Here is a 57,671-nt window from a genome sequence, read left to right as displayed (position 1 = left end):
CCCCGACAGCTCAGCCAGATGGACGGCATCGTGCCGACCGCCACCTTCTCGCTCGTCGAGGAAGCCGCCCGCCTGACTCGCGAGGGTTCGATGGGCAAGGTCCACATCGGCCCGATCGTCACGTCCGGGCTCTTCTACGAACCCAACTGGGAGAAGTTCAACACCTGGAAGGCGCTCGGCCATCTCGCGGTCGAGATGGAAGCCGCGATGATGTACGTCGTCGGAGCGATGAAGGGTATGGAGGCACTCGCCCTCATGACCGTGAGCGACATGATCGGCGAAGGCGACGGCGACACCGTTCGCATCTCCGACGAGGACATGAAGCGCGGCGTCGACCAGATGATGGAGATCGGTTGCCGCGTCGCGGTCTCGGGCTGATCCGCGACTGCCCATGACGGCACACTGCGACGCTGGCCGTCGCGAACTGGTGGCGACGATTGTGTCTCCAGATCGATGTGACGTGTGCTCTCCGCCATCGAACCGAGCGATTCGTCTCGTTAGGTTCGCCGAATGACTCTGTCTCCTCCAGTGGCCCCTTCGCGGCCGGCGCGGGAGTACCGGATGAAGCCCCGAGAGTTGCTCACGCTGCTCTCGGCGATCATGGCGCTGATGGCGCTCGGCATCGATCTGATGCTGCCCGCGTTCGACGACATCCGCGAAGCATTCGACCTCGGCGAAGGGTCACCCGAGACCGGCAAGGTCATCACGGTCTTCTTCCTCGGACTCGCGTTCGCCCAGGTCGTCTGGGGGCCGGTGGCCGACCGCTTCGGTCGCAAGCCGGTGCTCTACATCAGCATCGGCATCTACCTCGTCGGAGCGATCGGCTCTGCGCTGGCGCCGTCGTTCACGCTCCTGCTCGTGTCGCGATTCGTGTGGGGCCTCGGCGCCGCTGGGTCGAGAGTCGTGTCGACCGCGATCATCCGCGACCGTTTCGAGGGCTTGGCGATGGCCAAGGCCATGTCGCAGATCATGGCCGTGTTCATGCTCGTCCCCGTGCTGGCGCCCAGCGTCGGCACCGGCATCATCGCCGTGTTTCCGTGGCGCTTCGTCTTCTGGTTCTGTGCCGTCTGGGGCGTGCTGATCGCGCTGTGGAGCCTGCGGCTTCGCGAGTCACTCGCCGTCGAAGACCAGCGCCCCCTGAGCTTCGGTGAGTCGTGGACCGGCTACGCCGAGGTCGCCCGCACACGAGTCACGGCTGGCTACACGATGGCCAGCATCTTCCTGCAGGGCGTGTTCACCACGTACCTCGCCAGCAGCGAACTGATCATCTCGGAGGTGTTCGATCGCGAAGCGCAGTTCCCGATCATCTTCGGCCTGATCGCCGTGCTGTTCGCCGGCGGTGCGCTCGTCAACGGTCGCGTGGTCGCTCGCTTCGGCGTCCACGGTCTGATCAGCAAGGTCTACTTCATCACGGTCGGGCTCACGATCATCTCGGTGATCGTGTCGGTGATGGCCGACGGGCACCCGAGCTTCTGGATCTACATTCCGCTCCTCGGTCTCACGCTGTCGTCGTTCATGTTCCTGATGCCCAACCTCAACACCGCGGCGCTCGATCCCGTCGGCCACATCGCCGGCACCGCCTCGGCGTTCGGTGGCGCAGCTCGTATGGGTGGCGGCGCCGTGCTCGGAACGATCGTCAGCGCTCAGGTGAGCGACTCCACGACCCCGTTCGCGATCGGCGTCGCGATCCTGTGCACGCTGTCGTGGGTGTCGGTGCTCGTCGTCCGCCGCCGCTCCCCCGGTCTCTCCCTCTGACCCGTCGCTCGACCATGTTGCCTTCGGTCCAGGTCCACAGGAAACACGGGCCGACGTCGATCGGGGTCGTCGCGACGACGGCGCTGCTGCTCGCGACTGCGGCGTGCGGCGCCCAGGGTTCGAGTGAGTCATCGTCGCCGGCAGACTCCGTAGCCAGCAGCGTCACGGCCGCTCCGACGACCAGCACGACCGCCAGCACGACCGCGACCACGGCCAGCAGCACGACGACCTCGACGACGACACTCCCGGCCCCGACGAGCACCGCGCCTCGCCCGTGCACGCTGACCGACGTCGGCGTCGACCAACTCCTGGTGTTCGGCAATTCGACCGACTTCACGTTCCGACCCGACGACGGCATCGATCTGGTCGCCTGGCCCGAGCTGCTCGCCGACCGGGACCGCACCGACACGACGGCGGGGGTCAGCGTCGTCAACGAGGCGCAGCGCGGACAGACGATGGGCACCTGGGACGCCTGGGGGCCCGACCCCCGGCTGCGCCTCAACGGCTACTCCGTGACAGTGCTCGACGGCATCGACCCGGCCGTGCTCGACCGCACACTCGTGCTGCTCGCACCGAGCTTCATCGACCTGCAGGAGAGCGACGGCGACGTCGCGCGGGCGATCGCCGACCTCCAGAGCATCCTCGACACCATCGGCTCGTACGGACTCGACGCTCTGGTACTGCCGATGAACTACGTGAGCACGGCCATCGACGATCGCCTCCCTGAGCTCAACCCGGACATCGACGCATTCAACGAGGAGCTGCGGGCGATCGGCCTGATGGCCGTTCCGCTGCTCGACTCGCCACTCCGCGCCGACGATGCGGTCGGAGGCGACCCGGCCCTGTACGACGAGTTCCCCGGACGGGCCGAGGACGGGACCTTCACCGGGCCCGACGGATTCCATCCCGATCAGGAAGGGCAGCGACGCAAGGCGGACGCGGTGCTCGACGTGCTCGCGTCGTACGTCGAGCGAACGCAGCCGGCCGACGGCTGCGCCTCCTAGCGGGAGATTCGCCGCAGCGACGGCGCCGAGTACCGAGTACCGGCGCCGTCGCGCTGCGAACGAAGGCTCAGATCAAGCCGAGCTCGGTCACCGCGTCACGCTCGCCGACGAGCTCGGCGGCCGAGGCGTCGATCTTCTCGCGGCTGAAGTCGTTGATGTCGAGGCCCTGGACGATCTCGTAGTTGCCGTCCTTGCAGACGCACGGGAACGAGCTGATGATGCCCTCGGGCACGCCGTAGCTGCCGTCGCTCGGCACCGACATCGAGACCCAGTCGCCGTCGGGGGTGCCGAGCGTCCAGTCACGGATGTGGTCGACCGCAGCCGACGCAGCCGAGGCTGCCGACGACGACCCGCGAGCGTCGATGATGGCGGCGCCACGCTTGGCGACGGTGGGGATGTACTCGTTGGCGTACCACTCCTGATCGCCCACCAGTTCGAGGGCGTTCTTCCCGGCGACCTCGCAGTGCGAGAGGTCGGGGTACTGCGTGACCGAGTGGTTGCCCCACACCGTCATCTTCTTGATGTCGTTGACCGACACCGACTCGCCCTGGCTGTTGAGGCGGGTGGCGAGCTGGCTGATCGCCCGGTTGTGGTCGAGGCGGGTCATCGCGGTGAAGCGGCCCGGGTCGAGATCGGCCGCGTTGTTCATCGCGATGAGGGCGTTGGTGTTGGCCGGGTTGCCGACGACGAGGACCTTGACGTCCTTCTTGGCCGAGCGGCTGAGCGCTTCGCCCTGCGGCTTGAAGATGCCACCGTTCGCCGAGAGCAGGTCGGCGCGCTCCATGCCCGCCTTGCGCGGCATCGAGCCGACGAGGATCGCCACATCGGCGTCGCCGAACGCCACATCGGCGTCGTCGGTGCAGGTGATCGAGTTGAGCAGCGGGAAGGCACCGTCGTCGAGCTCCATGCGCACACCTTCGAGCGCGCCGAGCGCCGGCGTGATCTCGAGGAGCTGCAGGTCGACCGGGGTGTCGGGGCCGAGCATCGTGCCCGAAGCGATACGGAAAAGGAGGCTGTAGCCGATCTGGCCAGCGGCCCCGGTGACAGCAACACGCACTGGAGTAGTCATGGTGGAGAGGCTAGGCGAGCAATCGGAAGCGCCACCAATGCGACGGACGTGACGGTCGTCAGCGACGAAGTTGGTGACATCGCTCCGGGAGCAACGTCATCAACTCGGGGGGTCAGATGCCGATGACGGTGCCGACCATGTCGGCGTAGTAGTTCTGCCCGGCCTGGTTGAGGTGGATGTCGTCGTCGTAGAAGCAGTCGCCCGGGCACGTGGCGCCGAGGACTTCCCAGTCGATGACACTCACGTTCTGCCAGTCCTGCGGGAGCGCTCGAACCTTCTCGTTGTTGCCTGCGACCCAGTCGCGGTCGGCCTTGCTGGTGATGAAGATCACGGCGGGCACGTCCCACAGCAGTTCCATCATCCGGTCGAGCGAGGTCTGCGGGAACGGGCCGTTGGTGCCGAGGTGGACGACCACGACCGAGCCGAGCAGTTGGTTCTGGCGAATCACCTCGAGTTCGGGGAGGAACGCGGAGAACTGGCGGCTCTTGACCGCATCGACGACGACGCCACGCGCCTGGAGTTCTTCGGCGGCGCCGAGCATCACCGAGTCGCCGAGCGCGATGACCGAGATGGCGGTGGCGGCGGTGTTGGCCGGGGCCGGGATACCGGTCGGAGTGACGGCCGACAGATCGGTGATGACGCCCACCTGCACCGGCCCCGTCGACGGCGGAGCCGGCGGTTCGGTGGTCGCCGGAACCACCGGGGCTTCGTCGGCCGGATCGGTTTCGGTCGGCACGGTCGTCGCTGGCGCCGGCTCCTCGCCAGCACCTTCCTCGCCACCGGTCTCGGCGTTCTCCGGCACGGTGGTCGGCACCGGAACCAGCGTCGTGACCGGCACGAAGTCGACGACGCGCCCGTCCATGTCGGCCAGCGTGGTCGGCGTCGTCGGCAGGTCGACCGTCGGCTCGAGTCGCGGTCCGTCGCCGAGACCTGCGCCGCCGGAGGCGAGGTCGACGGTCGCTTCCTGCGCCGTGTCGAGGTCTTCGGTGATCTCGCTCTGGTTCAGATCCGCGGTCGCCAACGTCGCCCCGGCGAACAACGTCATCGCGGTGCCACCCGCCAGCGCCCCGACGAGTACTCGGCGGCGACCCGGGTTCGGGCTCCGTCGTGCCGAGCGCACCATCTCCATGAACTTGCCCGTACGGATCGGTGTCTCGACGAACCGGAACGACAGCTCGGTCACGATCACCGTCAGGATCATCGCGACGACGAACTCGTTGACCGTCAGCTTGTTGCCCGCCAACCCACGGATCGCCTGATAGATCGGCCAGTGGAACAGGTACAGCCCGTACGAGCGCACGCCGATCCACACGAGGACGCGGTTGCCGAGGACCCGGTTCGAGCGGGCACCCGGATGGCTGACGGCGGCGATCACGAAGATCGTGAGCACCGACGACAGGAACAGGCCGCCCTTGAACAGCCGCCCGTCGGCGACGCCTTCGGGAGTGACGAGGTAGATGTTCCAGCACATCCACGCGAACCCGGCGAGCGCCAGCAGCGCCACCACGTCGAACAGCGGACCCTTGCGGCCGAGCGGACCGCGAGCAACGGCGTAGGGCCGCCAGATCATCGCGAACGCGGCGCCGAGCAGGATCCCGGCCGCTCGCGAGAACGAACCGATGTAGAGGAAGTCGAGCTTCGAGATCGCCCGGTCGCCGATCCACCAGTACGCCTCCGGCGTCTGCTCCGGCTCGCCGATCACGCCCGGGTGGTAGAGCAGGGCGGTGATGATCGCGATGACGATCGCCGCGAGGAACAGCCACCGGCTGACGTTGGCGATCTTGCGGGTGCTGCGTCGCCCGAGCAGCACGACCATCACGACGGGCCACACGACGTAGAACTGCTCTTCGACCGCCAGGCTCCACAGGTGCCGCAGCGGCGCGAAGTCGAACGCCGCGGTGTATCCGAGGCCGACGAACAGTTGATACCAGTTCGATCCGTAGACCCCGCCGGCGATCACGTCGCCGCGCAACTGTCCGAGCGCTTCTCGTTCGAAGATCGCGGTGTACACGGTGACGAGCAGCAGCAGGACGCCCAGCGCGGGCAACAGACGGCGGGCTCGACGTTTCCAGAAGTCGACCAGCGACACCCGGTAGGTGCGTTCGCGTTCGGCGATGATCAGCAGCGTGATGAGGTAGCCCGAAATGACGAAGAACATCTCGACACCGAGAAAGCCACCGGGCAACCACGTGGAGTTGGCGTGATAGATCATCACCGCGACGACGGCGAGCGCTCGCATGCCGTCGAGCCCGGGCAGGTACGGGACGCGACTGATGTGAGCATTGAAGTCCCGCAAGTCGACCTTGGGGGACGCAGGCGGCGCCGCGAACGTCGTCATGAACGTCCCAGTATCACCGAGCGGCGCCGCGATGTCGCGTCACCAGCGATTCACGATCTCATCAAGCGCCCGATGCGATCGGCACCACCTGCAACCGGTTCACTCGATGCCGAGTTGGAAGGCGATGACGTCGGCGTAGTACTGCTGGCCGTCGGGCTTCAGGTGGAAGCCGTCGTTCTCCAGGCAGTCGCCTTCGCACGCCTTCACCAGACCTTGCCAGTCGAGCACGCTGATGTTGTCGTTCGCCGCAGCGGTCGAATACATGAGTTCGTTGTTGCCGGCGGTGTAGTCGCGGTCGACGTCGTTGGTGACCAGCACCACCTCGGGCACCTCGGCGACTGCGGCGACCATGCGCTCCATCTGCGATTCGGAGATCCGGCCGTTGGTGCCGAGGTGGATCACCATCTGGTCGGGCAGACGACCTTCACGAGCAAGCGTCTCGACGAGATCCAGTCCGTTGACGAACGCACGACTCTCGAGCGCGTCGACCTGGAAGCCGAGGGTCTGCAGCGGGATCAGCGCACCCAACATCACCGAGTCGCCGACGGCGAAGCGAGTGGGCCCGGCGGGCACCGTGGTGACCGTCGTGGTCTCGGACTCGACCGGAACCTCACCTTCGGCTGGGTCATCGACCGGGGTCTCCTCGACCGGCAGTTCGCCGTCGATGTCCTCAGCGGGGTCGGGATCGGGGTCCGGCTCGGACTCTGCGGCCTCGTCGGGCTCGGTGTCGCAGTTCTCACCGGTGGCGAGATTGCACGCCAACTCGGCATTGGCATCGAGTTGCGTCTGCACGCTGTTCTGCTTCAGTTCGGCGGTGGCCATGCTGCCCACCGCGAACAAGCTCAGTACGAGCGCGATCGCTCCGCCGATCAGCACGGGGCGCTGCTGGCCCCCCGCACCGCCAGACCGACCGAGCTCGCCGCGGCGACGCCACAGTTCGCCGAGCTTCCCCTTGCGGATCGGGGTCTCGACGAAGCGATACGAGGCTTCGGTGATGATCGCCGTCGCCACCATCGCCAGCACGAACTCGTGGAACTGCAGCTTGTTGGCGGCGATGTTGCGGATGATCTGGTAGATCGGCCAGTGGTACAGGTACAGGCCATACGACCGGGTGCCGATCCAGAGCAGCACCGGGTTCGAGAGCAGGTGCCCCGTCTTCGCCCCGCGGTGGGTGATCGCGGCGATGATCGCCAACGTCGCCAACCCGGTGAGGAACAGCCCGCCCTTGAACAGGAAGCCGTGCACACCCTGCGACGGGTCGAAGCTCATCACCCAGGCCAGCACGAGCAGGATGCCGAAACCGACGCCGGCACCGACGTCGAACATCTTCGCCTTGTTGCGTAGCGGGCCGCGCATGACCGCCGTGGGACGCCACACCATGGCGAACGCGGCGCCGAGCATCAGGCCGCCGGAGCGGCTGAGGGTGGAGAGGTAGAGCGCGTCGGGCTTCGAGATCGGGCGGTCGCCGAGCATCCAGTAGGCGTCGGGCGTGAGCTCGGGCGTCTGCTGCGCTCCGGTGTAGTCGAGCAGTGCGACGACGACGGTGACCACGATCGCTCCGAGGAACAACCACCGCGCCACGCCGGCGATGCGGCGGGCGCCGAAGCGGACGAACGCCAGCATGATGATGGGCCACACGACGTAGAACTGCTCTTCGACCGCGAGGCTCCACAGGTGGCGCAGCGGGGCGAAGTCGTTGCCGGCGCTGTAGCCGGCCCCGATGAAGATCTGATACCAGTTCGAGAAGTACGAGGCACCGGCGATCACGTCACCGCGCAGCTTGCCGAGCGCATCACGTTCGAACAGCGACACCCACACCGACAGCAGCAGCATCATCAGGAACAGCGCTGGCAGGAGCCGTCGGAATCGGCGGATCCAGAAACTCTTCAGGTCGATCGCACCGGTGCGCTCGTGCTCGGCGATGAGCAGGAGCGTGATGAGGTAGCCGGAGATGACGAAGAACACCTCGACGCCGATGTAGCCGCCCAGCAGCCAGTCGGAGTTGGCGTGGTAGATCATCACCGCGACCACGGCCACGGCGCGCAGCCCGTCGAGCCCGGGCAGGTATGGCACCTGGCTGATCTGGCGGTCTCGGGCCCGTCGTGTACCGACGCTCACGTCGGCATCGGTGGCATCACCGCCGGATCCGGGGCCGCGCACGTTGGCATCAAGTGTCCCGGTCATCGGCCCATCACGGCGCCATTATCGCTCAGACGGTGGCGAGTTCGAGGTTTGCGACGATTTCTTTCGCGGTCGCCGAACGATTCAGCGTGTAGATGTGCAGGCCCGGGGCGCCCGCCGCGATGAGATCGTTGCAGAGTTTGCTGGCGAGTTCGATGCCGAGACGGCGAACGTGGACCGGGTCGTCGACGTACCCGAGCCGGTCGACCAGCCACGTCGGGAGCGCCGCGCCCGACATCTCGGCCATGCGACTGATCTGTGCCTTGTTGGTGATCGGCATGATGCCCGGGACGATGGGCTTGTCGATGCCGAGCGCGGCCATCTCGTCGACGAGTCGCTCATAGTGCTCGACCTCGAAGAAGAACTGCGTGATCGCGAAATCGGCGAGACGCATCTTGTCGGCGAGATGTCGACGATCCGCGGCGCGCGATTCGCTGCGCGGGTGCACCTCGGGGTGCGCGGCGACGCCGATCGAGAAACTCTGTGACGCGGCGACGTCGTGAAGGAGGTCGAGTGCGTAGGTGTAGTCGCTCTTGCCGGCCGTGCCGTCGGCGGGTGCGTCGCCGCCGAGGGCGAGGATGTTGGCGACCCCGCGTTTGCGGTAGTCGACGAGCAGGCTCGCGACCTCGGTGCGCGTGTGCCCCTGGCACGTGAGGTGGGCCATGGGTTCGAGTGTGGTCTCGTCGCGCATCCAGCCGACGACGTCGCCGGTGCGGTGACGATCGGACCCGCCGGCGCCGTAGGTGATGGAGACGAAGTCGGGTTCGAGTGCTTCGAGGTCGCCGACCGTCTTGCCGAGCGTGAGGCGCGCCTGGTTGGTCTTGGGCGGGAAGAATTCGAACGACAACGTGCGCTTGGCGGCGAGCAGATCACCGATACGAGCCATGACCGTCGAATTTACGACAGATTGACGCGAAACGGTTCCACGGTGCGGAACTATTCCGAGTTTCTGTCCGGCTGCGCAGGGGGAGCACTGCGACCGATGCTTGGTGACCTCCCTCGTTCCTCGGTCGACGTCACCTTCACATCGTCTCCGCACTCCCCCTGCTCCGCCTCCGCCACTCGATGATCTTCCGCCTCGATTCCACAGGCCCGGGTCGCCGCAACGAGTCCGGTACCTCCCGCTTCGAATCAGCTTGCTGAGGCGCCGGCAGATCGTTCGAGACCAAGGCGCCGCCAGGCCGCCGCGGCGACGTGGGCTCCTGTCGTTCGACAATCCGTCTCCAGGCGGGATCACGGTTTTCGTCTGACAAGGCGCGTGGCGAGGAAGCTGACCGGGCGTCAGTGACGAGCTCACGGAACGCAGTCAGACGGAAAGCTGGCCCGCCTGGAGTCAGTGGCGGAAGTGGCGGGTGGAGGTGAAGACCATGGTGATGCCGTGTTCGTTGGCGGCGGCGATCACTTCTTCGTCGCGGACCGAGCCGCCGGGCTGGATCACGGCGGTGATGCCCGCAGCGGCCGCGGCGTCGAGGCCGTCTCGGAACGGGAAGAACGCGTCGCTCGCGCAGGCGCCACCGACGGCTCGGCCGTCGCTTCGGTCGGCGGCGATGCGCGCCGAGTCGAGTCGGTTCTGCTGGCCGGCGCCGATGCCGAACGCCTGGCCGTCCTTCGCGTAGACGATGGCGTTGCTGCTCACTGCGGCGCACACCTGCCAGGCGAACTCGAGGTCGATCCACTGTTGATCGGACGGTTGCGCATCGGTCACGACGGTCCAGGCGTCGGTGCGACCGCCGACCACGTCGGGGTGCTGCACGAGCAGACCGCCGTCGACGGGTCGCATGTCGAACGGGAGCGGCGAAGGTGCGTTGGCGCTCATCACGCGCAGGTTCTTCTTCGCGGTGAGGATCTCGAGCGCGTCGTCGTCGAAGCCGGGGGCGACGACGACTTCGGTGAACACGCTCGACAACGGTTCGGCCATCTCCTTGGTCACGGTGCGGTTCGCGGCGACGATGCCACCGAAGGCACTCACCGGGTCGCAGGCGTTGGCCGCGACGTACGCGGCGCCGATGTCGTCGGCGAGCGCGACACCGCACGGGTTCGCGTGTTTCACGACGACCACGGCCGGGTCGTCGAAACGGTTGACGAGTCGCCACGCGGCCTCGGTGTCGAACACGTTGAGGTAGCTGAGTTCCTTGCCACCGTGTTGGGTCATCGAGTCCCACCAACTGGTGGCGCCGACCTGGCGGTAGCGAGCGCCGTCTTGGTGCGGGTTCTCGCCGTAGCGGAGTGGCTGTGCCTGCTCGAGCGCGAGGTGGATCGACGCGGGCAGCACCGGGCTGCCGTTGGCGGCGAGTTCGGCGTCGTCGGACTGGTCGAACCACGTGACGATCGCCGCGTCGTACTCAGCGGTGTGGGCGAACGCGTCACGTGCGAGGCGACGACGTGTGGCCGCGCTGAGTTCGCCGTCGGCGCGCAACTCCTCGACCACGCCGTCGTAGGCGGCCGGGTCGACGACCACGCCGACGAACGCGTGGTTCTTGGCCGCGGCGCGGACCATCGCAGGTCCGCCGATGTCGATCATGTCGATGGCCGACCCGCTGCCGTGATCGAACGAGTCGAGGTCGGCACCGAACGGATAGAGGTTGCCGACGACCAGATCGATCGGGGTGATGCCGTAGGCGGCCATGTCGGCCTGATGCTCGGCATCGGTCGGATCGGCGAGGATTCCGCCGTGGACCTTGGGGTGCAGTGTGACCACTCGGTGGCCGAGGATCGCGGGCACGCCGGTCCACTCGACGACGTCGGTCACGTCGACCCCGGCGTCGGCGATGGCCTTGGCCGTTCCGCCGGACGAGACCAGCGACCACCCCAGCTCACTCAATGATTTTGCGAGATCTGCGATCCCGGTCTTGTCGTACACGGACAGCAATGCGGTAGGCACGAATCCGAACCTAGTGCGACGGGCCCGGCAACGTCACAGGAATGCAACACGCTGGGTAATTTCCACCAGCACGATCGCACGATCGTCTACGGTCGTGACCAGTCTCAGTGACGCACAACACCCTCAGGAGGGCAATCAAGTGAGCAATTTCAAAACATCGGACTGGTTGATGGTTGGAGGCGGTGCAGCGATGCTGATTCTCGGCTTCGCACTGCCGTGGTCGACGATCAGCATCGGCGGCTTCTCGGAGAGCGGGGACGGGCCGTTCAACTACTTCATCACGGGCGGTATCGCCTGGCTCCTCGTCGTCGCGGTCGGCGTGCTCGCTGGCCTCAAGGCGATGGGCAAGCTTCCCGAGACGCAACCGTGGGGCATCATCTTCCTCGGCATGGCGGGCCTCGCCACGCTCCTCATGCTCATCCAGGTCATCCTCGGTGGCCGTTCCGAGCTGGGCATCGACCTCGACCGTGGCATCGGCATGTTCGGCGCACTCGTCTGGTCGGCCATCGCCGCAGCCGGTGCGTTCATGAACTTCCAGGCCGGCGGCGGCGAGCTGTCCGACCTCACCGACATGAACAAGTTGAAAGACGCCTTCGACGGCGACGACAGCACCCCGCCGCCCCCTCCTCCGGCGCAGTGATGTCGCTCCGCTGACGCGGAGAGCGGGCGAACTGCGGCACCTGCCGCACGAGCTCGACGGGAACCCTGAACGACCCGATCGGATCCGTCCGATCGGGTCGTTCGCTGTTTTCACCCGAGGTCGACGGCTGGTCTTCGTCGGGCACGTACGACCGCGAGTCCGGCTCACGGTCGTGCGCCGGTTCCAGCGTGACCGGGCCGGAGTGGCACGCCGCGCTTGGTCGTGGGCGAATGCGGCGAGCGACGTGTGCGTCCGACCCCGCCCGCGCAGACCGCGAACGCAGCGCGTCGATGCAGCGTGCGTCATCACGCTGGCGCGTCAGGCTCGTACGGGTGGCGACGCTGCGATGACGCCGGCGCGCCGGACTCGCCGTGACGGGCCCGCGGGTTCAGAGAGCGAGGCGTTTGCGACCGGCGGCGCTCGGAGCGAACACGAAGGCCCCGACGGCCATGACGACGAACATGACGATGACGGTCATGTTGCTTCCGGCGGGTGCGCCCTCGTCTTGTTCGAACACGACGGCGCGCACTTCGGTGATCGTCTCGTCGTCACAGCGCACTTCGATCACGTGGTCGCCGAGGCCCAACGCCGACGGCTCGATCTGGTCGACGCGTGACTGCTCGACACCGTTGACGAAGATGGTGGTGGTGCCATCGCAGTCGATGTCGACGGGGATGGGGTCGCCGATGTCGACGAACACGTCGGGAGTGTCGGGGTCGTCGGTGATGACGACCGCCGGCTCGTCGGGCACGGTGGTCGATGGCGTATCGGTCGGTGTCGACTCGTCGGCCGGTGGCATGGTCGTCGACGGCGCCGCCGGCTCGTCGGGCGTGGTCGTGGTCGTGTCCACCGGTGTGGTCGATGCTGGGATCGTCGGGATGGTCGCGCCGGGTGGGGCGAACGGGATCTGCGGGGTCGTACCGGGTGGAGCCACGGTCGGACCCGGCAACGACGGCACGGTGGTCGTCGGCACCACGGTGCTGGTCGGAACCACGGGCGTCGTGCCCGGCGTCGTGGTCGGCGGTGCCGTCGTCGGAGGAACGGTCGTCGGCGGCACGGTCGGCGGGCTCGTGGTGGCGTACTCGGTCACGAAGCGACAGGTGACGCTCTGTCCGCCGCCGACGGCGACGCTTTCGGAACTGTCGATCAGCGAGTCGATCAACGACCGGTAGCCGCTGAGCGAGGTGAGGCTGACCGCGCCGCACGAACTCGCCACCGATGTCGCGCCGAGTGCATCGGTCTGGGTCATTGTCGTCGGGGCGTCGACGCCGACCGCGACGGTGACCGACCCACCGTTGCCGAGCGACGTGGCCGACGGGCCGGCGACCACGTTGCTGATCGTGAACGGCCACGACGTTTCACTGGTCGGGCCGACGACGGTGTGGGTGAGCGTGACGTTGCCGGCGGCGTTGCGCATCACGCACGTGGTCGCCGCGCCGACGTTCTGCAGCGTGACGGAGCCGTCGACTCCTACGATGCCCGCGGGACAACTGATCGACGTGGCGAACTGCTCGGAGCCGGTCGATGGTCGAATCGTGACGTCGCCGCCGTCGACGACGAAGACCGACACGGTGCCGTTCGGACTCACCGTCACCGTGTCGAGCAGGTTGCCGAGGGGCGCCCCGAGCGTCGGCTGGTGAACGTTCCGTCGGCCCGTGAGATCGGTTGGACCGAACTGTGGCACCTGGCCGAACTGCGGCACCGCGCCGTCGGCGAGGTCGCCGTCGAACTCGACCTCGACACCCGGGAAATCGCGAGGGATCGCAACGTCGCCCAAGTCGAGTTCGGATTCGAGGGTGATCTCGAAGGCCGGGGTGACCGGCACGCTGTTGATCACGTCGCAGTCGTACGAAATGCGATCGTCCGGCAGTTGAACGGTGTCTCCGCCGAAGGGGCCGGTCGGCGGCGCGACCGGCCCGCCGAAGCCGACCTGTGTGCACCGGATCGACGGCTCGTACGGGCCGGCATCGAGTTCGGTGAGGTCGGGCGTGCCGGTGAGCGAGACGACGACGATCTCGCTGTCGCCGTCCTGGAGGACGAACGACGTCGACGGGTCGACCGATGGGGCCAGGCCGATCTCGAACTCGTCGAATCCACCGACGACGACGGGGTCGACGAACTTCTCGACCGTCACCGTGCGGGCTTCGAAGGTGAGCGTGCAGTCGAGGTCACCGACCGGAGTGACGGTGACGGGAGCGTTGACGACGACGGGGACGCCGCAGTCGATCGAGTACTCGAAACCGTCGGCGCCGGCGAGCGCGTCGGTGGCGTCGATGGTGATCGCGGTGCCGGCGTCGATCAACACCGAGGTGCTGTCGCCGTCGGCGAACGACGGGGTCTGCGGGGCGCCGGTGGCGATCGGACCGCGCAGACCTGGTCCGGAGAGCAAGGCCACGAACGAGAATCGATCGGCGACGTCGACGAGGCCGGTGCTGACGATCGCGTCGATGGTGACGCTGTAGGTGCTCGGCACATCGAGACGGTTCTCGAAGATGCACACGACGTTCAGGCCCGGCACGAGTGCGGGCGAGACGACGAGCGCGTCGGCGTAGCTCGCCGGTTCGGTGGCCGTGTCGGCGTCGTAGCAACCGACGCGGGTGGTGTGGTCGGCGTGCGGGTCCTGGGTGATCGTCGGAACGCCGGGGCCGGGGTACGGCGAGACGCCGAAGAAGTCGGCGGGGTCGAACACGGCGTGCGGGTCGAGGACGAGCGTGGTCTCGTCGTCGTGAGACTGGCTGAACGGCGAGGACGCTCCGCTGAAGCCACCGTCGGGCGACACGGCGTAGTCGAACGCCGGGGTTCCGCCCGTGGTGGCCGGCACGGTGACGGTTCGGACCGTGACCGTCGGAGACTCGGGCGTCAGCGTGAACGTGCACGTGATGTCGTCGGCGTCTGCCGGCGTGAAGGTGACCGCAGAGGTGCCCGTTGCGACGTCGACCGACAGTGCGTCGACGCACTCGGCACTCACCGTGTACCCCGCAGGCAAGCTCTGCGTGATGGTGAACGCAGGACCGATGTCGACGTCGAACGTCGACGAGTCGGATCCGATGTGTGCGAAGGTCGCTGCGCCGATGACGTCGGCCGATGGCGCCACGTCATAGCCGGCCGTCGGGGCGAGACCGTGTGGCACGTCGGTGACGACCGTGATCTGGGCGAGCTGCGGCGCCACTTCGAGCGTGGCCGTACAGGAGACGTCGGCGCCGCCCGAGATCTCGGCGGTGATGATGGTGGTGCGCGTCGTTGGCACGCCGCCGACCGTCTGCACCGTCGTGACCCCTTGGGTGCACCCGGCGCCGACCACACCGGTGACGTGCTGGGCGTACGGGTACTCGAGAGAGATCGTGTACGTGCCATCGACGAGCGTGGACGCCACGACCGATCCGTCGCCGCTGATCATGGTGTCGTCGGTTGCGACGTAGGTGCCCGCCCGATCGATCGACACCTGGGTGTCGATCGCCGGGTCGTCGGGTTCGACGTCGACCCCGACGGTCAGCGAGGCAGGTGCGAACGTGTTGATGAACCGACAGGTGTAGTCGACGTCGTTCTCGACGTACGTCCCCGCTTCGAGGTCGTCGGAGTAGAAGGGGATGCCCGACGTGGGGAAGCAGGCCGACTCGGTGGCGAATCCGGCGACCGGGCTCTGGGTGACGGTGTAGAACTCGCCGCCCGCGACCTCCCGGCTCGCTTCGTCGCCGTCGCCCTGTGCGAACGTCGGGTCGACCGGAACGAGGGCGGCCGGATCGATCGAGTAGTCGAACTGTTGCGACGAGCCGGCGGGGTCGGTGATGGTCTCGACCCGCAGGATCGACGTGGCCGTGCTCGGCGAGTTGGTGAGCAGACAGTCGATGTCGACGCCGTCGACGAAGTCGATCGAGAACACCCCTTCTCGGATGAGGTTGCCGTCCGTCGGACCATCGATGTAGGCGCGTCGCGTGATCGGCGACGTCGAATCGACGTTGGTGCACACCACCGAGGCGAGTTCGTACTCCGAGTTGCGACTCGTCTCGGTGATCGTCAACGTCTGCGCGGCGAGGCCGGTGATGACCAGCGCCGGCTCGTCTTCGGCGATGACTCCGGAGGCGATGCGGTAGTCGCCGTTGTTCACCTCGACGCCGTAGTTCTGGAAGTAGAAGTAGTCGGGGTCTTCGTTCTTGCGAAGGCTCAAGGTGGTCGTGCCGGTCGGGATCGGCTCGACGAGGGCGAGTGTGCAGTCGGCGGTCTCGCCGAGGATCGTCGGGAACGATGCGGTCGGGTCGGTGGTGACGACTCCGTCGCAGGTCCAGGTGATGTCGAGCCCCTGCGGGTTGGTGATGGTGACGGCGTACGTCCCGCCCGACGGGAGCGGCTCGGTCTGAGTCCCACCGCTGGGCGCCGCCGTGATCGTCTGCAGGAGGCTTCCTCCGTCATCGCGTACCTCGACCACGAAGTCGTCGTACGCCGACTCGTCGATCACGTTCGGCTCGACCTTCACCAACACCGACGGCGCGCCGGCCGGGACGGCGACGAACGTGCAGACGATGTCGGTGCCGGGAGGCGGTGAGGGGAACGCCGCTCGCCCGCTCGTGGATCCGAGGGTCACGTCGTAGTCGGTGTACGGCTGCACCGATCCGCCGACGTCGTGAACGCAGTCGACCCGGTCGAGGTCCCACCCCGGCACCTCGGTGCGCGTGATCGTGGCGTTGCCACTGTAGTCGGGCCGCAGCGTGAAGGTCTGTGTCTGGCCGTCGCTCAACTGCCAGGCGCTCAGATTCTCGATTGTTCGGAATCGAGTGATCGAGTAGTCGGCGGCTGGTGCGGTCGAGTCGTCGGGCACGACGTCCTCGATGATCGTCAGCGTCGACGGCACGACGTGTGTGAAGGTGCAGGTGATCCGCGCTCCGCTGGTCATGTGGTCTCGAGGCGTCGAGACCGAGCCCGAGTATCCGTTCGAGACGTACCCACCGCCGGCGTCGACGCAGCGAGCGGTCGACTGCACGTTGGGTGGGTTGGTCGCTGCATCGGTGGCGGTGACCCCGAGCGAGAATCCGGCGAGACCGGCCGCGGATCCGGTGGTGCCGTCGCCGCCACCGAAGGAGGTGACGTTGACCCGGTCGTACGACGCGTAGTCGATGCTGTAGTCGAAGCTGACGGTGCCGGTGTCGTCACCGACGACTTCGGAGACGACGTCGACGACGGGTGGGTTGGTGTTGTCGATGATGAAGACGCAGTCCATCGTGGCGTCCATCGCGTCGACGGCCGGCGTGAACTGTTGCGTGGTTCCGATCTGTGTGCCCGACACATCGCCCGTGCACTCCCAGGTGAACGGGAACGCGGCGACGTAGCTCGAACCCATCTCGACGCGGACGTACTCGTCGAAACCGGTTCGGCGGGCGAGCGGCAGCGACACCTGGCCGTCGGTGAGCTCGACGGTCGTGCCGCCGAACTGCGCGCGTAGGTACAGGTCGAACGTACCGGTGTAGGTGGTGCCGCCGAGGTAGCGGAGTCCGAGCGTCCACATCGTGTTCGGCGGCGCGGCCGATGGCGGTGCCGGCGCACGAAGCGGACCCGGCGTGGTGCTCGTCGTACTCGTGCTGGTCGGGATCGTCGTGGTGCTCTCCGGGCCCGCGGAACCCGTCGCGACGCTGGTGGGAACGACGGTGCTCGAGGCTGCAGGCGTGGCACCGAGGTCGGTCGTGGCCGCTTGCTGATCGACCGTGGTCGAGGAGGCCTCGGTCGGCACCGAGGTCGACGGTGTGACGGTCGAGGCCGGGTCGATCGTCGTACTCACCGGGGTGCTGGTGCCCGGCGTCGTGTTCTCCGGGGTGCTGGTGTCTGGAGTGCTGGTGCCTGGAGTGGTGGTGTCGGGCGAGGGTTCGCTGGTCGACGTCGCGGTCGGCGGCTCGGCGGGAGCGACCGTGGTCGATGTGGCGACGGCGGTCGTCACGGGCGGAGTCGTCGGCACGGGAGTCGTCGGCGCGGTCGTGTCGGGCGCGACCGTCGTGCTCTGGGTCGTCGGAACGGTCGGTGTGGGGGCCGGCTCGGTGGTCGCCGTGGGTTCCGTCGTGCTGGGCGTTGCCGAGTCGGCGAACGCCACCACGGTCGGTCCGAGGCCGATCGGGACCACGGCCAGGCACGACATCAGTCGTAGCGCGGCGAAGCGTCGAGAGCGCGTTCTGCGCATCGTGCTCGCACCAGCCATCACACAAGACTACGGATGGCACGTGAACCGAGCGTTAATCGCCGCTGGTCGCGGCTGGTTCCGCATCGTTCACGCCCCGCTGACGTCGCTTCGGTACTGTGCTGCGAGTGACGAGCGGGCAGCCGACATCCGGCCGACATCATCTGGCAGCGCTGCTTCCCGAGTACTCGATCGAACGGGAGCTGGGCCGAGGTGCGATGGGCGTGGTGCACCTCGCCCGCCACCAGCGCCTCGACCGTCTGGTCGCGGTGAAGGAACTGCAGGGGGCCCTGGCCGCCGATGCCGCCACGCGTGAGCGTTTCGTCGTCGAGGCCAAGGCACTCGCCGCGCTGAATCACCCGCACGTGGTCCCCGTCTACGACTACATCGAGCGTGACGACCACTGTGTGCTCGTCATGGAACAGCTTCCCGGCGGAACCGTCTGGGACCAGTTCGTCAGCGCCGGGCTCACGATGCCGCGAGCGACCGCGCTCACGCTGGCGACCTGCTCCGCGATGCAGCACGCTCACGACCAGGGCGTGCTCCATCGAGACATCAAGCCGGAGAATCTGATGTTCGACGCCGACGGCGTGCTGAAGGTCACCGATTTCGGCATCGCGCGTATGGTCAACGGTGCGAGCACGAAGGCCACGGTCGCCGGGTCGGTGCTCGGCACGCCCGCCTACATGGCGCCCGAGCAGGCCGAGGGCAAGCACGTCGGGCCTGCCGCCGATGTGTACGCCACGGCGACGATGTTCTACGAGATGCTGTCGGGCCGCTTGCCGTTCGACTCGTCCGACTCGCTCGTCGCGATGTTGACGCAGCGGATCACCTCCAATCCGATGCCGGTCACCACGGCAGCGCCACACGTCCCGACCCCGATCGCCGACGTCACGATGAGCGGGCTCGCTCGCTCCACGTCGGAACGCATCGCATCGGCCGAGCTGTTCGGCACGCTGCTCGCCGAGGCGGCCGTCGAGGCATGGGGCCCCGCCTGGCTCGACGCCGCCGGGGTCGCGGTCCTCGGTTCCGAACGCATCGGCCGTGCCGCTCGCACCCTCCGCCCGGGGGAAGTGCCGCAGCGGCCGACCGCCGAGCCGAGCAGCGGCGCGCGTGGCACCGTCGTGGCGGGCGCCGCGCCCGGTGACGCGGCGCCGTCGGAAGCCACCTCGACCGTCGTGCCGACGACGCCGAGCGACATCGACCCCCTATCGACCGCGTCATCGACCGCCTCAGCGACCCCGAGCGATGTCGAGGTCGCACCGGACGACGGCCGCACGGCCGACACGGGCGACACCGGTGGCTCCGACGCCGGTTCGCCGACACCATCACCGACGGCATCAACGACACCTTCACCGACACCATCACGGGCGCCGGCGGCGCTGACTCCGGTGAAGCCGCAGGCGACCGATCGCGACCTCGGGCGGGCCAAGGCCGATCAGATCGACCAACTCATCGACATCTCCGAGGTCTTGGCACCGCCCGCTCGGCCAGTTGCGCAGTACGCCATCGCCGCGATCCTCTTCATCGCCGGTCTCGCTTGGGCGCTCGTCGGTGGCGGCTCGGGAGACCTCGACACCGATCCGGCCATCGCCCAGATGACCGTCAACGGGGAGCGCGTCGACGCGTCCGGCCCGATCGAGATCGACCTCGGCGAGCCCCTCGTCGTCGACGGTCTCGCCGTGCCCGACGAGGTCGAGGTCTCGATGAGCTTCGAGCAATTCGGCATCCCGGTCGGTGCGACCGACTCGATTCCGGGCAACACGAGTGGCTCGTTCCGAACGTTGAACACCGGCTTCATCGGCAACGTCTCGGCGGGATCGATGACCGCGACCGTCGAGTTCGCCGACCCGACCGGCGACGTCGTGACGAGCTCCGAGTTCGCAGTGACTGCCACCAATGCCTGGTTCCTCACCGCCGCGGGTGTGATCTCGATCCTGCTGATCCTGTTCGCGGTGGCCGGTGTCGAGTCGAACCTCCGCGCGTTCCGCCGAGGCCGAGGCGGGTTCACGTCGTTCGTCGGTCTCGTCGTGACCGGCGGGCTGCTCGGCGCCGGCGTGTCGGCCGCGTTGACGATCATCGTCGGCACCGAACGGGGTCTCGTCGCCCTCGTCGGTCCGGCTGCGCTGTGCGCGCTGGGTGCGGCAGCACTCGGCCTCGCAACGCGAGCGAATCGTCAGCGCCGACGCGCCGCGAAACAAGCGCTGCGCCACACGGCCATCAAAGCCCTCGCCTCACGCTGACACGAACCTGGTTATTTCCATCCGGGATGGAAATAACCAGGTTGGTCACTCAGCCGTGGCGGGCCCAGTCCATCGGGTACACCACTGCGTCGCCGATGCCCTTGAGATGCACGTTGCGAGGCGGGTCGAAGGTGATGTCGCCGCGTGAGGCGATGATCTCCTTCGTCAACGACGACACCAGAATCTCGCCGCCCTGCGCGAGGTTGGCGACGCGAGCGGCCACCACGACGTGCGTGCCGAACAGGTCGCCGTCTTGGTCGGCGAGCACTTCGCCGGTGTGCATGCCGATGCGGATTCGCACCGATCGGTCGGGGTTGGCGCTGGCGTGTGCCGTGAGGTCGCGCTGCACGGCCATCATGCAGTCGAGCGCCACGCGGGCACCCGAGAACGAGAGCATGTAACCGTCGCCCTGATTCTTGATGATCGTGCCGCCGTACTGGTTGACGCGGTCGGTGACGATGCGGTTGTGGTCGCCGAGCACCTGCATCCACACCTGGTCGCCGAGTTGCACGTTGCGCTCGGTCGACGACTCGATGTCGCTGAACACGATCGTCACGGTGCCCTGATCGGCGGGCAGCGCCCTCACGTCGACACCATCGCTCTGCGCGCTCTCGGCGACCATGTCGATCGACGTGCGATACACGGCCTCGTCTCCACCGGCGATCGGGCGCTGCGCGACGAGGAGCGGATCGGGAGCGTTCGGAGTCACCGTCGGAGGCGTCGCGACGATCGTGCCGGTCGGGTCGAGGTCGGCGCCCGACACGACGGTTCCCTTGGCGTCGTCGACCGGCTTCACCGCCGCAACCGGAGCGTCGAGGCGAATCGTGGTCTCCCCGCACTTCACCTCGCTGCCGGGACCGAGCACCGACGGGGCGACCAACCGGTTGCCGTCGAGCGTCGAGCCGTTGGTGCTGCCCAGGTCGCTCACGATCACTCGGCCGGCGTCGACGTCGATCGACAGATGCCGGCGTGACACCTGCGGATCGGCGAGCAACACGCCGTTGCACTCCCGCCCGACCTCGAGCGGACCGCGGATCGAGATGAACAGCGTCGGCTGGTTCGGCTGACGGATTTCGACGACGGGGTGCACCGTCTCAGCGTAGAAGGTCGTGGTGCTGTCTGTCGCCTGCGACGCGCAGGCGGGCCGACTCGTTAATGCCGGGCGACGCGTTGTCGTGCATGCTGTGGCGCGGTGGCCGTAATGTACGACCACCGCCCTCACCTCGAGATCGAACATGCACCCTTCCTCCGCCACCGCATCTGCGTCCCGCCTCCGATCAGGCGGGGGCACGCGACTGATGGGCGCGCTCGCCGTCTGCGCCGCACTCGTCATGTCGGCGTGCGGAGGCTCGACCGACGAAGTCCTCGAGATCGACGCGACGATCGACGACATCCACCTCGACGACGCCGACGCCTCGAACCCACTTCCGCTGTCGACCGAAGAATCGCAACTGTCGATGACGATGACGAACACGAGCGACACGACCCAGGCCGTCCGCTACCTGCGTCTCGAAGGCGAGATGCTCGGTCTCACGTTCCTCACCTACACCACGCGCATCGCTGTCGAGCTCGGCCCCGGCGAGACCCGGGAGGTGCGGGTACCGCTCGACTTCTTCGACATCGACAGCCAGGCCCACGGCTACCTCCGGTCGAAACTCGCCCTGTACGCGCCCGGCGACGACCGGCAACTGTTGGCCACCACCGACTTCGCCGTCGATGTTCGCGGCAGCGTCACCTCCACCATGGCGCTGTTCGCGTTGCTCCTGTTCTTCGTGACCGCCGGGTCGATCTTCCTCAACCTGCAGGGGCTCGCTCGGCGAACGCTGCCGCCCAACCGGTTCCGGCGCGGTCTGCGCTTCGCCATCTCCGGGCTCGGCGTGGGCATGTTGCTCACCGTCGCGTTCTCGGTGTTGCGCATCTTCCCACTGCCGTCGGTGGCGTGGTGGCCGTTGCTGATCATCCCGACCGCCGTCGCGTTCGCGGCCGGGTACGCCGCGCCGGGCGCGGGTGACGACCTCGACGAAGAAGAACTCGACGACCTCCGCGAACTCGACGAGACCCTCGCCGCCGTCGCCGCGGCGACCGACGCGGACGACGCGACCGACGACGACGCCGACACCGGCCTCGACGACACGACCGTCTGACCCGGTCGGGTACATCGGTTTCGGACGCGACGACGAGGCTGGCCCGGCGCAGCACGCTGCCGACGCCGACCGATGCCTTGGCTACGTTCGCGCCATGCACCTCGGCCTCACGATCTTCCCGACCGACCAGACCATCGATCCGGTCGAACTCGCCCGCGCAGCCGAAGCCCGCGGCTTCGAATCGCTCTGGTTCCCCGAGCATTCGCACATCCCGACCAGCCGAGCGACGCCGTGGGGCGGCAACCCGGCGGCACCGCCACTCCCCGAGCACTACTGGCGCACGCACGATCCGTTCGTCGCGCTCGGCGCGTGCGCGGCGGTGACCTCCGAGATCAAGCTCGCCACCGGCATCTGCCTCGTCGCGCAACGCGACCCGATCCACACGGCCAAGGAGGTCGCGAGCCTCGACCGGATCTCGAAGGGTCGCTTCCTCTTCGGTATCGGGTACGGCTGGAACAAGGAGGAGATGGCGCACCACGGCACGGCCTACGGCGAACGGCGCGCCCTGCTGCGCGAGCGCATCTACGCGATGCAGGAGCTGTGGACCCACGACGAAGCCTCGTTCTCGGGTGACCACGTGACCTTCTCGTCGAGCTGGGCATGGCCGAAGCCGACGCAGGAGGGTGGCCCACCGATCATCCTCGGCGGCAATGCCGGCCCGAAGACCGCCGCCGACATCGCCGAGTTCTGCGACGGGTGGATGCCGATCGGCGGCCGCCACCCACTCGAGAAGTGGGACCTCGTCGTCGAGGCCTGCGAGCAGATCGGGCGCGACCCCGAAACGGTCGAACGCGGCCTGTTCGGCGCCGCGCCGTCGGTCGAGAAGCTGACTGCGCTCGCCGAGTCCGGCATGTCTCGTGTGGTGATGGTGCTGCCGCAGGGCCCGCGTGACGAAGTGATGGCGAAGCTCGACGAGTTCGCTCCACTGGTCGCAGCCGTCGCCGACGCCTGACCCGAACCAGACCCTCGGGGCGGCTCGGAGCGGCGCTCCGACCGCTCACGCGGTGTCCAACTTCTCGAAACACTGCCGACACCGACGGTGGCGAAGATGACCTCGTGACTTCGTACATCGCAGCCATCGACCATCCGAGCCTCTACGGCCAGATCCAACCGTTCGTCGACGGCCTGCGCGCCGAATCACGGCGATTCGGTGCAGCAGACCGCTGCAACCCGAAACCGTTCCCGTCGCTCGTGCGCAAGGTCAGCGACCCGCAGCGGCTCCGCTTCGGAGCGATGCTCGACGGGCGTCTCGTCGGCATGTGCTCGCTGTCGCGCGACGGCGAAGTGGCCGTGGTGCTCGATCACGATCATCGCGGCCAGGGCCACGGCACACTGCTGCTGAGCCACGTCATCCAGACCGCCACGAAGCTGTCGTTTCCGCGTCTGGTCATGGAGACGAGCCGCCGCAGTCGGCCGGTGTCGCGCCTCAGCGAGCGTTTCGGCTGGACTTCGATCGAACGAGGCCATGGTCGCGTCGAGCTCATCCTCAACCTCACCGGAGACCGCATCGCCGGCGCGAGTGTCGGTGCCTGAGGCCACAGCGCGAGCCGATCGCAGCGAGGCCCCGTAACCTTGGAGTGCTTCGAAACCACGGGGCAACAAACCCAAGGGATCCGAAGCACATGCCTCAGAGCGACACGCCTGACTCACAACAACACAACGAATTCGTCGACGGACCAGCGTCGACCGAGAACGACGACACGGTCGCCATCGACGCCGTCGATCCGTCGAACGATCTTCCGGCTCCGACGATCGACGATGCCGGCCCGGCCGACCTCACCCCGCCGACCGCCACCGAGGAGCCGGCAGCCGAATCCGCTCCAGCCCCCGCATCGAACGACGACGCGAGCGATGCTGACGACAGCGACGATGCCAGCGGCGACGATGACGACGGCGATGATGACGGTGACGACACGGTTCGCTTCAGCGATCTCGGCCTGTCGGACGAGCTGCTCAGCTCGCTGACCGACCTCGGCTACGAGATCCCGACGCCGATCCAGGCCGAGTCGATTCCGCCACTGCTCGACGGCTTCGACCTGCTCGGCCAGGCTGCGACGGGCACCGGCAAGACCGCCGCGTTCGCGCTCCCGATGCTCGACCGTGTGGCCGGCGCGGGTAAGTCGAAGATCCCCTTCGGCCTCGTGCTCGTCCCGACCCGCGAGCTCGCCAACCAGGTCGCCGAAGCCACCAAGCAGTACGGCGCCAACCGCGGCGTGCGCATCGCCGCGCTCTTCGGCGGCACCAACATCGGCCCGCAGTTCAGCTTGCTGAAGTCGGGCGTCGACATCGTGATCGGCACCCCGGGCCGAGTGCTCGACCACCTCAAGCGCGGCTCGCTCGACCTGTCGCGCTGCGCGATGGTCGTCCTCGACGAAGCCGACGAGATGCTCGACATGGGCTTCGCCGAAGACCTCGAGGCGATCCTCGACGCCGCTCCGCCCGAGCGCCAGACGGTGCTGTTCTCGGCCACCATGCCGAACCGCATCGACTCGATCGCGTCGCGTCAGCTCTCCGATCCGGTGCGCATCAGCATCAAGCGGGCCACCGAGACCGACGGCACGCCGCCCAAGGTCCGCCAGACCGCCTACCTCAGCCATCGCACACACCGCGCGTCGGCGCTGGCCCGCATTCTCGACATGGAGTCGCCCGAAGCCGCGATCGTGTTCTGCCGCACTCGCGGAGACGTCGACGAGTTGGTCGACGTGATGAACGGCCGCGGCTACCGCGCCGAAGCCCTCCACGGCGGCATGAGCCAAGACCAGCGCGACCGCGCCATGGGCCGTCTGAAGAACGGCATCGCCACGTTGCTCATCGCCACCGACGTCGCCGCCCGCGGCATCGACGTCGACCACCTGAGTCACGTCGTCAACTACGACATCCCGCAGACCACCGAGGCCTACACGCACCGCATCGGCCGTGTCGGTCGAGCCGGTCGTGAAGGCATCGCCATCACCCTCGGCGGCCCGAAGGATCACCGCAAGATCAACAACATCGCGCGCTACACGGGCCAGCCGATCGCGATCGAGAAGGTCCCGACGGTCAACGACCTCACGGCGAAGCGCATGGAGATCACGCGCAACGAAGTCGCCGAGAAGCTGAACGACACCGAGTCGGCCGACCTCTACCGCTCGATCGTCGAGAGCCTCACCGCCGACAACGATCCGATCGACGTCGCCATCGCCGCGGTCCGTCTGGCGCACGAGACCTCCGGTCGCACGAGCGTCGAGCAGGAGATCCCCGACGTCAGCTCCCACGCCGACAAGGGCAAGAAGTGGGACGACCGCGGCAAGGGTCAGGGCCATCGCGGCCAGCGCGACCGCAACGACCGCGGTTCGGGCAAGTCGTTCGAGAATCGTGCGGTTCGCAACAGCGACGGCTCGCACCACGTCGAAGCCGGGTTCGTCAGTCTGCAGTTCAACCTCGGTCGTTCGGCCGGCGTGCGGCCCGGCGACCTCGTCGGTGCGATCGCCAACGAGTCGAACATCCGTGGCAACGAGATCGGCGCGATCAAGATCAACGACAAGTCGGCGTTCGTGCAGGTTCCCGAGAAGCACGCGGGCAAGGTGCTGCGCAGCATGGACGGGGCGAAGATCCGCAACAAGCCCGTCCGCGTTCGACGCGCCAACAACTGACGTCGGCCGCACGGTCGGCCCCGACGGACGATCCTCGTTCGTTCGTTCGTTCGCTCGCTCGGTCGGTCGAGGCGGCACCTCGATCCGCTGTTTCTTCCGACTCGCGAAAAACGTGTCATCGTTTGTGCATGACGATCGCGCCACTCCCGAAGAAGCACGCCTCACTCACCGTCGACGGTGCAACGAAGTCGATGGCGTACTTCGACACCGGCACGCTCGACGGGTCCGACCGGACGATCCTGTTCCTACACGGCAACCCGACCTCGTCGTATCTGTGGCGCAACATCATCCCCCACGTCTGGAACCTGGGTCGCGTCGTCGCGCCCGACCTGATCGGTCAAGGTGACTCCGACAAACTCGACGACGTCGGACCCGACAGCTACACCTTCGTCGAGCACCGACGCTGGCTCGACGCGCTGCTCGACGAACTCGACCTCGGTGACCAAGTGGTGCTGGTGGTGCACGATTGGGGTTCGGCACTCGGTTTCGACTGGGCGCATCGACATGGCGACCGTGTCGCCGGCATCGCCTACATGGAGGCGATCGTCCAGCCGATCCCGTCGTGGGACGAGTGGCCGCCCAACGCTCGCGGCATCTTCCAGGGCTTCCGTTCGGAGGCTGGCGAAGAACTCTGCCTCGAGAAGAACCTGTTCGTCGAAGGCGTGCTGCCGAACGCGATCATCAGCGGACTCACCGCCGAGGAGCACGCGGTGTATCGGGCTCCGTTCGCGGCGGCTGGCGAGGATCGGCGGCCGACGCTCACCTGGCCGCGACAGATCCCGATCGCCGGTGAGCCCGCCGACGTGGTCGAGATCGTCCAGGGCTATGCCGACTGGATGGACAGCAACGACATTCCGAAGCTGTTCGTCGACGCCGATCCCGGCTCGATTCTGGTGGGCCGCCAACGCGAGTTCTGCCGCGGCTGGCCGAACCAGACCGAGGTGCGGGTCTCGGGCCTCCACTTCATCCAAGAGGACTGCCCCGACGAGATCGGACAAGCCATCGCCACCTGGCTCACCCCCTGACCCGACCACAACGAGCCTGGGCAAAAATCACCCCCACGCGACCACAACGAGCCTGGCCAAAAATCACCCCCACGCGACCACAACGAGCCTGGCCAAAAATCACCCCCACGCGACGACAATTTGCCTGGCCAAAAATCATCTCCACGCGACGACAATTTGCCTGGCCAAAAATCATCTCCACGCGACGACAATTTGCCTGGGCAAAAATCACCCTCACACGACGACATTTGGCCTGGGCAGAAATCACCCTCACGCGACGACAATTTGCCTGGGCAGAAATCGCCTCGGGCTGGCGGTGCTTGTTGGTGGGGCGTACGGTGAACCCATGAGCGACTCGCAGGCCGACTGGACACTCGTCATCGACGGAATCGACTTCGGCGAAGGCCCCCGCTGGCGAGACGGTCGGCTGTGGTTCAGCGACTTCTACCAGCAGACGATCTCGTCGGTCGAGATCCACCCCGACGGCTCGGGCACGCGCCACGTCGAACTCGAGTACGACGGTCGCCCGTCGGGTCTCGGTTGGCTGCCCGACGGTCGACTGCTGTTCGTGTCGATGCTCGATCGCAAGGTGATGCGCCGTGAGGCCGACGGGACGATCGTCGAACACGCCGATCTGTCCCACGTCGCGGGCGGACACACCAACGACATGGTCGTCGCCGACGACGGCACGGCATACGTGGGCAACTTCGGCTTCGACTTCGAAGCCGGCGACTCCGTCGAGACCACCACCCTCGCCATCGTCCGCCCCGACGGTTCGGTCACCGCCGACACACGCGAGTTGCTGTTCCCCAATGGCGCGGTCATCACCGACAGCGGCAACACGCTGATCGTCGGCGAGACGTTCGGCGGGCAGTACACCGCGTTCACGATCGCCGACGACGGCTCGCTCACCGAACCGCGCGTCTGGGCCGAGGTGGAAGGCACCGCACCCGACGGGTGCACGCTCGACGCCGACCATCACATCTGGTTCTCCGACGCCGCTGGACGGCAAGTCGTGCGGATCGGTGGATCGATGACGATGAGCGATCCGGGCACCGTGCGTCTCGGCACCCCGAACAACACGTACGCCTGCATGCTCGGCGGCGACGACGGCACGACGCTCTTCGTGCTCACGTGCGACGACGCCGACCCCAGCGTCGCCGCAGGCACGGCGACGGGCGCGATCTACTCCACCAGAGTCGACCGTCCCCGGGCCGGACGACCGTGATCAGTCGTCAGTGACGGGCCGGCGGCGACGAGCCGGCCGATGCTTCAGAGCACCGTCATGCCGTACATCTCGCCGAGCGGGTCGGAGATGAGTTCGAGACGTTCTCCGTCGGGACCCGCGAAGTAGATCGACGTCCCGCCGACCTCGTACGTCTCCACGCCGGCATCGGTCAGCTTGCGCTTCGCCTCCTCCCAGTTGTCACGACTGATCGAGATGGCGAGGTGATGATGCCCACCGAGCACCTCGGTGTACTCGTCGAGACCGAGCCCCGGGAAGTCGAAGAACGCCAGGGCGTTGCCGTTGCCGATGTCGAAGAAGAAGTGCGTCGAGCCCTCGTAGTCGCGATTCTCGAAGAGTTCGGTGAGCGGGAAGCCCAGGAGCCCCTGGTAGAAGTCGATCGTCGTGGCGACGTCGGATGAGATGAGCGCTTGGTGATGCACCCCGCGTGCGGTGGACGCGGGCCGATCTCCAGGCGGCAACAGGTATCGCTGGCGCAGCGCTTCCCATTCGTCGGTGCGATCGGGATGATCTCCGTCGTGGTCGGAACCGAAGTGCGGCGAGCCAGATTTAGTTGCCATCGCAATATTCTGCCAGGAGAACGCGGTGAGTGACGACCGGAGCTCGCTCGAATCGGTCACGTTCGAGCCGGGCGCCGGCCGTCCGGATCAGTAGAGCGAGCCGTCGCCGTCCGCGGTGTCGCTCTCGAGCGACGTGGCGAGTTCGCGAGCGAGGCCTGCCCGCAGCACGACGGCGTCGGCGGCCACGGTCACCATGCGGAATCCCGCCGCGACTCGCCGAGCGGTGAGCGCGCCGTTGGCGTGGATTCCGGCAACGACCCCAGCTCGCTCACACGCGTCGACGATGGTCGTCAGGGCGGCGGCGAACGACTCGTCGTCGTCGTTGTTGCCCGCTGGTAGTCCGAGCGTCAGCGACAGGTCGGCGGGGCCGACGTACACGGCGTCGATGCCCGGCACGGCCAGGATCTCGTCGATCGACTCGAGCGCGTGCACGGTCTCGATCATCGGAATCACGGCGATGTTCTTGCGTGCCCAGTCCACGTAGTCGCCGTCGGTGCGCGGCGCGACGAGGCCCGGCCCGTAGCTGCGAGCTCCGTCGGGGGCGTAGCGGCACGAGCGAACCACCGCTTCGGCCTCCTTCACCGAGTTCACCATCGGCACGATCGCGCCCTGCGCTCCGGCGTCGAGCATCTTGCCGATGATCCCCTGCTCGTTCCAGGGCACCCGAACGATCGGCCGGCTCCCGCCAAGGAGCACCGCTTGGATCAGGTCGACACAGTCGGAGTACTCGATCGCTCCGTGCTGCGTGTCGATGCACACGTAGTCGAATCCGGCTCGGGCCACGGCCTCCGCGGTGACCGTGGACGGAATCGACAGCCACCCGCCACGGGTGGTCGCACCCGAATCCCAGAGCTGGCGGAGCGATGGCGTGTCGTTCATGCGCCGAGTTTGCCACGTGGGCCGTCGACCTCCTCGGCCGCGCTCGGGCGGTAGGTTGCCCGCCGTGAGCAGGTGTCCGAGCAGTCGATCGTCGCTGGGCCCGGTGGGCGTGACGCGGTGACCGATCATGGCGGCGGCGGGCTGATCGCCGGACTCCCCATGTACGACTGGCCGGAGGTGTCGAGCGACATCGATGCACTCTGGACGCGGATCGCACGCGAGGTGACGGTTCGCGGCCTCGATGCCCCGATCGGGCTGACGCGCACCGACCACCTGGAGACCCTCTGGCGCGACCCGCGCATGATCGTCGGTCAGGTCTGCTCGCTCAATCCGGTTCGCGACGGCCTCGGCGAGACCGAGGTGCTCGGGACACTCGTCTACGACCCACCGCTCGACCTGCCGCAACCCGAACCCGGCAGCTACTACTCGGTCGTCGTGTGTCGCCGTGACGATTCGCGACGCACCCACGTCGGGCACGGATCGGCGACCGACGACGTGCTGGCCTTCGCCGGGGCGACGTTCGCCGCCAACGGCACCGATTCGCAGTCGGGCTACTGGAGTCTGGGGAACTTCGTTCGCGAGATCGCCGATGCTCCCGTGTTCGGGCCGGTGCTGTTCACCGGCGCTCATCGCGCCTCCATCCAGGCGGTGGCCTCGGGAGCTGCCGACCTCGCTGCGATCGACGTGCACTCGTGGCGCCTCGCGCTCGAACACGAGTCGCACGCCACCGACCAGCTCGCCGTGATCGGCACGACGGAACCGACGCCGGGTGTGGTCTGCGTGGTCGCTTGGGAGCTGGCTCAGCATCGAGCACTGCTCGACGACGCGCTCGCCACGGCCGTGGATTCGCTGCTCGGCACCCCGGTCGCCGAGCGCCTGCACATCTCCGGCTACCGCGCGCGTGAGCTCGAGGAGTTCGACGTGGTCGCCGACCGAGTCGAGGCTGCCGCACGCCGGTCGTGGCACCGCTGAGCGGACGCGCCGACCGCTGAGCTGCGCGTCGCGGCGACCGTCAGGCGTCGAGGTGGGTGATGAGTGCGTCGAGAGCGAGTCGGTAACTGTCGCGACCGAAGCCGCCGATCACTCCGAGACACACCGCCGACAGCATCGAGGTGTGGCGAAATTCTTCGCGTGCGTGGACGTTCGACAGGTGGGTCTCGACCACCGGGAGTTCGATCGCCGAGATCGCGTCGCGCAGTGCGATCGAGGTGTGCGTGTAGGCCCCCGGGTTGAACACCACCCCAGCCGCCACGGTGCGCGCCTCGTGCAGTGCCGAGACGAGTTCGCCTTCGACGTTCGACTGGACGTGTCGCAGGGTGCGGCCGCGATCGGCTGCGAGCGACGTGAGCTCGCTGACGATGTCGTCGAGGGTGTCGGCGCCGTAGACCTCGGGCTCACGCGTGCCGAGCAGGTTGAGGTTCGGCCCGTTGAGCAGCAGGATCTCGAGCGACATGCCGACGAGCGTAGGCGCTCGGGCCGCGTGCTCCTGGTTCCATTGCTCGGCCGGGCCGCGGCCGGTCAGCCGTCGGTGGTGGGGGCTTCGTCGGGGTCGACCGTGGCCGGCCCGTTGATCACCAACGGCCGGTCGGGATCGGTGCCGGCGGGATCGGTGCCGTCGGTCGCGGTGTCGGCCGGATCGGCGTCGTCGGTCGCAGGCGGAACCGACTCGACATCGTCGGCGGGATCGGGGGCCGTGCTGGTCTCGGGGGCCGTGGTGGCCTCGGGCTCGTCGATCGGTGTGACGACCGAGCCGGTCGGTGACGGTTCGGTCGGAGACGGTTCGTCGTCGCTGCCGGAGCAGGCGGCGGCGAGGAACAGGACGATGACGGCGGCCGAGCGGCCGAGGCGGTGTGCGTTCGACACCGCACTGGTCGACGCTGGAGCCGACAAGGTCAGAGCACCGAGGCGAGCAGCGTCACCACTGCGACGGTGGCGGCTCCGACGCCGCTGACCAGTGCGACCAGGCGCCAACGAGCAACCGAGCTGCGGTCGCGGACGGCCGTGCCGGCGTGCGGCGGAGCGAACGCGGGAAGCGGGGCGTCGTCCGCCGCTCGTGTGGCCGCGGAGGGCGCGGGAAGCGCGTCGGGAGCCGAGGCGAGCCGAGGTGCGGGAAGCGGCGAGCCGACCGGCGGCTGCAACCGCCCGAGCGTCGGCGGCGTGGTGACGGCTTCGGGTGATCGTGTGAAGGCGCGCAAGGTGGCGATGGCTCGTTCGGTCGCGAGCGCAGCGTCGGGTGCAGGCTCCGCATCGAGGGCAGGAGTCTGGAGCGCTGTGGGCGCAGGAAGCAGGGCGGCCGGCGCCGGCATCCACGTGACGCGTGCCGACGCCACCGGGGCAGACCACGGCGAGACCCGGGTGCGTGCGACCGGGAGGCCGACGGGAGCCGCCCAGGGGTCGAGCACGAGTTCGGCGGGGTCGGGTGCGGCCCACACGTCGATCTTCGACCGACGCGCAGGTGCGGCAACGCGCGCACCCACGGGCAGGGGAAGATGTTCAGCCACCATGTTCATCACCGCCCATCATCACAGATGTCCGGCGCCGGGAGGTGGATACCCGGCGCGCCGAAACGGCTCGGCGACAGTCGCCGTCATCACCCACCCGCGGGTCGCTGATGGTCACTGTCAGAGTGGCACGTTTCGGGCCGTGAAGGCCCACCGGCCATGGGCGCCTGCCACACTGACACGGTGCGCAATCTCGGTCATCGCCTCGCCCTGATCCTGCTCCCGATCGCGGTCATCGGCGCGTCGGCCGGCTGCGGCGGGTCGGAGAGCGGCGGCGCGTCGGGTCCTCCTCGAACGGTGTCGCTGGAAGCCGTCGAATACCGCTTCCAGGCCGACGAGGCCATCACGATCCGCGCTGGCGACACGATCGAGTTCGAGGTCCGCAACGGAGGCGACCTCGAACACCAGATGGAGGTGTGGGACGCGAACAATCGGGTGCTCGGGATGACCGAACGGATCCCGCCCGGAGCGGTCCGATCGGTGACCGTCACCTTCGACGACGCCGGCGCCTACCGGGTCGTCTGCGACATCGACGATCACCTGATCCAGGGTCAACAGGCGGGCTTCGACGTGTTCGACGCCAACGACTGAACACCGCCGACGCGTCGGCCGCCGATGATCGTCGGTCCACCGAGTCAGTCGGTGGCTTCGGGAATCGCGTCGGCGGGAAGCTTGCGGATCTTGGCGCGGCGCTTGCGGCGGGCCGGGATCATGTCGCGCATCTCGTCGAGCTTGCCGAAGCACAACAGTCGGTCGTTCGCCTCGAGCACTCGACTCGTCTTCGGGTTGGGGATGACGTCGGTGTCGCGATGCAGCGTGAGCACGGTGATGTCGCGCTCACGCAAGCCCGATTCGGCGATCGTCGTGCCGACCAGGTCGGCTCCCTCTCGGACCAGGAGTTCGGCGACGCCGTAGCCCGTGCTGACCGAGAGGCGCTGACGCACGTCGAGCTCCGGGAAGTCGACCTGGTTCGCGATGTGGTCGATGATCGCGCCGGCGATGTCGAGGTCGGTGGCTCGCTCGATGCCCTCGAGACCCGGCGACGAGTTGACCTCCATCACCAAGGGCCCGTCGGCACCTTCGAGCATGTCGACACCGGCGACGCGCAACCCCATGATCTGCGCCGCGCGCACCGCGGTTCGCTCGTACTCCGGGGTGAGCTCGACCGCTTCGACCGAGCCGCCGCGGTGCACGTTGGAGCGGAACTCGTCGCCCTGCGCGGTGCGACGCATCGCGCCGACGACACGGTCGCCGACGACGAGCGCGCGGATGTCACGACCTCGGCTCTCGGCGATGAACTGCTGGATCAGCACGTTCTGCTTGGTCGACTGCAACGTCTCGATGATCGCCTCGGCGACTTTCTTGTCGGGCGCCAGGATCACACCGATTCCTTGCGTGCCTTCCAACAGCTTGATCACCACGGGTGCGCCGCCGACCAACTCGATCGCGGGCAGCACGTCGGCCTTGTCGCGCACGAAGGTCGTGGCGGGCATGCCGATCTCGTGGCGACTCAGGATCTGCGTGGCGCGCAGCTTGTCACGCGAGTTGGCGATGCCGTTCGCCGTGTTCGGCGTGTACACGTCCATCTGCTCGAACTGGCGCACGACCGCGGTTCCGAAGTACGTGATCGACGCGCCGATGCGCGGCAGGATCGCGTCGTAGTCGGAGAGCTGCCGACCGCGGAACTGCAGGTCGGGCTCGTCACCGGAGAGATCGATCGCAAAGCGCAGCGTGTTGAGCACCTTGCAGTCGTGGCCGCGTTCGAGCGCCGCCGACTTGAGTCGGTGCGTGCTGTACGCGCCGGGCGAGCGGGAGAGGATGGCCAGTTTCATGATGCCTCGATTCCGGACGTCGAGTCCGATGGGGAGTTCGGCGCGGACTCGATGTCTGCGATGTGGATGATGGCGTCGCCCTGGTTGACGAGGGGCTGCTGCACGTGGCCGATCACCATGCCGGCTCGCGGTGCGTTGGACGTGCTGAGGCGACGGCCGACCGAGTCGCGGATCGTGGCGACCGTTTCGCCTCGCTCGACCAGTTGGCCGAGTTCGACCTCGATGAGCGCCATCCCGCTGCGTCGGGCTCGAACCCAACTGCTCGATCGGCTCTCGAGGGGCGGTTCGGGCGACGGCACGACGGCGTCGCCGTCGAGCAGCCCGAGGCGGGCCAGCACACGGCGGACCCCGAGCGTCCCGGCTTCGATGGCCGCGCGGTCGTAGCGCCACGCTTCGCCGCCTTCGTAGAGCAGCACGGTCGATCCGCTGGCGGTCGCCGCGGCGCGCATGGAGCCGTCGCGCAGTTTGGCGTGCATCATCAGCGGCGCGCCGAAGGCGACGGCGAGATCGCGGGTGGCCGGGTCGTCGAGGTCGGCCCGGATCTGCGGCAGATTGATCCGGTGGTCGGATCCGGTGTGCAGGTCGATGCCGACGTCGCACCGGTCGACGATCTCGGTCATGAACAGGTTCGCCACGCGGGCGGCGAGCGAACCCGTGGCCGACCCGGGGAACGAACGGTTGAGGTCGCGCCGGTCGGGCAGGTAGCGATCGCCGTTCAGGAAGCCGTGCACGTTGACGATCGGAACGGCGACGATGGTGCCCGAGAGCTGCTTGGGATCGACGGTCTCGAGCGCACGCCGAATGATCTCGACGCCGCCGATCTCGTCGCCGTGCACCGCCGCGCTCAACCAGACGACGGGGCCGTCGTCACGTCCGTGGAGCACGTTGATCGGCACCGAGATCCGCGTGCCGGTGACCAGCCGCGAGATCGGCAGCTCGCCGATCGCCGACGAGCCGGCTTTGACGTCGAGGTCGCCGATCGAGAACGCGGGCCGGCGAAGCAACCGTCGAGGTCGAAGCGCCGGCCGATCGTCGGGGCGCGGTGAGGTGCTGACGTCGTCGGTCATGCGCGCTCGCGGTTCTTGCGGCGGGTGGCCCGGTCGGCGCGACCGGTCAGATACGAGCGCCCGGGGTCGACCACGTAGCGACCGCGCAGTGCCTCGCGTCCGAGGAGCATGCGAAAGCCCATGTCGTCTCGCCGGGTGAGCGTGAGTTCGACGACGTGGCTGCGGCCGTCGAGGTCGATCGTGGTCTCGACCACGGGTCGCAGCGACGTGGTTCCCGACGAGCTGGTGACCTCTCGTTCGTCGATGACGCGTGCTTCGACGCGCATCTCGTCGCCGTCGTTCTTCTGCCACGGATGGACGGTGAAGCGCATCCACTGCTCTCCGTCGCGATCGAACGATTCGAGGTCGACGGCGTGGATGGCAGAGGTGCGTGCGCCGGTGTCGAGCTTGGCCTTGATCGGACCGAAACCCCACACCGGAAACGACACCCATTCGCGCCAACCGGCAAGCCTGGGGGTCGGGTTCTCGGCGTCTGTCACCGCCACAAGCTACTGCCCTCGACCTCGGTCTGCCGCCGCACCGGCACCGTCGGTGACCGGGTCGGTGTGAGCCTGCGAGCGCGCCGCGTCCGACGTGCTGGAATGGGGTCATGACCGACGCGGACCCCACTCTCGAACCGAAGCCTGCGAGCGATGTCACTCGGCGTCGGAACAGCGCCGCGGTGATCGACTTCGACGACGACACCGACTTCGCCGCCGCCTCGCGCGGCCTGATCGCGCAGCACGCGACGGGCCGCATCGAGAAGAACGGGCGGCCGGTCTGGGACGTCGCTCACCACGACTTCCTGCGCACCGACGACCCGGCGCCCGACACGTCGCACCCCGGGCTCTGGCGCCAGGGCAAACTCAACGCGATCCACGGGCTCTTCGAGGTGTCCGACGGCGTGTGGCAGGCACGCGGGTACGACATCTCCAACATCACGTTCATCGCCGCCGACAACGGGTGGCTCATCATCGACCCGCTCACGTCGGAGGAGTGCGCCCGCGAGTGCCTGGAGCTCGCGAACAGCACACTCGGCGCTCGGCCCGTCACCGCGGTCATCTACACCCACAGCCACCTCGACCACTTCGGTGGCATGTTGGGCGTCACCACTCGCGAGGCCGTCGACAACGGCGATGTTCGGGTGATCGCGCCCGAGGGGTTCATGCACGAAGCGGTGGCCGAGAACATCCTGTGCGGGCCGATCATGGGTCGCCGTTCGATGTACCAGTTCGGACCGCTGCTGCCGTTCGGACCCCGAGGGCAGGTCGACGCCGGGCTCGGCAAGACCGTGCCGATGGGCACCTCCGGGCTGGTGCCCCCGACCGAGCTGATCCACGAGACCGGCACCGAACTCGACGTCGACGGCGTGCGCATCGTCTTCCAGAACACACCCGATGCCGAAGCACCGTCGGAGATGAACTTCTTCTTCCCCGACCATCGACTGCTGTGCATGGCCGAGAACTGCACGCACACGCTGCACAACCTGTACCCGATCCGTGGCGCTCAGGTACGCGACCCGCTGTCGTGGAGCAAGTACATCCACGAGGCGATGCAGATGTGGGGGTCGCACACCGACACGATGTTCGCGAGCCATCACTGGCCACGCTTCGGCGGCGACGACGTTCGCGCGTTCTTGACCCTGCAACGCGACGTGTATCGCTGGATGCACGACCAGACGCTGCGGCTCGCCAACCACGGCTACACACCCGACGAGATCGCTGCCACGCTCACCGAACTGCCCGAGCACTTCACGAAACAGTCGCACGTGCAGGGCTACTACGGCACGGTGTCGCACAACGTCCGCTCGGTCTACAACCGCTACCTCGGCTGGTACGACGGCAACCCGGCCAATCTGCATCCGCATCCGCCGGTCGAAGCCGCTCACCGCTACGTCGAGATGATGGGCGGCGCCGACAACGTGATGCGCGGCGCACAACGAGCGTTCGACGAGGGCGACTACCGCTGGGTCGTCGAGGTGTTGAAGCACGTGATCTTCGACGACGCGGAGCACCGAGAGGCTCGCCGGCTCTCGGCCGACGCCATGGAGCAGCTGGGCTACCAGTCGGAGTCGAGCACGTGGCGCAACGCCTATCTCATGGGCGCCTTCGAGCTCCGACACGGCACGATCCAACTCGGGCGCGGCGGCCCGCCGGCGATGCTCAACGGCATGACGGGCGAACAGCTCGTCGAGCTGATGGGCGTGCGCTTCGACCCGTCCCGGTTCCCGCAGACCGCGGCGATCGTGTGGCACATCACCGACCTCGGCGACCCCGCCGGAGACGGCGAGCTGCACCGACTCGGGGTCGAGAACTCGACGATCCACCACGACGACCTCACCGGCCACGACGCCGGTGCGGCCGATGTGGTCATCGAGGTCGATCGGGCGACGTTGGTCGACGTCGTCATCGCCCCCGAGCGTTGGAGCGATCACGTCGACAGCGGGAAGATCGCAGTGGTCGCGGGCGATGGCGGTGTGGCCCAGTCGTTCCTCGCTGCGCTCGACAACTTCGACAGCGCCAACCTCGTCGAACCCTGATGCGACCGGCGCCCGGGGCGCACGGCTCACACGGTTCGTCGGGGCCGACGCGTGTCTCGGTCAGCGGCGGATCAGTTCGTTCTCTCGGGCGAGGGCGGCCATCTCGCGAGAGATGATCGCGTCGTGGGTGACGGCGAGGCCGTGCTTCGAGCGCGCCGCCACGCCGTCGACGAGGCGGTGTCCACGCGCCACCGACGGTGCGATGAACACGGCGACCAGCACCGTGCCCAGCCCGGCCGGGCCGCCGAGCAGCACACCGGCCACGATCCACGTCGACTCGATCAACGGGCGCACACGCGACTCCGGCCGACGCACGCGGTCCGATGCGGCACCGGCGAAGAGTTCACCCGAGCCGGCTCCGAGGCCCGACACGACGAGCGCGCCTGCCCCGATGCCGATCCCCGCGATCGCGACGAGGTGGACACCGATGCTCACCACGAGCGACGACGGCGCACCGAACTGCTCCAACCCCGCCAGGGTCGTCTGCATCATCGGGCCGATCATGAACGGTGACGCAACGGTGCCGAGGCCGGGTCGACGCCCCAGCGCCCAGGCCGCCACGATCAGCGATCCGACGGTCGCCCACACGGCGATCGTGAGCGGGAGGCCGGTGCGCACGCGCACGGCGCCGATGAACACGTCGAGCGGGCCAGGACCCAGGTCGTTCCAGAGGGTGACGGCGACCGACGCCGAGATCATGAACGAGCCGAAGACGAGCAGTGCGACTCGGCTCGAGAACGTGAGGACTCGCCGCGGCGCGCCCGATCGAACCACCGAGGCGACGGCACCGGCACGCGACCATGCCCGGCGCCGAAGGCGCGTCCCGATCGCCGCGACCAGTTCGCGGGTTCGTCCTGCTGAGTGCAGTCCAAGATTCTTCACAGTCCAGTATCGGCACACCTCAGGCCGCGACACAGGTCGCGTCCACGTGTCATTCGCCACCCGTATGGCGGCGCGCAATCCCCGTCAATCCGTGTCTGACACCGTTTGACGGGTGCGGCTCAGAGATCGAAGACGCGCTTGGCGTTGTCGCGGAGGAAGGGTGCCCACACCTTCTCGCGGAACGGCACGTCCGGAAGCTGCTCGAAGATGCGGTCGAGCGACAGGCCCATCGGGTAGTAGCCGGCGTACATGACCTTGTCGGTCCCGCGGGTGTTGGCGAAGTCGACGATGGCCTTCGGGTAGTACTTCGGCGCGAACGCCGACGTCATGTAGTGCAGTCCCGGCCACTTCAGCATGAGCTTCACGGCCAACTCCTCGTCGGGTTCGCACCCGTGGCGCATCACGATCTTCAGATCGGGGAAGTCAAAACACACTCGGTCGACGTGGTCGACGGTCTGGCACGCCATCGGCACCCGCGGTCCGGGAACGCCCACTGTCGGACAGATCGGAATGTCGAGGTCGACGCACGTCGCGTACACCGGGTAGTACTTCGCGTCGCTGATCGGCACCTGCGGCTGGCAACCGGCCGGAAAGGTGGTGACCGCCTTGATCCCGTGTTCGGCATGGGCCTCGCGGATCTGACGCACCGCTCCCATCACGTCGTTCGGGTCGATCTCGAGCGAGAAGTGCACTCGGCCCGGATGGCGACGCGCCGCTTCGATCGACTGGTCGTTCAGGTTGAACAATCCGGCGGCCACGCCGACGGCGTCCATCGCGGCGATGCACGTCTCGATCACGTCCTCGTCGGGGTCGGCATCGTCGCCGACGTCGTTGAACATGTACCCGGCCGGCATCGCCAGGTCACCCGCCCCCGCCTTCGACTCGGCGTCGTTGGCCTGCTCTCGCAGGAACGCGTAGACGTCGGCCTTCTTGAACGGAAATGCGATCATCAGGTCGATCGCCTGCGGGTCGTCCGGAAACTCGCTCACGTCGGAAGTGTCGCACGCCGTTCGACCGCGGTGCAGACTGGACCCGATGAGCACGACGTGGCGCGCAGGTCTCGGGTCGATCCGAAACCGCATCGTCGTCGGCTACGTCGCGCTGATCGCCGTGGCGTTGATCATCACGCTGCTCGTTGCCCGCGTCGCGCTCGTGTCGAGACTCGATCACGACATCGACACTCGACTGGCCGACGAGGTCGCTCAGCTCGAGGTGATCATCGCCGAGGGAAATCCCGACACCGGTGCCGGCTTCGCCGACGCCGCATCGTTGTTCGACATCCATCTCCGGCGCGTGCTTCCCGACGACGACGGCGCGTTCTACACCCTCGTCGACGGCGACCCGTACCTGCTGAGCTTCGATGCACCGCTCGACCTCTCGGCCGACACCGATCTCGTCGAGGAGTGGGCAGCGGTCGAGACCTCGACCTTCCAGACGGTCGACAGCGCGGCCGGCCCGGTACGTCTGCTGATCGTGCCGGTCGAGTTGTCGAACGACAGTGGCACGTTCGTCGCGGCGACGTTCACTCGCGATGCTCGCGCCGATCTCGACGACGTGTTCCGGGTACTCGCGCTGGTCGGCGCACTCGTGCTGCTCGCCTCGGCGCTGATCGCACTGACGATCGCCGCACGCGTCGTCCGACCGATTCGCGAACTCACCGCCGTGACGACGTCGATCACCGAGGCCGACCTGTCCGCACGGATCCCGGTGGAGGGCAGCGACGAGATCGCCGAGTTGAGCAACACGTTCAACGCCATGATGGCTCGACTCGATGCGGGCTTCGCCGCGCAACGGTCGTTCCTCGACGACGTCGCTCACGAGTTGCGAACGCCGATCACGATCATCCAAGGGCACCTCGACGTGCTCGGCGACGACCCGGTGGAGCGGGCCGAGACCACGGCGGTGCTCACCGACGAACTCCGCCGGATGAACCGATACGTCGACGACCTGCTCGTGCTCGCGCAAGCCGAACGACCCGATTTCCTCCGGCTCGCCGACACCGACCTCGACGACCTGCTCGACTCGATCACGGCGAAGGTTCCCGGGCTCGGATACCGCGAGTGGGTCGTCGAATCACGCGTGCACTCCTCTGCGATGCTCGACGAACAGCGGATCGTCCAAGCGGTGCTCAACCTCGCTCAGAACGCCGTTCGCCACAGCGAGGACGGAAGCCGCATCGGCATCGGCATCGCCGAACTGCACCAGGCCGACGCCAGCGACGGCCGTGACGGTCGTGACGGTTTCCGCCTGTGGGTCGCAGATTCGGGAACCGGCGTCGACCCGGCGATCGTCGACGCGCTCTTCGAGCGTCACATCCGGAGCGCCACGAGTCGCAGCGACGGCGGCATCGGACTCGGATTGTCGATCGTCGACGCCATCGCGGTCGCTCACGGTGGCAGAGTGTCGGTCGACTCGACCGCTGGAGAAGGGGCCACCTTCACGATCGAGTTTCCCGCCTCCGTCCGCCCCTCCAGCCACTGACCGCTCGACCAGCCATCAACCGCTCCACCGACCCAGCAGCGACGCACCGAGATCCACCATGACCCGCATCCTGATCGCCGAAGACGAAGAGCGAATCGTCAGCTTCCTCGAAAAGGGGTTGAAGGCGAACGGCTACACCACCATCGCGGTCGGTACCGGAACCGATGCGATCGCGCTCGCTCGCGACGACACCTTCGACCTGCTGATCCTCGACCTCGGCCTCCCGGGAGCGGACGGGCACGAAGTGTTGCGGCAGGTTCGCGGCCGTGGTGAGCGGATGCCGATCATCGTGCTGACCGCTCGTTCGGGCGTCGACGACACCGTCGGCGCGCTCGAGGGCGGGGCCGACGACCACGTCGCCAAACCGTTCCGCTTCGAGGAACTACTCGCTCGCATCCGACTTCGTCTCCGAGACGACTCGACCGACGACGCGGGTGCGCCCAGTGTGCTGACGGTCGGCGATGTGCGCCTCGACCTGCGAGCACGGACGGTTTCCAGCGGTGATCGGGTGGTCGAGTTGACCGCCCGCGAGTTCTCGTTGATGGAGACGTTCATGCGCAACCCCGGTCGCGTGCTTTCGCGCATGGAGCTGCTGTCGAGCGCGTGGGGCTACGACTTCGATCCGAACTCGAACGTGGTCGACGTGTACGTGCGCTACCTGCGCAACAAGCTCACCGACGACACGATCGAGACGGTTCGCGGCGCGGGGTACCGGCTGCGCGCCTGACGACGACGCCGGATGCGGCCCTCGAAGATGAGAGAGTTCTCATCTTCTCCTCATCTGTGCGTCATCGATCCGAGCGATGATCGCAAGGTGCACTTCGACGATCGCGCCCTGCCGGCTGCCCGCCACCTCGTCGGCCCCGATGCCATCGACGTCTTGCGTCCGCCGGTCGAAGCCACCGGCGGCGCCATCGACTCTGTTCGCCCCGTTCACGTGCAGTACCGACCGGGCTCCGACGTGGTCGTGCGCTACTCGGCGCTCGTCTCGTGGGGCGGGGCCGAGCCACGCCGCGAGACGCTGGCAGCTGCCTCGACGGTGCACGGTCCGATGCCCGGCGCACTCACGATGACGGCGTCGACACCTGCAGGTCCGCTCGATGTCAGCGTCTGGCGTTGGCCGTTCGATCCCGTTCTGGTCGGCCTCGCACGAGTGGTCACCCCCGTCGAGATCGCACAGGTGCTGAGGTCCAGCCACGGCCCGCTCGACCCACGTGAACTGCGCCTCGACGTCGTGACCTACCGGCCCACCGAACGCGCCGTCGTTCGGGTCGACCGGAGAGAACGCGGAGACCGCGGCGACCGCGGCGACCGCGGCGACCGCAATGATCGCAATGATCGCAATGATCGCAATGATCGCAACGATCGCAACGATCGCAACGATCGCAACGATCGCAACGATCGCAACGATCGCGGAGACCGAACCGTCGCCTTCGTGAAGGCGGTCCCGCCCAGCGACGTCGACGGCGTGGTCGAACGACACGCATCGCTGCTCCAGGCCGGCGTTCCCGTGCCACGCATCGAGCACGCCGACGCTCGATCGGGCCTGCTCGTCCTGGAACCGGTCATCGGCCCGACCTTCCGCGAGCTCGTGAAATCGAACACCGGATCGTGGCCCGACGCCGCCGAGTTCGATCGGATCGCCGATGCGTTCGCCGGCGCCGAGCTCGACGCTGCTCCGCTGGCGTCACGGCTCGCCGACGGTGTGCTGCACGCACGGATGCTCGCCACCGTGATGCCGACCGCGGCGACGCAACTGACGCGATTGGCCGAGCGGTTCGAGCGCGCCGACTGCGCCGATTCGACGGCGCGCCACGTCACGACGATCCACGGCGATCTTCACGACGGACAGGTGATCGTGCGCGACGGCCGAATCGTCGGCGTACTCGACATCGACGACGCCGGCCCCGGACGCCCGATCGACGACCGAGCGAATCTGCTGGCGCGTCTGCTCTACCGCGTGCACACGTCGGCCACTCCCGATGCCCGGCTCGTCGAGCACGTCGACATGATGACGGTGTCGTCAGCCGGTCGATTCGATGCGCCCGACCTGGCGGTGCGCACCGCAGCGGCGTTGGTCGGCCTGGCGACCGGGCCCTTCCGTCTGCAATCACCCGATTGGACGACGACGATCCGCCGACTCCTCGACGTCGCGGAGGAGCTCTGCACCGGTGGCTCGATGAGAGGACTCTCACCGCAGCCTCATCGCGACCTCACGAACACCTGCGCACGATGACGATCGTCAGCAACACACCCCCGACACGCCCGACACAAGGAGACCCACGATGAAGCCGACCCGTATCAACTGGAAACTCGCCGCAGCAGCCGGCACCGTCCTCGGCGCCGGATTCGGCGGGTTCGCGCTCGCCAGCCCCTCGCTGACCTCGCCGTCGGTCCCCGACCAGATCCAGGTCGAGACGACCGTCGCAGACACGACGGACGACACGTCCCCCGAGACGACGGAGGCTCCGAGCACCAGCGAGGCGACCACCACCACTGAAGCTCCGACGACCACCGGCGACGACGACAGCGACACGGACCCCGACACGACCTCGACGACGATCTCGACCGGCACCATCGACGACGGCCCCGACACGACCGCCACTCCGTCACCCGTCGACACGATCGACTCGCCCTCGAGCCCTGTGTCACCCGTGAGCCCGGCTTCACCCGTCAGCCCGGCCTCACCGGTCAGCCCCGCATCCCCTGCGAGTCCTGACTCCTCCGCGAGCCCGGCCTCACCCGCCACCACGGTGGCGTCCGCACCCGACACGATCGTCGAACCCGCGCCGCCGAACACCGTCGATTCGCCGGCAAGCCCAGCGTCACCGGTCAGCCCGGCGTCACCGGCAAGCCCTGCATCGCCGGTCAGCCCGCCCTCGCCGGCGAGCCCCGCCTCGCCGTCATCGCCCGATTCGGTCTCGTCGAACAACGACGACTGACGTTTCGAGCACCGCCGGTGAGCGACGTATCCGCCTGCGTCGCTCACCGGCAATCGACCGATCGACCACCGCAACGCCGACCCGACTGTGACGACGATCCGGGACGACTATCCGGCGGTGGATCCACGCGACCGGTGCGCCGGCCGGCCCGAACGGCGTTCGTATCGTCGGATCAGCATCTCGCTCCCCGACGACGGTGCCACGCCCAGCGTCTCGGCGGCCTCGACCAACTCGTGAACCGAACTCGCCGCGGCATCGAGGTCTCCCGCGGCCAGATGCGCCCCGACTCGAATGTCGTGCGCCCGCTCCGACAGCGAATCGATCTCGAGCAGACGGTCGGCGGTGGCGAGCGCTGCGGCATGATCACCGAGCGACAGCTGCCGTTCGCCCGCCCAGCTCCCCGCCGCGAGTACTCGGTGCTCCAGGTCGGCGACGACACCATCGACCTCGGGAATCTCGCGCACCTCCGACAACGCATCGCGCGACCACATCGCCAATGCGTCGGTCCGGCACTCGATCGCCGCGGCGACCCGACCGGCTGACTCCGCTCGCTTTCCATCGGCGAGCAGGTCGTCGAGCTGCCACACGTCGACGTCGAGCCAGTCACTGCGGTGCAGGGTGAGACGGCCGTGGCGGTGGCGGAGGTGGAAATCGGCCTCCCCCGGCTCGCGACTCGGTTCGAGCGCGAGGCGCAGATGCCGGAGCGTCGAGCGGAGGTTGGCCGCGGCCTTGGCCTCGTCGAGATCGGGCCAGAGCGCGTGCCCGATCGCCGCCCGACTCCAGGCCGGACGAAGCGCGAGGAGCTGCAGCGCTTGGCGCACGCGTCGTCGAGACACCGCGTGCGAGACACCACCGTGCGACAGCATGGTCTCGGGCCCACAGACCCGCACCTCGGTCACCTCGACGGGCGGACCAGGCACCACCGACAGAATCGAGTCGGCAGCTCGGGTCAACTCCGGCACCCGCTCGCGGACGCGACGCAACTCACGATGCGCCGCAGCACCGATCCAGCCCGACAGCGCGGCGGCGAGCTCCAGACCGCGCTCGTCACCGGATTCGGCCAGCAGCACGGCGAGCTCGATCGACCAGGGCAATGGCAACCAGGCCACGATCGCCTGGTGCGACGGAAGACGACCGATGGGGGCACCCGGGTCGGCACGAGCGGCGACGAAGGTCTGCGCGAGGTCGCGCAGGTCACGGTGCAGCGGGCTGAGCTCGGACTCGTCGAGCCAGTCACGGTCGGGCGCCGACAGGATGTAGGCGTACGGCAGGAACCGTCGCAGCTCACCGCGCAGCAGCGGGTCATCGTGACCGATCTCGTCGAGCCGCTCAACGAACGCAGCGCGCGCCTCGGCTTCGGTGCGGGTGAGAAGGTCGTGAGCGGCGTGCACGAGCGCCACGAACGTGCGCTCACGACTTCGACTCCACGCCAGCGCGTCGACCGCCCCGACATCGGGCACGCGACCGATGCACGCGCCCATCATCGACGTGAACACGTGGCTGAGAAACTGATTGCGCGCGTTGCCGAGTTCGACACCTCGACGCTGCCGCACCAGCCGTTCGATGTCGGGCCGACCGACCTGCCACATCGTCGCGTCGCGTTGACCGAAGACGAGCGGCTTGGGAAACTCGGCGACGAGTCGGTCGGCCCATTCGATGGCCTGCGGCACGTCGCCGGCGAGGACGGCGATGGTGGCAGCGTGGCGGAGCCCGAGTTCGTTGAACTCGTCGACACCCCGATAGAGCTCCATCAGGGCGTCGAGGTCGCCGCGGAGGTCGAGTGCTGCGGCTCGGCCGCCCAGCACCGAGCGGCGCATGCGCTCCGATCCGGCATCGACCAGCCGCTGCGATCGTTCGGAAGCCTCGCGCCACACCGAGGAGTCCCCGAGGAGCCACGAGCTCATCGCGAGTTCCTTGACGGTCGTGGTCTCGGCTTCGATGTCGCCGCGCGCTTCGAACCCCTCGGCGGCACGCGCGAGCAACGCTGCGCCCTCGGCGACGTCGCCCGCGAGCCGCCGCTGGAACCCGGCGAGGAAATGGGCCTCTGGACGTCCATCCAACCGGTCGCCCAGCTCGTCGACCCACCGGTCGACCATGTCGGCGGTCACCAGATCGTCGCCGTGCTCGAAGGAGCGCATGATGTTGGCCAGCGCGTCGTCGACGAGACCGTGTCGCATCGCGACACCGATGGCGTCGGTGAGCCGGTCTGCCTCAGCCATCGTGTCGACGATCCGCGACGCAAGGCGTGGCGCCTCGACACCGTCGACGAGGTGGTCGGCGACCTCGTGCCACAGATCGTGCGCTCCGAGTCCGCCGTCGTAGTCGACCAGGAGCGGCACGGCTCGAATCAGCGCACTCATGTCGACGTCGATGTCGCAGGCTGCGAGCAGGTCGGGGGTGGCGAGGCCGGATTCGACGGCGACGAAGATCGCTCGGCGATACTCGACGGAGAGCCCGTCGACGAGCTCTTCGAGCAGGAACTCGCGCGACGCATCGAAGCCCGGGTTGACCGCCAACCTGGTGACGGCCGGCCAACCGCCCGCTCGAGCGAGGTCGTCGGCGGGCACGTCGTGCCGATCTGCGAGCGCAGTGACCTCGGCGTCGTCGAATGCGAGGTGGTCTTCTCCGATCTCGAGCAGATCGTCGGCGGCGCGCAGACGCGCTCGCTTCACCAGGTCGACCGCGCGTCCCGACAGCACGAGGTGGCCGTTGGACGGGAGCGCGTCGAGCAGCACCGTTACGAAGTCGACGGCGCCGTCGATCGAACCAGCGAGATGCACGTCGTCGAGGCACACGCACACGTCGACCGGTGACTGCTCGGCGATCGACGTCGCAACCAGCGTCGCTGCCTCGGTCGGCGACAGCCGAGCTCGCTGTCCGCTGCCGTCGTCCGACGACGGGCTCGCGTCGCCGAGCGCGGCTCGACTGGCGAGGTGGTCGGCGATCGCGAACGCCACGACCGACGACGAGTCGTGGCTCGAACGAAACCTCGCGTACACGTCGATCCCGCTCGGGTCGTCGTCGTTGTCACGGATCGCCTGTGCGATGGCGACCGACTTCCCGAATCCCCCTGCGGCTTCGACGATGGTGAGGCGCACGTCCCAACGCTGAGCGAGCCGTTCGACCAGTCGACCCCGTCCGATCTCGTCGAACAGCGGGCGCGGCAGTTCGGATCTGCCGTCGTTTCGGGCTCCGCTCCCCGTCGCGTCCACCGCCATCGGCTCGATTCTCCCACGATCGCGAAGACCACCAGAAGGTCACCACCTGGTTATTTCCATCCCGGATGGAAATAACCAGGTCGACGGTCGGAGGTGCGGTCAGACGACGTCGGGGACGATGACGGTCATCGACTGGCTGGCGACGGCGAGGAGGCGACCGCTGCGGCTCCACATCGTGCACGAGCTGTGGCCGAAGCCGTTGCCGACGAATTCGACGCGGTTGTCGAGCAGCACCCAGTCGTCGTCGGCCTCGTCTGCCGACGGCATCTCGGCGAATCGGATCGTGTTGTCGAGACTCGACAAGAACGTCACGCGGCCCAGGCTGTTGCCGAGCGCCGATGGGCTGTAGTCGGCCATCACCGCGAGTGCTGCCGCATCGAGACGGACCCCGCGGAAGCGAGTCCAGAGCACCGTCCGGTTGTCACCGCTCGGTTCGCCGGCCCCGCTGAAGCCGAACATGCCGCGAGCCATGCGCACGTCGATGTGATCGTGGATCGAGTCGACCTCGTGAGGGCGTTCGCTGTCGATGCAGTCCTCCGGCGGCGGCGCGTCGGGCATCGACTCGCCGACCATTCGTGCCGGCTCGGGTCGCACACCGGTGGCCCCGAGGACGGAGATGATCTCGGAACCGTCGTTCGAGCCGATCACCCGTCCCTGCGTCACGGTGCGGCCGACGGCGGAGAGGGTCACCTCGAGGTCGAGCGTGGCGGGCGGGAACGCCGTCGACACGTACTGACCGGTGGCCCAGACCGCCGGCTGCGCGGCGGTGTCCTCGAGCCCGATGATTCCGGCGGCGAGCCCCACCCCGCCGAACAGTGACCCGCGCCCACCGCCGACGGCCCGATCGCCGACCTCCATGTGGCGGACACCGTGGTCGTCGGCATCGGTGATGCCCAGGAATTCGCTCGTCGAGATGAGTGCCATGGCTTCCGGAATGTAGCGACGACCGGTCGGCTCCGACCGAACCCGAGCGAACTACACATTTCTGCGGTGGTCTGCGAAACTCTCGCGATGACTGCTCTCGATGACGCTCCGACGACCACCAGCGATCCGGAGACCACCCGTGTGAACGAAGCGATCGACGCCCTGCTCGCCGCGCACGACCCGACCACGATCGACAACATCGAGTTCCGCGGGCATCGGTACGATGCCGGACTCGCGTGGGTCCACTTCGCCGAAGGTGACGGTGGCCTGGGCGTGCGTCCCGAGCTCAACCGATTGGTCGACAAGCGCCTGCGGGCAGCCGGCGCCAAGCCGACCGATCCGAGCACGTTCTTCATGGAACTGGCCGGTCCCACCATCGCGACGCACGGGTCGCCAGAGGTGAAGGCGCGTTTCCTGCGACCGATGTTCACCGGTGAAGAGAAGTGGTGCCAGCTGTTCTCGGAGCCCGGTGCCGGTTCCGACTTCGCCGGGCTCGGCACGCGCGCCGAGCGTGACGGCGACGAGTGGATCGTCAACGGGCAGAAGGTGTGGAACACCCTCGCCCACCTCGCCGACTTCGGCATGCTCGTCACCCGCACCGACCCCGAGGCACCCAAGCACAAGGGCATGACCTACTTCGCGCTCGACATGCGTGCGGAGGGGGTCGAGGTGCGTCCGTTGCGCCAGATCACCGGCGAGGCCGAGTTCAACGAGGTCTACATGACCGACGTCCGCGTGCCCGACGCTCACCGCGTCGGCGACGTCGGCGAGGGCTGGCGTGCCAGCCTCACGACGTTGATGAACGAGCGCAACGCAATCGGTGGTGGCGGCGGCGGAGCCCCGCGTCGCGGTGCCGCGGCCAACGACGCCGTCGAGGTGTGGCAGGCCATGGACGCGTCGAAGCAGACGGCTGCCGACAAGGACACGTTGATGAAGTGGTGGGTCCAGGCCGAGGTCGGCCGCCTCACCAACATGCGCGCCGCACAGAACGCCAAGTCCGGCAACCCCGGCCCCGAGATGTCGATCGCCAAGCTGGCGTACTCCGAGCTCAACAAGGGGCTCTACGAGTTCTGCATGAACCTGCTCGGCGCCGATGCCCTCATCGACTACGACTACACGTTCCGTCGCCCGGAAGACCTCGACGTGTCGGGCACGGCGCACGGCCTGCGCTACGCCTTCCTGCGTGTACGTGCCAACTCGATCGAAGGCGGCACGTCGGAGATCATGCGCAACATCGTCGGCGAGCAGGTGCTCGGCCTGCCGGGCGAACCGCGAGTCGACAAGTCGGTGCCCTGGAACGAGGTTCCGCGCAACTGAGCGGACGCTTCGCGACTCGGTGGTCGCCGTACGAGCGGCCCCTCACAGCGCGACGGTCGCAGCCGGCGACAGACGAGCCTCGGTCGTCAGGCCCAGAGCGACGACGACGACGAACCGGCGACGGCGTAGTCGGTGGTCGCCAGCCACGTGCCGAACTGCTCCGGCGCGAGCGGACGCGAGATGCCGTATCCCTGGGCGATGTCGCACCCGAGCTCCTGCAGACGGGTCAGGATCGGCATGTTCTCGATGCCCTCGGCGACCACTTGGAGGCCGAGGTTGTGACCGAGATCGATCGTCGACTTGACGATCACTGCGTCCTGCTCGTCGAGCAGCAGGTTCTTCACGAAGCTCTGGTCGACCTTCAGTTCGGCGACCGGGAGGCGCCGCAGGTACCCGAGCGACGAATAGCCGGTACCGAAGTCGTCGAGTGACATGCGCACGCCGAGTTGATCGAGTCGTTCGATCGTGCCCTTCGTGCGAGGCGTGTCGGCGAGCAGCGCCGACTCGGTGATCTCGAGGGTGAGGAATCTCGCCTCGACCTCGTAGCGCTCGAGCAGGTTCGCGATCCGCTTGGGAAGACCTTCGTCGAGCAGGTCGTGCGTCGAGAGGTTGACGGCCACCGACAGCAGGTGACCCGCTGCGTGCCATCCGCTGAGCGTGCGCACCGACGACGTGAGGATCTGGTCGGTCAGCTGTTTGATGAGCCCGGACTCCTCCGCGAGCTGGATGAAGTCGGCTGGCGACACCCATCCGTGCACGGGATGCTGCCATCGCGCCAGTGCTTCGGCACCGATCACCGTCGACGTCACGAGGTCGACCTTCGGCTGGAAGTGCACCGTCAACTCTTCGGCCTCGAGCGACTTGCGCAGACTGCCGAGCAGCGAGAGTCGAGCGGGGGTTCGGCGATCGATCTCTTCTCGGTAGATCTCCACCGCGGTCCGCTCACGCTTCGCCGTGAACATCGCGAGGTCGGCACGGCGCATCACCTCGGCCACCGGATCGTCGATGGCGTCGACGAACGCGACACCCACGCTCGTGGTGACGACGACGTCGAGGTCGTCGAGCTTCATGGCGACCAACGAGTCGCTGAGGATCTGCTCGGCGCACCGCTTGACGGCGTCGTCGTCGGCGCGTCGCACCAGCATCGCGAACTCGTCGCCGCCGAATCGGCCCAGCACGTCTCCCGGTTCGAGACGCTTGCGAAGCCGGTCGGCGAACTGGATCAACACACGGTCGCCCACATGATGTCCGAGCGTGTCGTTGACCTCCTTGAACCGGTTGAGGTCGAACATCAGCACCGCGGCACGTCGTGCGCCGAGTTCTGCGAGGCGATCGGTCACCACCTTCTCGAACGCTCCACGGTTGTACTCGCCGGTGAGCCGATCGTGCAGTGCTGCGTACTCCATCTCGGCGTGGAGCAGCGCTCGGCGGAAGCTCGCAGCCGCCTGGTCGCCGAGCGTGCGCGCCTGCGACAGTTCGGCCGTGCCGAAGGTCTCGCTGGCACCGCCGCGCCCGGTGAGCAGCAACAGCCCGATCTCACCGTCGCCGTCGCTCAGCAGCACGGCGATCGATCCGTGGGCGCGTTTCGGGTCGACCGACACCGAACCGTCGGACTCGATCGAGAACGGCGTCGCGCGGTCGGAGTCGAAGACCGCCGCCCAGACGGGGTCGCGACGGGAACTCGGTGCGTGGCCGATGTCGCCGTGCTCGACGATGACGTTGCCGGCCTCGTCCCAGATCTGGATCATGCCGCCACTCGCCCGCATCAGCCGCATCGATTCCGCCACGGCGGACTCGGCGATCTCGTCGATCTGCAGCGATTGCGACACCGCTCGGGAGAATCCGTGCAGCGAGCGAAGGTCTCGGTAGCTCTGCGCGAGACGGCCGTGACGTTCGACGACGAACCAGCCGGTGACCACCGGCAGCGCGGCGAGCGCGACGAGTTCGGTTCGGAACAGCGTCGGCGCGATGCTCACACACGCGATCATCGTGACGAGCGGGCTGACCACCACGGCGGTGCGGACCTCGGCGACGATCAACGAGAACACCTCACCCTCGAAGCAGGCGATCGCGAGGGTGACGAGCACGGTTCCGACGAGCGTCGACACGGTGAGGGCGATGCCCACGGCGAGCAGCAGACGAACCTGATCGGTCTCGTTCGCTCCGTTGATCGCACCGACGATCGTGTACGCCAACGCGAGTTCGAAGGCGAAGAGCGCAGCGTTGAAGAACAACTTGAACGGCGGCGACTTCCACGCGAGCCGGATCACCACGACGCACACGACGACCCGGATGAGGATGGCGGGGATCGGGCCGAGAAAGACGAGCGCGAGTGCCGAGGGCACCTCCGACATCGAGAACGAGACGGCTTCGCGTCGGTACTCGACGTGGAACACGAAGCGCTCGGCGAGCGCGTAGCCGACGGCGACGAGGGCCGCCATCCAGATCGTGCCACCGTCGAGGTGCGGGTCGGAGTCGCCGAACGCGACGAGCAGTGTCGACCCGATGATCAGGCCGACGGCGAGCAGGCAGACGCGAACGACGGGGCGTCGAAGCGCCGCGATCACGCCGCTGTCACGCGGCGACTCGTCGCCCAGCGTCTCGTCGCGCGATGTCTCGTCGTCGACGGCACCGCTGATCGAGGCGTCGAGCGTCGAGGCGTGGTCGGACGTGTCGCGCGACGGCTCGACCGAATCGTCGGTCAGGACCAGGTCGTCGACATCCATCGGGTTCCCGTCCAGCGAGCACCGCTCCACTCGGTACCGGTCCAGCGGGCGCCCGTCCAACGAGCACCCGACCACGAGGAGCCGGTCCATTCCTCACCGGTCCAGCGTGCGCCGGCCCAGTCGGCACCCGTCCAACGAGCACCCGTCCAACGAGCGCCGGTCCACGTGGCGTCGGTCCATCGGGCACCGCGCCATTCGCCGCCGGTCCAGCGAGCGCCGTCCCATTCGCCGGCGGTCCAGCGTGCGCCGGTCCATCGAGCGCCCGTCCAGTCTCCACCGACGATCGACACCTCGCCCGACAGTTCGATTCCGGCGATCGAGAGCGATGCGGTGCCGCGTGCGCCATCGAGGGTCCCGGTGCCCAGTGCCGGCAGATTGTACTGGCGTCCGGATCGAGGTGAGAGGCGTGACGCCGTGTCGACACGCAGCGCACCGTGGCCGCGGTAGATCTGCGTGAGCCACGGAACCGACCGCGAGTTGGCCGAGCGCTTGAGCAGATCCTTCACCTGGTCGTTGGTGAGCCACGGGCGCTCCGAGAGCAGCAGCGCTGCGGCACCGGAGGTGACCGCTGCGGCCTGCGATGATCCCGAACCGAGGAAGAGTTGATCGTCGATCCGACCTTCTGGATGCTCGACGTCGGCGCGACTGCCCGGGCTGCGGAGGCTCTGGATGTGCGCGCCGGGAGCGCCGATGTCGGGGTTGCGCAAGACGATGTTGCCGTTGGATGCCCAGTCGGGGATCTCGTAGCGCGTGTTGCTGAGTGCGCGGAGCCCGCCGACGGTGATGACGTCGGGGTCGGTGGCAGGCGAGCTGAGCCCGATGCCGAGACCGTCGTTACCGGCGGCGACCACGACGACGATGCCTGCGGCCCACGCACGCTCGACCGCGTGCGTCAACGGATCGGTCAGGTACGTGTGCAGGGAGTCGCTGCCGAACGAGAGGTTGAGCACGCTGATGTCGAGTTCGTCCTGGAACTCGACGACCCAGTCGATGCCGGCGATCACCTGCGACACGTCGACGGCGCCCGTGTTGTCACCGACCTTCACCGACACGATGCCGGCGTCGGGTGCGACGCCGAGGAACCATTCGGGGTGGTCTTCGGACGTGGCCGGGTCGGCGCCCGGCGTACGGCCGGCGATGATGCCGGTCATGTGCGTGCCGTGCCCGTAGGTGTCGAGATACTCGGCTTCCGGAACGCCGGCTTCGGCCGAGAGGTCGACCATGGCGATCACCTTGTCGGGGCCGCTCAGCGCTTCGACCGGGGCGACGCCGGTGTCGATGACGGCGACGTTGACACCCTCGCCGGTGACGCCACGTTCCCAGAGCGTCCGTGCACCGATCTGGTCGACGACGGAGTACATCGAGCCGAGCTCGGCCGCCGGCTTGGAGTCGTTGCCGAAGAGCGGGAGCAGACGCGCATCAGCGGGGGCGGCGAGCGACGTCGCCGCCAGCGACGCGCCGATCGCGACGAACAGGCTGCGCCGTGCAATGCGGCGACCGCCCGGTCGCTTGCTGCTGTGAGTTGCGATGTCCGCCATCGTTCGTTCCTTCTGCCCGCGCCGTCCGCCGGTCCGGGCACGGTCCAGTCAAGAACATCGACCATGTTCGGGCAAGAGCTCGCGCACTACCTTCCCAGGATCTTGAGTCGGGACAGAGGCGCTGTGGCGTTTTGGTCACTTTCAGCGCGAATCAACCGAGGTGAGCGCGTGCCCAGCAGGGCGAGAGCGTGTGCCCGCAAGGGTTTGCGCCGTCGGCGCGTTGCGGCGTTCCGGCTGGCCGGGGTCTGGTCGTCGGCCACGCCGCAGTGCGCGAGCATGGTGTGATGAGCGAGATCATCGACTTCGGCAAGAGCGAGTTCGTCCACCTCGGCCTCGGGGCGACGACCGTTCCGCAGCCACCGCACACGGGTGACGTCTCGTGGTACGTCGACTACGGCGAACGGCACGGCGACGACGGCAACGAAGGGCGCCTCGTGTCGATGCATACCTTCGACACGCCGTGGGACACGTGGGAGATGCATCCGACCGGTTCCGAACTGGTGCTGTGCGTGCGCGGCACGCTCACCTTGCACCAGGAGCATCCCGACGGGTCGACGACGACGGTCGAACTCTCCGATGGTCAGGCCGTGGTGAACCAACCGGGGGTGTGGCACACCGCCGACGTCGCCGACGGAGCGTCGGCGACGGCGCTCTTCATCACCGCAGGCGCGGGCACCGAGATGCGCGACCGCTGACGCCACGAACCCACCCGTGAGACTTTCGGCGTCGACGTGGCCGTCCTCACGCGAACGGAACCCTGGAGACCTTCCGTGTCGACGACGTGGCCGTCCTCACGTCGATGTAACAGCTCGCCGGATCATGGTGACGCCGTCGCCGATCGGCAGCACCACGTTGCGCACACGGTCGTCGGCGACGATGGCGTCGTTGAATTCGCGGAGTGCGAGCGTGTCGGGTGACGTGTCGGAGTCGTCGACGACCGCACCGCTCCACAGCGTGTTGTCGACGAGGATCACGCCGTCGTCGGCGAGTCGAGCGAGGATCTCTTCGTAGTAGGCGTGGTAGCCGCGTTTGTCGGCGTCGATGAATGCCATGTCGATCACGGTGTCGTCGGGCAGCGCGCGCAGCGTGTCGATGGCGGGCGCGATCTTCAGTTCGATCCGGTCGGCGACGCCTGCGGCTTCCCAGTGTTCGCGTGCGATGGCGGTCCATTCCTCGCTGACGTCGCAGCACAGGATCCGCCCGTCGGGACCGAGGCCCTTGGCGATCGCGAGTGAGGAGTAGCCCGTGAAGGTGCCGACTTCGACGACGAACTTCGGTTGAAGAAGGCTGGTGAGGATGGTGAAGAACTCGCCCTGGTCGGGGGCGATCTGCATCTGGCTCATCGTCATCTGCTGGGTGAGATCGATGAGCTGTTGCTGGACGTCGTCGGCGGGCGTGGTGTGGGCGACGACGTAGTCGTTGAGGTCGGTGGAGAGTCCGATGGAGCGTGGTGACATGGTGTGAGTCTCGCATCGCCGTCCGTCGGCGCGAGACTCGCGACATGACGGAACTCTGGCAACACTCGGCACTGGAGCTCGCGGACATGATCCGCTCGGGGGCGACGACGAGTCGGGCGGTGGTCGAAGCCCACTACGCCCGCATCGACGCGGTGAACGGTTCGCTCAATGCGGTCGTGCGTCGACTCGACGACGACGCGCTGGCGGCGGCCGACGCTGCCGACGCCGCAGTCGAGCGAGGCGACCAGCTCGGTCGTTTCCACGGCGTGCCGATCACGGTGAAGGAGAACATCGACCTCACGGGCAGTCCGACGACGCAGGCGGTTCCGGCGTTCGCCGAGGCGATCCCGCCGGTCGACGCGCCGGTGACCGAGCGGATGAAGGCGGCGGGTGCGATCCCGATCGCGCGCACCAACCTGCCCGACTTCGGGCTGCGGGTGTCGACCGATTCGTCGCTGCACGGGCTGACTCGCAACCCGCAGCATCCCGATCGCACGGCCGGTGGTTCGAGTGGCGGTGAAGCGTCGTCGATCGCGAGTGGGATGAGCCCGCTGGGGCTGGGCAACGACATCGGCGGTTCGCTCCGCAACCCGGCGCACTGTTGCGGCATCGCGTCGATCAAACCGTCGATCGGTGTGGTGCCGGGAGCGTCGTCGCTCCCGCCCGAAGACCCGACGTTGTCGTTCCAGCAGATGGCGGTCGAGGGCACGATGGCCCGGCGTGTCGCCGATGTGCGAGCGGCGTTCGAGGTCGTGGCCGGGCCGCATCACCGCGACCCGACGAGCTTGCCGGTGAATCTCACGGCGCTCGGTGACGGCGAGCGGTTGCAGATCGCGATCCTCGCCGACCCGCCGGGCGGCAACACGCATCCGGAGATCGCAGCAGCGGTGCGCTCGGCCGGCGACGTGCTCGCCGACGCCGGCCACGACGTCGTCGAGGTGGAACCGCCGATGTACGAGGAGACGATCGACTTCTGGGCGGCGCTGCTGATGCAGGACATCGCCGTGATGCGTCCGATGCTCGACATGGTGCTGGGCGACGACGCCAAGGTCATCCTCGATTCGCTGTTCGAGACCGGCCCGGAGGTGACGATGGAATCGATGGTCCTGTTGCAGTCCGAGCGCCACAAGGCGATGCGGCTCTGGACCGAGTTCTTCATCGACCATCCGATCCTCCTCACGCCGACGTGGGCGATGCCCGCGTTCGAGCACGGCGCCGATCTCACGCACGGCGAGGAGGTCATCCGTGACACGCTTCGTCCGGTCACGCCGGTCAACTTCCTCGGGCTGCCGGCAGCGATCGTTCCCCACGGTGTGGCCGACGGCCTCCCGGTGGGCGTCCAGGTGATCGGCGACCGCTTCACCGACCTGCGCTGCCTCGACATCGCCGCCCAGATCGAAGCCGCCGCGCCACCCCTCCTCCCGATCGACCCCCGCTGACCCGACCGCCCCTCGCGACGATTTTCAGCCAGGCCAAATATCACCCCCACGCGACCACATCGAGCCTGGCCAAAAATCACCCTTACGCGACCACATTTGGCCTGGGCAAAAGTCACCCTCACGCGACGACATCTGGCCTGGCCAAAAATCACCCCCACGCGACCACATCTGGCCTGGCCAAAAATCACCCCCACGCGACCACATCTGGCCTGGGCAAGAATCACCCTCACGCGACGACATTTGGCCTGGGCAGAAATCATCCTCTCGGGGCGGCGGGCGGGATGATCGGCTCCGGCCCGGATCGGGCGGCGGGTCTGACGTAGCGTTGCCCACATGGCTGACCTCATCATCCGCAACGGCACCCTCGTCGACGGCACCGGCGCGCCGCGGCGACGCGCCGACATCGCGGTCGTCGGCGATCGCATCGTCGCGGTCGGCGACGTCGCGGCGCACGAGCCGGCGACACGCGAGATCGACGCCACCGGGCTCGTCGTCACGCCCGGTTGGGTCGACATCCACACGCACTACGACGGCCAGGTCACGTGGGATCCCGACCTCGCGCCGTCATCGATCAACGGCGTCACCTCGATCGTGATGGGCAACTGCGGCGTCGGATTCGCGCCCGCCCGCCCCGACAAGCACGAGTGGCTCATCGAACTGCTCGAAGGCGTCGAAGACATCCCCGGCACCGCACTCGCCGAAGGACTGTCGTGGGGTTGGGAGAGCTTCGACGAGTACCTCGACGTGCTCGACGGTCTGGAGTGGACGGTCGACGTGGGCGCCCAGATGCCTCATGCCGCACTGCGCACCTACGTGATGGGTGAGCGCGGCGCCGATCACCAGTCGGTCGCCACACCCGACGAGATCGAGACGATGTGCCGGCTCACCGAATCGGCCGTGCGCAACGGCGCGCTCGGCTTCACCACGTCGCGGACCTGGGCGCATCGGACGTCGACGGGAGAGTCGATCGGCACGCTCAAGGCCACGGCCGATGAAGTGGTCGGCGTCGCGCAAGGCCTCAATCGGGCGGGCGCCGGCGTCATCCAGCTGATCTCCGACGCATACCAGTCGGGCGACGACGAGCTCGTGGCTCGCG

At 67.8% G+C, this 57,671-nt stretch carries 44 protein-coding genes (2 of these 44 only partly in view); 21 read left to right on the top strand and 23 right to left on the bottom strand.

Annotated elements, in window-relative coordinates; genetic code table 11:
* The 3 genes from YM304_RS03680 to YM304_RS03670 form a co-directional block, all read left to right on the top strand.
* Positions 1 to 378: the 3' portion of a phosphorylase family protein gene (locus YM304_RS03680; RefSeq protein ID WP_015440293.1), read on the top strand. 345 nt of this gene lie to the left of the window's left edge; only the last 378 of its 723 coding nucleotides appear in the window; its start codon lies beyond the left edge, outside the window; its stop codon occupies positions 376 to 378.
* 183 nt (positions 379 to 561) lie between these two features.
* Positions 562 to 1,755 (top strand): multidrug effflux MFS transporter, encoded by a 1,194-nt coding sequence (locus YM304_RS03675; protein ID WP_041297974.1) that lies wholly within the window; start codon positions 562 to 564, stop codon positions 1,753 to 1,755.
* A 14-nt stretch (positions 1,756 to 1,769) separates the two neighbouring features.
* Positions 1,770 to 2,759 (top strand): SGNH/GDSL hydrolase family protein, encoded by a 990-nt coding sequence (locus YM304_RS03670; protein WP_015440291.1) that lies wholly within the window; start codon positions 1,770 to 1,772, stop codon positions 2,757 to 2,759.
* Positions 2,760 to 2,826: 67 nt separating this feature from the next.
* Here YM304_RS03670 and YM304_RS03665 read toward each other — a convergent pair whose 3' ends face one another.
* From YM304_RS03665 to purH, 5 genes are all read right to left on the bottom strand, one after another.
* Positions 2,827 to 3,828 (bottom strand): malate dehydrogenase, encoded by a 1,002-nt coding sequence (locus YM304_RS03665; RefSeq protein ID WP_015440290.1) that lies wholly within the window; start codon positions 3,826 to 3,828, stop codon positions 2,827 to 2,829.
* A 112-nt stretch (positions 3,829 to 3,940) separates the two neighbouring features.
* Entirely contained in the window at positions 3,941 to 6,166 is a 2,226-nt protein-coding gene (locus YM304_RS21910; RefSeq protein WP_015440289.1) for an acyltransferase family protein, read from the bottom strand.
* A gap of 99 nt (positions 6,167 to 6,265) precedes the next feature.
* Complete coding sequence (locus YM304_RS03655; protein ID WP_041297971.1) at positions 6,266 to 8,350, bottom strand: acyltransferase family protein; 2,085 nt, start codon at positions 8,348 to 8,350, stop codon at positions 6,266 to 6,268.
* Positions 8,351 to 8,375: 25 nt separating this feature from the next.
* Positions 8,376 to 9,233: a methylenetetrahydrofolate reductase gene (locus tag YM304_RS03650; RefSeq protein WP_015440287.1), complete on the bottom strand. Its 858-nt coding sequence runs from the start codon at positions 9,231 to 9,233 to the stop codon at positions 8,376 to 8,378.
* Between the two features lie 447 nt (positions 9,234 to 9,680).
* The gene (purH, locus tag YM304_RS03645; protein WP_015440286.1) at positions 9,681 to 11,228 is read right to left on the bottom strand and encodes a bifunctional phosphoribosylaminoimidazolecarboxamide formyltransferase/IMP cyclohydrolase; all 1,548 of its coding nucleotides are present in this window, start codon (positions 11,226 to 11,228) and stop codon (positions 9,681 to 9,683) included.
* A 190-nt stretch (positions 11,229 to 11,418) separates the two neighbouring features.
* Between purH and YM304_RS03640 the strand changes: the two genes are divergently transcribed.
* The gene (locus tag YM304_RS03640; protein ID WP_041297970.1) at positions 11,419 to 11,868 is read left to right on the top strand and encodes a hypothetical protein; all 450 of its coding nucleotides are present in this window, start codon (positions 11,419 to 11,421) and stop codon (positions 11,866 to 11,868) included.
* Between the two features lie 388 nt (positions 11,869 to 12,256).
* Here YM304_RS03640 and YM304_RS03635 read toward each other — a convergent pair whose 3' ends face one another.
* Positions 12,257 to 18,046 (bottom strand): prealbumin-like fold domain-containing protein, encoded by a 5,790-nt coding sequence (locus tag YM304_RS03635; protein ID WP_154723294.1) that lies wholly within the window; start codon positions 18,044 to 18,046, stop codon positions 12,257 to 12,259.
* 107 nt (positions 18,047 to 18,153) lie between these two features.
* Here YM304_RS03635 and YM304_RS21905 point away from each other — a divergent pair, with 107 nt between their 5' ends.
* A complete protein-coding gene (locus tag YM304_RS21905; RefSeq protein ID WP_154723293.1) occupies positions 18,154 to 20,268 on the top strand; it encodes a serine/threonine-protein kinase in 2,115 nt (704 codons plus the stop codon).
* A 49-nt stretch (positions 20,269 to 20,317) separates the two neighbouring features.
* On the opposite strand, the gene YM304_RS03625 is transcribed toward YM304_RS21905, so the two are convergent.
* Positions 20,318 to 21,505: an adenylate/guanylate cyclase domain-containing protein gene (locus tag YM304_RS03625; RefSeq protein WP_162142031.1), complete on the bottom strand. Its 1,188-nt coding sequence runs from the start codon at positions 21,503 to 21,505 to the stop codon at positions 20,318 to 20,320.
* Between YM304_RS03625 and YM304_RS03615 the strand changes: the two genes are divergently transcribed.
* The 6 genes from YM304_RS03615 (at position 21,504) to YM304_RS03590 (ending at position 28,276) form a co-directional block, all read left to right on the top strand.
* Positions 21,504 to 22,412, top strand: coding sequence for a hypothetical protein (locus YM304_RS03615; protein ID WP_015440281.1), 909 nt, complete (start codon positions 21,504 to 21,506; stop codon positions 22,410 to 22,412). The two genes, YM304_RS03625 and YM304_RS03615, sit on opposite strands and share 2 nt — an antisense overlap.
* A gap of 94 nt (positions 22,413 to 22,506) precedes the next feature.
* Complete coding sequence (locus YM304_RS03610) at positions 22,507 to 23,364, top strand: LLM class F420-dependent oxidoreductase (protein ID WP_015440280.1); 858 nt, start codon at positions 22,507 to 22,509, stop codon at positions 23,362 to 23,364.
* A gap of 104 nt (positions 23,365 to 23,468) precedes the next feature.
* Positions 23,469 to 23,945 (top strand): GNAT family N-acetyltransferase, encoded by a 477-nt coding sequence (locus tag YM304_RS03605; protein ID WP_015440279.1) that lies wholly within the window; start codon positions 23,469 to 23,471, stop codon positions 23,943 to 23,945.
* A gap of 89 nt (positions 23,946 to 24,034) precedes the next feature.
* A complete protein-coding gene (locus tag YM304_RS25825) occupies positions 24,035 to 26,044 on the top strand; it encodes a DEAD/DEAH box helicase (RefSeq protein WP_015440278.1) in 2,010 nt (669 codons plus the stop codon).
* Between the two features lie 128 nt (positions 26,045 to 26,172).
* Complete coding sequence (locus YM304_RS03595) at positions 26,173 to 27,069, top strand: haloalkane dehalogenase (protein WP_015440277.1); 897 nt, start codon at positions 26,173 to 26,175, stop codon at positions 27,067 to 27,069.
* Positions 27,070 to 27,394: 325 nt separating this feature from the next.
* Positions 27,395 to 28,276, top strand: coding sequence for an SMP-30/gluconolactonase/LRE family protein (locus tag YM304_RS03590; RefSeq protein ID WP_015440276.1), 882 nt, complete (start codon positions 27,395 to 27,397; stop codon positions 28,274 to 28,276).
* A 44-nt stretch (positions 28,277 to 28,320) separates the two neighbouring features.
* Here YM304_RS03590 and YM304_RS03585 read toward each other — a convergent pair whose 3' ends face one another.
* On the bottom strand, positions 28,321 to 28,854 hold the full coding sequence (locus tag YM304_RS03585) for a VOC family protein (RefSeq protein ID WP_015440275.1): 534 nt from the start codon (positions 28,852 to 28,854) through the stop codon (positions 28,321 to 28,323).
* Between the two features lie 87 nt (positions 28,855 to 28,941).
* Complete coding sequence (locus tag YM304_RS03580; RefSeq protein ID WP_015440274.1) at positions 28,942 to 29,733, bottom strand: HpcH/HpaI aldolase family protein; 792 nt, start codon at positions 29,731 to 29,733, stop codon at positions 28,942 to 28,944.
* A gap of 117 nt (positions 29,734 to 29,850) precedes the next feature.
* Here YM304_RS03580 and YM304_RS03575 point away from each other — a divergent pair, with 117 nt between their 5' ends.
* Positions 29,851 to 30,705, top strand: coding sequence for a phosphate/phosphite/phosphonate ABC transporter substrate-binding protein (locus YM304_RS03575; protein ID WP_051071302.1), 855 nt, complete (start codon positions 29,851 to 29,853; stop codon positions 30,703 to 30,705).
* Between the two features lie 40 nt (positions 30,706 to 30,745).
* Here the strand turns inward: YM304_RS03575 and aroQ are convergent, their stop codons facing one another.
* From aroQ to YM304_RS21900, 3 genes are all read right to left on the bottom strand, one after another.
* On the bottom strand, positions 30,746 to 31,186 hold the full coding sequence (gene aroQ, locus YM304_RS03570) for a type II 3-dehydroquinate dehydratase (protein ID WP_015440272.1): 441 nt from the start codon (positions 31,184 to 31,186) through the stop codon (positions 30,746 to 30,748).
* 65 nt (positions 31,187 to 31,251) lie between these two features.
* On the bottom strand, positions 31,252 to 31,596 hold the full coding sequence (locus tag YM304_RS03565) for a hypothetical protein (RefSeq protein WP_015440271.1): 345 nt from the start codon (positions 31,594 to 31,596) through the stop codon (positions 31,252 to 31,254).
* Between the two features lie 29 nt (positions 31,597 to 31,625).
* Entirely contained in the window at positions 31,626 to 32,243 is a 618-nt protein-coding gene (locus tag YM304_RS21900; RefSeq protein ID WP_154723292.1) for a hypothetical protein, read from the bottom strand.
* Between the two features lie 174 nt (positions 32,244 to 32,417).
* Here YM304_RS21900 and YM304_RS03555 point away from each other — a divergent pair, with 174 nt between their 5' ends.
* Positions 32,418 to 32,825 (top strand): cupredoxin domain-containing protein, encoded by a 408-nt coding sequence (locus YM304_RS03555; RefSeq protein WP_015440269.1) that lies wholly within the window; start codon positions 32,418 to 32,420, stop codon positions 32,823 to 32,825.
* A 44-nt stretch (positions 32,826 to 32,869) separates the two neighbouring features.
* Here the strand turns inward: YM304_RS03555 and YM304_RS03550 are convergent, their stop codons facing one another.
* Genes YM304_RS03550 through YM304_RS03540 form a run of 3 tightly spaced genes read right to left on the bottom strand, consistent with a single transcriptional unit; the run spans position 32,870 to position 35,618 of the window.
* Positions 32,870 to 34,066, bottom strand: coding sequence for a RimK family alpha-L-glutamate ligase (locus tag YM304_RS03550; RefSeq protein ID WP_015440268.1), 1,197 nt, complete (start codon positions 34,064 to 34,066; stop codon positions 32,870 to 32,872).
* Positions 34,063 to 35,133, bottom strand: coding sequence for a succinylglutamate desuccinylase/aspartoacylase family protein (locus YM304_RS03545; RefSeq protein WP_015440267.1), 1,071 nt, complete (start codon positions 35,131 to 35,133; stop codon positions 34,063 to 34,065). The genes YM304_RS03550 and YM304_RS03545 overlap by 4 nt, the downstream gene beginning before the upstream one ends.
* On the bottom strand, positions 35,130 to 35,618 hold the full coding sequence (locus tag YM304_RS03540; RefSeq protein ID WP_015440266.1) for an ATP-dependent zinc protease family protein: 489 nt from the start codon (positions 35,616 to 35,618) through the stop codon (positions 35,130 to 35,132). The genes YM304_RS03545 and YM304_RS03540 overlap by 4 nt, the downstream gene beginning before the upstream one ends.
* A gap of 104 nt (positions 35,619 to 35,722) precedes the next feature.
* Here YM304_RS03540 and YM304_RS03535 point away from each other — a divergent pair, with 104 nt between their 5' ends.
* Positions 35,723 to 37,651 (top strand): alkyl/aryl-sulfatase, encoded by a 1,929-nt coding sequence (locus YM304_RS03535; RefSeq protein WP_015440265.1) that lies wholly within the window; start codon positions 35,723 to 35,725, stop codon positions 37,649 to 37,651.
* A gap of 60 nt (positions 37,652 to 37,711) precedes the next feature.
* On the opposite strand, the gene YM304_RS03530 is transcribed toward YM304_RS03535, so the two are convergent.
* Positions 37,712 to 38,425, bottom strand: coding sequence for a YczE/YyaS/YitT family protein (locus YM304_RS03530; RefSeq protein WP_154723290.1), 714 nt, complete (start codon positions 38,423 to 38,425; stop codon positions 37,712 to 37,714).
* Between the two features lie 227 nt (positions 38,426 to 38,652).
* Complete coding sequence (locus YM304_RS03525; RefSeq protein WP_015440263.1) at positions 38,653 to 39,522, bottom strand: amidohydrolase family protein; 870 nt, start codon at positions 39,520 to 39,522, stop codon at positions 38,653 to 38,655.
* 46 nt (positions 39,523 to 39,568) lie between these two features.
* Here YM304_RS03525 and YM304_RS03520 point away from each other — a divergent pair, with 46 nt between their 5' ends.
* Genes YM304_RS03520 through YM304_RS03505 form a run of 3 tightly spaced genes read left to right on the top strand, consistent with a single transcriptional unit; the run spans position 39,569 to position 43,250 of the window.
* Entirely contained in the window at positions 39,569 to 41,014 is a 1,446-nt protein-coding gene (locus YM304_RS03520) for a sensor histidine kinase (protein WP_015440262.1), read from the top strand.
* Between the two features lie 58 nt (positions 41,015 to 41,072).
* On the top strand, positions 41,073 to 41,741 hold the full coding sequence (locus YM304_RS03515; RefSeq protein WP_015440261.1) for a response regulator transcription factor: 669 nt from the start codon (positions 41,073 to 41,075) through the stop codon (positions 41,739 to 41,741).
* Positions 41,742 to 41,753: 12 nt separating this feature from the next.
* A complete protein-coding gene (locus tag YM304_RS03505; protein WP_015440260.1) occupies positions 41,754 to 43,250 on the top strand; it encodes a phosphotransferase in 1,497 nt (498 codons plus the stop codon).
* Between the two features lie 6 nt (positions 43,251 to 43,256).
* Here the strand turns inward: YM304_RS03505 and YM304_RS03500 are convergent, their stop codons facing one another.
* The 3 genes from YM304_RS03500 to YM304_RS03490 all read right to left on the bottom strand — a co-directional run bounded on the left by YM304_RS03500 (position 43,257) and on the right by YM304_RS03490 (position 48,098).
* The gene (locus tag YM304_RS03500; RefSeq protein WP_015440259.1) at positions 43,257 to 44,003 is read right to left on the bottom strand and encodes a hypothetical protein; all 747 of its coding nucleotides are present in this window, start codon (positions 44,001 to 44,003) and stop codon (positions 43,257 to 43,259) included.
* Between the two features lie 60 nt (positions 44,004 to 44,063).
* Positions 44,064 to 47,174 (bottom strand): BTAD domain-containing putative transcriptional regulator, encoded by a 3,111-nt coding sequence (locus tag YM304_RS03495; RefSeq protein WP_041297956.1) that lies wholly within the window; start codon positions 47,172 to 47,174, stop codon positions 44,064 to 44,066.
* A 99-nt stretch (positions 47,175 to 47,273) separates the two neighbouring features.
* Positions 47,274 to 48,098, bottom strand: coding sequence for an acyl-CoA thioesterase (locus tag YM304_RS03490; RefSeq protein ID WP_015440257.1), 825 nt, complete (start codon positions 48,096 to 48,098; stop codon positions 47,274 to 47,276).
* Positions 48,099 to 48,185: 87 nt separating this feature from the next.
* Between YM304_RS03490 and YM304_RS03485 the strand changes: the two genes are divergently transcribed.
* Positions 48,186 to 49,415 (top strand): acyl-CoA dehydrogenase family protein, encoded by a 1,230-nt coding sequence (locus YM304_RS03485; protein ID WP_015440256.1) that lies wholly within the window; start codon positions 48,186 to 48,188, stop codon positions 49,413 to 49,415.
* An 86-nt stretch (positions 49,416 to 49,501) separates the two neighbouring features.
* On the opposite strand, the gene YM304_RS21895 is transcribed toward YM304_RS03485, so the two are convergent.
* Together YM304_RS21895 and YM304_RS03475 are read right to left on the bottom strand one after the other, a co-directional pair.
* Positions 49,502 to 52,141: a putative bifunctional diguanylate cyclase/phosphodiesterase gene (locus tag YM304_RS21895; RefSeq protein ID WP_051071299.1), complete on the bottom strand. Its 2,640-nt coding sequence runs from the start codon at positions 52,139 to 52,141 to the stop codon at positions 49,502 to 49,504.
* Entirely contained in the window at positions 52,117 to 53,679 is a 1,563-nt protein-coding gene (locus YM304_RS03475) for a S8 family serine peptidase (RefSeq protein WP_015440254.1), read from the bottom strand. Before YM304_RS03475 ends, YM304_RS21895 begins: the two co-directional genes overlap by 25 nt.
* Before the next feature lie 284 nt (positions 53,680 to 53,963).
* On the opposite strand from YM304_RS03475, the gene YM304_RS03470 reads away from it, so the two are divergent.
* Positions 53,964 to 54,374, top strand: a complete 411-nt coding sequence (locus tag YM304_RS03470) for a cupin (protein ID WP_041297955.1) — start codon at positions 53,964 to 53,966, stop codon at positions 54,372 to 54,374.
* A 96-nt stretch (positions 54,375 to 54,470) separates the two neighbouring features.
* On the opposite strand, the gene YM304_RS03465 is transcribed toward YM304_RS03470, so the two are convergent.
* Positions 54,471 to 55,136 carry an O-methyltransferase gene (locus YM304_RS03465; RefSeq protein ID WP_015440252.1) on the bottom strand — a complete coding sequence of 222 codons (666 nt, stop codon included), beginning with the start codon at positions 55,134 to 55,136 and terminating at the stop codon, positions 54,471 to 54,473.
* 44 nt (positions 55,137 to 55,180) lie between these two features.
* Between YM304_RS03465 and YM304_RS03460 the strand changes: the two genes are divergently transcribed.
* A complete protein-coding gene (locus YM304_RS03460; RefSeq protein ID WP_041297953.1) occupies positions 55,181 to 56,575 on the top strand; it encodes an amidase in 1,395 nt (464 codons plus the stop codon).
* A gap of 333 nt (positions 56,576 to 56,908) precedes the next feature.
* Positions 56,909 to 57,671: the 5' end (the start) of an N-acyl-D-amino-acid deacylase family protein gene (locus tag YM304_RS03455; RefSeq protein ID WP_015440250.1), read on the top strand. 983 nt of this gene lie beyond the right edge of the window; the window shows 763 of its 1,746 coding nt (coding positions 1–763); its start codon is at positions 56,909 to 56,911; the stop codon falls past the right edge of the window.

It is taken from the genome of Ilumatobacter coccineus YM16-304, assembly GCF_000348785.1.
Classification (GTDB): Bacteria; Actinomycetota; Acidimicrobiia; order Acidimicrobiales; family Ilumatobacteraceae; genus Ilumatobacter_A; species Ilumatobacter_A coccineus.
This window is presented reverse-complemented; position numbering and strand designations above follow the sequence as displayed.

What these genes read in the sequence shown, in the direction of transcription:
- YM304_RS03590 (WP_015440276.1), top strand. Translation starts at nt 27,395, where the DNA reads ATGAGCGACTCGCAGGCCGACTGGACACTCGTCATCGACGGAATCGAC.
- YM304_RS03460 (WP_041297953.1), top strand. Translation starts at nt 55,181, where the DNA reads ATGACGGAACTCTGGCAACACTCGGCACTGGAGCTCGCGGACATGATC.
- YM304_RS03545 (WP_015440267.1), bottom strand. Translation starts at nt 35,133, where the DNA reads ATGACCGACGACGTCAGCACCTCACCGCGCCCCGACGATCGGCCGGCG.
- YM304_RS03490 (WP_015440257.1), bottom strand. Translation starts at nt 48,098, where the DNA reads ATGGCACTCATCTCGACGAGCGAATTCCTGGGCATCACCGATGCCGAC.
- YM304_RS03495 (WP_041297956.1), bottom strand. Translation starts at nt 47,174, where the DNA reads ATGGCGGTGGACGCGACGGGGAGCGGAGCCCGAAACGACGGCAGATCC.
- YM304_RS03625 (WP_162142031.1), bottom strand. Translation starts at nt 21,505, where the DNA reads ATGTTCGATCTCGAGGTGAGGGCGGTGGTCGTACATTACGGCCACCGC.
- YM304_RS03610 (WP_015440280.1), top strand. Translation starts at nt 22,507, where the DNA reads ATGCACCTCGGCCTCACGATCTTCCCGACCGACCAGACCATCGATCCG.
- YM304_RS03465 (WP_015440252.1), bottom strand. Translation starts at nt 55,136, where the DNA reads ATGTCACCACGCTCCATCGGACTCTCCACCGACCTCAACGACTACGTC.
- YM304_RS03640 (WP_041297970.1), top strand. Translation starts at nt 11,419, where the DNA reads ATGCTGATTCTCGGCTTCGCACTGCCGTGGTCGACGATCAGCATCGGC.
- YM304_RS03580 (WP_015440274.1), bottom strand. Translation starts at nt 29,733, where the DNA reads ATGAACGACACGCCATCGCTCCGCCAGCTCTGGGATTCGGGTGCGACC.
- YM304_RS25825 (WP_015440278.1), top strand. Translation starts at nt 24,035, where the DNA reads ATGCCTCAGAGCGACACGCCTGACTCACAACAACACAACGAATTCGTC.
- YM304_RS03475 (WP_015440254.1), bottom strand. Translation starts at nt 53,679, where the DNA reads ATGGCGGACATCGCAACTCACAGCAGCAAGCGACCGGGCGGTCGCCGC.
- YM304_RS03470 (WP_041297955.1), top strand. Translation starts at nt 53,964, where the DNA reads ATGAGCGAGATCATCGACTTCGGCAAGAGCGAGTTCGTCCACCTCGGC.
- YM304_RS21900 (WP_154723292.1), bottom strand. Translation starts at nt 32,243, where the DNA reads ATGAACATGGTGGCTGAACATCTTCCCCTGCCCGTGGGTGCGCGCGTT.
- YM304_RS03670 (WP_015440291.1), top strand. Translation starts at nt 1,770, where the DNA reads ATGTTGCCTTCGGTCCAGGTCCACAGGAAACACGGGCCGACGTCGATC.
- YM304_RS21895 (WP_051071299.1), bottom strand. Translation starts at nt 52,141, where the DNA reads ATGGATGTCGACGACCTGGTCCTGACCGACGATTCGGTCGAGCCGTCG.
- YM304_RS03650 (WP_015440287.1), bottom strand. Translation starts at nt 9,233, where the DNA reads ATGGCTCGTATCGGTGATCTGCTCGCCGCCAAGCGCACGTTGTCGTTC.
- YM304_RS03655 (WP_041297971.1), bottom strand. Translation starts at nt 8,350, where the DNA reads ATGACCGGGACACTTGATGCCAACGTGCGCGGCCCCGGATCCGGCGGT.
- YM304_RS03615 (WP_015440281.1), top strand. Translation starts at nt 21,504, where the DNA reads ATGCACCCTTCCTCCGCCACCGCATCTGCGTCCCGCCTCCGATCAGGC.
- YM304_RS03520 (WP_015440262.1), top strand. Translation starts at nt 39,569, where the DNA reads ATGAGCACGACGTGGCGCGCAGGTCTCGGGTCGATCCGAAACCGCATC.
- YM304_RS03635 (WP_154723294.1), bottom strand. Translation starts at nt 18,046, where the DNA reads ATGGCTGGTGCGAGCACGATGCGCAGAACGCGCTCTCGACGCTTCGCC.
- YM304_RS21910 (WP_015440289.1), bottom strand. Translation starts at nt 6,166, where the DNA reads ATGACGACGTTCGCGGCGCCGCCTGCGTCCCCCAAGGTCGACTTGCGG.
- YM304_RS03665 (WP_015440290.1), bottom strand. Translation starts at nt 3,828, where the DNA reads ATGACTACTCCAGTGCGTGTTGCTGTCACCGGGGCCGCTGGCCAGATC.
- aroQ (WP_015440272.1), bottom strand. Translation starts at nt 31,186, where the DNA reads ATGTCGCTCGAGATCCTGCTGCTCAACGGGCCGAACCTCAACCTGCTC.
- YM304_RS03675 (WP_041297974.1), top strand. Translation starts at nt 562, where the DNA reads ATGAAGCCCCGAGAGTTGCTCACGCTGCTCTCGGCGATCATGGCGCTG.
- YM304_RS03595 (WP_015440277.1), top strand. Translation starts at nt 26,173, where the DNA reads ATGACGATCGCGCCACTCCCGAAGAAGCACGCCTCACTCACCGTCGAC.
- YM304_RS03585 (WP_015440275.1), bottom strand. Translation starts at nt 28,854, where the DNA reads ATGGCAACTAAATCTGGCTCGCCGCACTTCGGTTCCGACCACGACGGA.
- YM304_RS03535 (WP_015440265.1), top strand. Translation starts at nt 35,723, where the DNA reads ATGACCGACGCGGACCCCACTCTCGAACCGAAGCCTGCGAGCGATGTC.
- YM304_RS03550 (WP_015440268.1), bottom strand. Translation starts at nt 34,066, where the DNA reads ATGAAACTGGCCATCCTCTCCCGCTCGCCCGGCGCGTACAGCACGCAC.
- YM304_RS03485 (WP_015440256.1), top strand. Translation starts at nt 48,186, where the DNA reads ATGACTGCTCTCGATGACGCTCCGACGACCACCAGCGATCCGGAGACC.
- YM304_RS03505 (WP_015440260.1), top strand. Translation starts at nt 41,754, where the DNA reads ATGCGGCCCTCGAAGATGAGAGAGTTCTCATCTTCTCCTCATCTGTGC.
- YM304_RS03515 (WP_015440261.1), top strand. Translation starts at nt 41,073, where the DNA reads ATGACCCGCATCCTGATCGCCGAAGACGAAGAGCGAATCGTCAGCTTC.